Origin of the sequence: Chryseobacterium sp. JM1, from assembly GCF_000737715.1 — a bacterium.
GTDB lineage: Bacteria > Bacteroidota > Bacteroidia > Flavobacteriales > Weeksellaceae > Chryseobacterium.
In genome coordinates, this window is sequence record NZ_JPRN01000007.1 from 57,672 (window position 1) to 114,059 (window position 56,388).

The window sequence follows — 56,388 nt, forward strand, 5'->3', positions numbered from 1 at the left end:
AACGGAAATGTCGCAAAAAGAGGGCGTGGATATTCGGGTAAACCGTTTTCTGATACAGGGCGAGGGCAATATCAAATACGCCTACAACAACGGTATCATCGCTAAGGATGAGAAATTGGCATCTATGAATTTCCTCAACGCATTGGAAAAACTGCCTGCCTACATTGAAGAGGAGCAGAAGAAAATTGCCGAAATTCAAAAGGATTTACCTGTTCTGCAAGAAGTGCTGAACGGTGCGTGGAGCAAGGAAAGCCGATTGAGCGAATTGAAAACGGAGCTGGCTGCTGTTGAGCGGAAAATACAATTATCGCTCACGCCCGAAACAAAAGGAGAACCTGCGGAACAAGCCGAAGAAAAGCAAGAAACGCCAAAGATTTCAGAAAGTATTGTCCGTACAAAAGGTGTTCATATGCCAAGAGGGATATTGTAAGGATCTTAGTTTATCCTTTCGTCATCTTCATCCATCTTTCTGATCAAAGCGTCACGTAAGCTGTCAAGGAATTTAGTCCGGTTTATTTTTCGGGATTTAAGTTCCATAAATGTATGATAGAAATCGCCCAAACTAATATTGAAAGTGTTTTCAAATGTTTTGGCGATAGCTATTATATCTGCATTTCCAAAAGCACCTTGTGAATGCAGTGCATAAATCAATTCGGTTAATGCAGTTTTGCTTTCTGTCCAATTTAAGGAAGAACGGTAAAGTGATTTCTGCTGATTGTTATTATTCAGTTGGTCTTCAATATAAACTTGTATCAGGTCATTAGCTATAATCTTTGCTGCCTTATAGTCGTGAGAGGTGGAAAATCTATGATCAGTTTCAAAGTAAACCGTATCCAATGTCAGTTTTATATCGTGTCTGCCCCGAAGGAACAGCTTTTCATCAATAAATGAGTTGTTAGTGCGGTAATATTTATAAAATTCAAGATTATTGTCAAAATACCTTTTTAGCTTTTTCAATTCTTCATTGAGGTATTTCCTGATAGCTTTTGTATCGTTTGGTTTCTTTGTTTCGATTTTGTAAATGGCATTGTAGTAGATGAGCTTTGCTACAATAGCAGGTTTTTGATGTTTGAAAAAATGAATTTCAACGTCAGTATTCTTAAATCCGTTCTTCAAAACGTACTCTTTTACTTCAGACAAAGAGCCAACAATAAGTTCTATGATGATTTCAATACGTTGTATGGAATAATCCGATTCAATTTCAATATCCTGAATATCGTGTTCAAGTTTGTGTAGTATTCTGTTATAGGTTATATCCATAGCTTTTATCAAATGTGAGAAAATAGACCAATGCATTTAAGAAGCTTTATCTGGACTCTTCAATAGCTTTTAGTAATTCCTTAATCTCTAAAGGCTTTAATACTCCATTATATCTGAATAGAACCTGATATTTACTATCCAGTAAAACCCAGGTCGGGAAACCTATATTCTCTGATCCGTTCAGGGCAATAGCAAGTTCGTGAATACCTGATGATAATCCTGTAGCTTTGTATTGAAAGGTCTTTTGGTTAAATACAATAGAGTCCTTACTTTCGGCATTGAATATTATATAATAGAAGTTATCCGCTTGTTTCTGAAAGTCTTTGTTTTTTGCCAATTGGTTTTTCTGCATCTGGCAGTATTTACACCAATCGGTGGAAAGCAGTATAAGTATTGGTTTCTGCTTGGTTTGCATAATGCTATCGACATCTTCAATAGCAAAAGATTCTGTTTGGGCGGTAGCGATACCACCCAAACAGAAAATCATAATAATAACTAATCCAAATCTCTTCATTCTTGAACGCTCAATTAAAAAAGGTTGTAGCGGAAGCCCAAAAACCCTCTTATTCCTTGGTTGGGACCATATACATAAGATGGGTCAAATGTTAATCCGTAAGGATTATCCGGTGTTACCATCGCCTGTCCGTTACCATCAAATTGTACATTTTGGTCAAAAGGATCATTGGCTCTTGCTATGATAAACGGATTTCCTTTGTTGGGAGTCCAGTTCAAAAGGTTTTTAACACCACCATATATTTCTATGTTCTTTCCGATTTTCTTGGTTAATTGAATATTCTGTATGCTCCACCAAGGAGAATATTCACTACGTGGATCAGTATCGCTTAACAGTGGTAAACGCATCGGGCCATATAAGTTTCCTGTATAGTCAATCGTCAATCCGATATTTCTAAAAGTATAACCAATGTTCCATGTTCCTGTAAATTTCTCTGTAAATAATTGTCTTACTTTTTCACCTTCTTCTTTACTGTACACATCCATTGCCGTGGCTCCTGCTAAAATTTTTAATCCATTAGGAAAAACAACATCAATGTTTAAGGAAATACCTTGAGATACAGCGTGTCCGTCTAAGTTATCATAGATGATCTTATTTGGATCTGTATCATAATCAGCTATAATCTTGTTGGTAAAATAGGTATAGAAAGCAGTAGCATCTAAACCGATAAAGGTGTTCCCTGCGTTTATCTTTTTTACAAAGTTCAGGTTACCATTCCAGGAAGTTTCCGGTTTAAGATCGTTGATAAAAACTACTTCCCTTGCACCGGTCAGTGCAGCGTGATCTTCCGTAAACACATTGGCTACACGGTAACCGTTACCAAAACCTAAGCGTAAAACATTGTTTTTATTTTCAGAACTCCATTTATAATTCACACGAGGGGTAAGGATACTTCCGTGAAGCGAGTTATAGTCATATCTCATCCCCAATAATACCTTGTTATTGTCATTAAATGTTATCTCATCCTGTATAAATATTCCTGGCAGATTGGTATGTGTCGGTTTGTTTTTGTCTAAATCTGCTGCATCAGCGGTTGCTGGTGTATTATCATCATAATAAGTGTAACGGTATGCAAGACCTGTCAATAAATCGTGTTTTCCCAATGTTTTAAACCACGTCAACTGTCCAAAAGCTATTTTCTGGTCAGCCATATAGGGAGTGTTTCCATAAACTGAATTTTGATCGTGTCCGTTAGCACTGAATTGGAAAAATATCTTTTCACTTACAGGAAGCTGATAATTTCCCATAAGCTCCCAACGGCTGGTATAAATGCTTTCTCCATACACTTCATCACCACCTCTGTATTTCTTTTCCCAATTCATTTCTCCACCCCAACGGTCTTCATATACGTATCTTCCTGCCAGAGTAAAAACCCTATTGTCTTTTCTGTCAAAGCTCCATTTATTGAATACTGAAATTCGGTTTTGCAAGGTAACATCCGTAAAGTTGTCATTGTTATTGTCAATAGGGTTGCTGTAATTGAAATAGTTTACGCCTAAAAGCGATTGAGCTTTTTTCCCTACGGAAAATTTGGCTGCTAAATCTGCATTTACCTCTGCCCAAGTCGTACCAAATACATCGGCTGAAATGATAGGAGCATTACCCGGTCTTTTTGTAATAACGTTAATCAGACCACCAACAGCCTCACTACCGTACAGGGTAGAAGCGGGTCCTTTTACTACTTCGATACGGTCAATCAGGGCTTGCGGTATTCCGCTTAATCCGTACACAGTTGATAGACCACTGACAATAGGCATTCCGTCTATCAATATCATTGTGTAAGGTCCTTCCAATCCGTTGATATGAATATCGCCCGTATTACAAACATTACAGTTTAGCTGCGGACGTACACCATTTATATTTTGGAGTGCATCAAAGAGCGAAGGCGTAGGATTAGCCTTGAAGAATTTTGAGGTATAAACTTCTACAGGCACAGGGCTTTCCAGTTTGGATACTTCTTTCATTGTTGCTGTAATAACAACTTCTCCTAATTCACTTGATTTTTCATCAAGCGTAAAGTCTTTAGAAACAGATTCACTGTTTACTGTTATAGTTTCTTTGTAAATACTATAACTGATATGGTTTACTTCAATTTCCCAAGTTCCAAAGGGTACGTTTTCCAAAACATAATTTCCCTGATTATCCGAAGTTGTTCCAATTTTTAATTTTGGAATACGGATAGATGTTGCGTCGAGAGATGTACCTGTTACATCTGATATTTTACCGGATATTTTACCTGTTTGGGCTATTGCACAGACAGAGAATAGTGCAAAGACTATACTGAGTAAATGTTTCATTGATATTTTAATTATTAAATGATTATTGAAAAGTTTAAAAATGTTAAGAGTAGGATTACGTTTATGGGCTATTGGGGTAATGGAAAAGGTTTGTATCTCTCATATTGTTTTGACTATCTATATTTAAAATTTAGTCTTGCAAAATTAGTAAGTTAGATGATACTAACAAAATAATTTCTAACTTTGTTGTTAGGTAGCACTAATATTTGATACTTTTGCCTTATGATATCACATACGGAAGAAAATTACCTGAAGGTTTTATATAATTTGACCAGCTTAAAAGGAGAAGCGAGTGTCAACGACATCAGTAAGCAGTTGGATATTAAAATGCCTACGGTAAACAGTATGATGAAAAGGCTGGCAGAAAAGGAATTGGTAGTTTATGAAAGTTACAAACCACTGAAACTAACTGATGAAGGAAAAAAACTGGCAGCACTCATTATAAGAAAACACAGATTAACGGAAATGTATCTGGTTGAAAAGATGGGATTCGGCTGGGAACAAGTTCATAATATAGCGGAACAGATAGAACATATTCAAGCACCCGAATTTTTTGAAAAGATGGATGAATTACTCGGCTTCCCGAAAGTAGATCCACACGGTTCGCCTATCCCCGATGCCGAGGGTAATATTGCATCAGATAGTTACGTTAAATTAAGCGATTGCAAAGTTGGTGATACGGTTACTTTTATGGCAGTACAGCCGTCTTCTGAAGATTTATTAAAATTCCTGACCAGCCGTGAACTTTCTTTAGGGCTTGAACTCAAAATAAAGCAAATTGAACCTTTTGATGGTAGTATGGCTATAAGCTATGGTAGTAAGGAAAACGAGATGCTAAGCAGCAAAGTTTGCGATAAATTACTTGTGAGTAAGAAACGTAAAAAGAAATAGCTGAACCTCATTTGTAATTTCGGTTCAGCTACGATTCAATGCAATAAGTCAATCGGTTTATTTCTTCAAAACAACTGTCCTTTCAATCGAAGTATTTTCGCCCATTAAAGCATTTCCTGAAGCATCCACCAAAGTCAGCTTTATCCTGTTTTCGCCAAGTGGTAAGCCCTCTATTTTGTATGGTTGCCAGTTGTCCAACATAAACGATTCGCCGTTGATTTCCGCCTTGACTTTATTTCCATCTTTAGAAAGTTCAGTGTTCAGTATATAAAAATCTAAAAGCACAGCTTTGGTGTCGTTTCCTGTATATTCACCTTTCGGACGGCTGTAAAACAACATAGGTGTTTTGGGTAATTCCAATTCCTGAAACTTACCGTCTTCGGTTATTTTAAAACGTTTCAATACGAAAGCACCGGATTCTTTTATGGATTCGTGGTAAGATCGGGAAAGGAAAGACAGCAGGTAATGTTCTGTACCTTTTTTCAATTTCACATCGTGTGCCGGTTTGTACAAAGCTGTATAAGGAGAGTTGTCCAAAATAAAATGGATATGCTGTCCGTCGTGCGAATTTGCCAGATGATGTGTGTTATGGTCTTCGGTAGCTTCGGTAAGCGTAAAGTTTTCGATACCATAATTCACTTTGAATAAAACTGAATCAGGAGAGCTTGTTTCTGTTGTTTGAATATCCGATATTTTCAGTGTTGCTCCCGGAAAGGCTTTGGAGTGTTCCACGGGAGATACCAAAATGCTGTTTTCTTTTATTTCTTCAGAGGTTTGATTCTTGTTTTCTTTTTGTGTTTTATTGTTACATCCCGCCAATAACATTATTCCAATGGCACTTATTCCTATAAATCTGATTTTGTAATTCATTTTCAAAATATTTTAATTAAACATTGCTTTCCTGTAATTGAGAAAGTTCATTTTCAATTAGCTTCCTTTTCTTATATTTTACCACAAACTTCGTGTAAACAAAAACAACAGCAAACACAACACCTGTCATTAACGCCATACATCCGGCAATGGAAGCATTGAGCCAATACGCCAGCCAATATCCGGTAAATGAAACCAGGATACCGATACCGACAGTAATAAAAAGCATTTTCTTTAAGTTTTCCGTCAGCAAATAAGCCGTTGCAGGCGGACCAATAAGAAACGTAATGACCAATATCGCACCAACGGATTCAAACGCACTCACAGTTGTAAAAGACACAGCCGCCATCAGCAGGTAGTGCCATAATGCAGTAGAAATCCCGATCGCAGATGCAAATGACGGGTCGAATGAAGTCAGTTTCAACTCTTTGTACCCGAAATAGATAAACAGTATAACGAGCAATAACACTACCGAAAGTATGTACACAGGTTTGGGACCAATACTTGTGCCATCTGGAAGTATCCAAAGATTAATGGGAACATAAGCGAGTTCTCCATAAAGAACACAATCCTGATCCAGATCAATTTTTCCGGCAAAGGTGCTGATGAGTATAATGCCCACGGCAAACATAAAAGTAAACACAATCCCGATAGAAGCATCCGTCTGTAAACGGGCTTTACGGTGTAGGTATTCAATAATGAAAGTAGCCAGTAATCCCGTGGCTCCCGCACCCAAAAGCATCGGAAGCGTATCTCGACTGCCACTCCATAAAAAAGCAATGACAATACCCGGCAATACAGCGTGGCTAATAGCATCGCCTACCATACTCATTTTGCGAAGCACCAAAAAACTACCCAGCAATCCGCAGGAAATAGCGACCAATGCCCCCGTTAATATAATCCAAAACGCTATCATTTTTTCAGTTTTCTATTATTTCGGAATTACAGTTCCGTGCGGATCTGTTTCCGGGTTCTCCAAATATTTTTCTAATTGTTTTTCCAGTTCGGGTGTGATGTAATGCTCCATTTCTTCGGCATTATTGTGTACGTGGTCAGGAGCTATGTCCATATAATTGGTCAGATATAATTCCCATAAGCGATGCAACCTTACTATCTTTTTTGCTTTTTCAAGACCGCTTTCAGTCAGTTGCCAATTTAAACTATCCTTTACCACCAGATTTTGACGATTTAGTCTGTTCAATCCCGATTTCAATTGAGCCGGGTGCATTTTTCGGAAATCCAACAGTTCATCTACAGTTCTTTTTTTGCTAAAATCATTTCCTTTTTCACCGATTTGATAAAACAGTTTCAATATATTTTCATCCATCATTGTACGACTGTTTTTATTTCGCTTCATTGTTTTGGGAACAATTCCCAAGGGAGCAAAAAAGAAAGAAAAAAAGGCAATCAATGACGAAACTACTACCATCCACGGTCCTGTAGGCATCGCCGGAGCGATATAGGAAATATAAGCTCCAGCCAATCCTGATACAGCTCCGAATATAGCTGCCAATCCAACCATCCGCCTGATATTATGTGTCCAGTATCGTGCGGCTGCGGCTGGTGTAATCAACATCGCTGCCATCAAAACCACGCCTACAGCAGTAATTCCCGTTACCACAGCCAACACGGTAAGGCTGGTCAATAAAAGGTCTAATTTCCGAACGGGCAATCCCAATACTTCGGCATAATGTTCATCAAAAGCGATAATGGTAAATTCTTTGAAAAAAGCAAGTGTAGCCACAATCAACACTACGGCAATAATGGAGAACGTTATCAAATCGCTACCGACCAGCGTAGCGGCTTTCCCGAATATAAAACGATCCAGACCACTCTGTGCAGCATTACCTGATTGCTGTATGTAAGTCATCATAACAATACCCAGGGCGAAAAACACGGAAAGCACCAACCCGATGGCGGCATCTTTTTTGATTTTTGATTTAGCGGTAATGTAGTCTATAGTAACCAATGATAGCCATCCCGATGCAAATGCACCGATAAGCATCACGGAAATATTTTTAGTCCCTGCAAATAGAAAAGCGGCACAGATTCCCGGTAAAACCGAATGCGAAACGGCATCACCCACAAGAGATTTTTTTTTCAATACAATAAACGAACCTACAATAGCAGCACTTACCGAAAGCAGAATGCTCCCGAGTACAACGTAATTGATGTTAGGGTCATTGAAAGAAAAGAAGTTGATTAAATTATCCATTGCCTTGCGTATTATCCTTTTTCGGAAAATTTATCTTTAGCCAATAAATCACCGGCTTCTGCCAATATAGACAAACGTGTTCCATACGTTTTTTTGAGCAATTCGGGGATATAAACCTGTTTTACAGGACCAGAAGCCACCAATCGCATATTGAGCATTACGAGCCAGTCAAAATATTCGGTAATGGTATCTAAATCGTGATGTACTACAATGACGTTCTTTTTAGCATTGACCATCTCACGCAGTAACGTAATAATAGCTTCTTCAGTAGCCGCATCTACGCCTGCAAAGGGTTCATCCATCAGGTAAAAATCGGCTTCCTGTGCCAAAGCACGGGCAATGAATACCCGTTGCTGTTGTCCACCCGAAAGTTGTGAAATCTGCCTTTTGGCAAAATCGCTCATTCCCACCTTTTCCAGACATTCCATTGCTATTTTTCTGTCCGAACTGCGTACGTTGCGAAGCATTCCGATCTTGGCATAGCGTCCCATCAGCACTACATCGAGTGCCGACACCGGAAAATCCCAATCTACCGACTCCCGTTGGGGAACATAGCTTATACGGCTTCTTATTTCGTCCAGGTCTTTTCCGAATATTTTCACGTAACCACTCGACAACGGAATTAAACCCATTATGGATTTGAGCAAAGTGGATTTACCGGAACCATTCGGACCAATGATACCCGTAATGCTACCTTCGGGCAAACTAAAATCAACACCCCAAAGGGCAGGTTTGCTGGAATAACTTACGGTAAGGTCGTGTACTTCCAGTACAGGATTTTCAGATTGAATAATCATTTTATTTACTTTTTTAATGCGGTTACGATGGTGTTCACATTGTGTTTCACCATTCCGATGTAAGTGCCTTCGGGTGTGCCTTTTGCACCCATTGCATCTGAAAAGAGATTGCCTCCGATGGTCAGTTTTTTCCCTTTATTATTCACACCTTCCACCACAGCTTTGAGTGATTTGTCCGAAACGGAACTTTCCACAAATACTGCGGGAATATCATTTTTGATGATGTAATTGACTAAATCGGTCACATCCCGCAAACCTATTTCGGACATAGTGGATATACCTTGTAATCCTCTAACCTCAATTCCATAAGCCTTTCCGAAATAGCTGAATGCATCGTGTGCGGTAATCAGCACCCTTCTGTTTTTTGGAATGGTTGATATTTCTTTTTTTACCCATTGGTCAAGTTCGTCCAATTCTTTCAGGTATCTATCCGCATTTTGCTGATAATAAGCGGTGTTTTCTGGGTTAAGTTTCATCAGGCTTCTTAAAGTTACTTCCGCAGCCTCTTTCCAAAGTACCACATCAAACCAGATATGTGGATCATAGGTACTCTCGGAAACCTTTAATACTTTGGATACTGTGATAGAATCTCCCAATGCAATCACAGGTTTTACGTGTGTTTGCTTTTCTAATATTTCTCCCATTTTACCTTCCAGATGCAGACCGTTATAAAAGATATAATCTGCATCCATTATTTTTTTTAGGTCGCCCTGACTGGCTTTGTACAGGTGAGGATCTACTCCGGGTTGCATAATGGCTTCAACTGTTGCAGAATCGCCGGCTATGTTCTCTACTATATCGGCTATCATTCCTGTTGTAGTCACAATGTAGGGTTTTCCTTTTGTTGCAGATTTTTTGGAATCCTCACAGGAAATGATGGTAACCAACAAAGTAAAAATGCTTAAATAATATGCGTATTTCTTCATCTATCTGATTTTTAGACTCAATTCTTTAAACTAAAATTTAGACAAAGTTAATAAAAAAGTTAGACTGATATAACAATTAGGTGCTAATATTCTATATTTGCTATTCATAAAATCAATTCCCCAGACTCTGTTTCAAGAGTTGTTCAATTATAATATGCTGATACTATATGGAAGAAAAAAACGAATTGACAACTGCCGAAAAAACGTATCTGTTAAAGATGTATCGGGTTTTAGCAACAGATAGCAAGCGTATTTCCACCTCACAAATGGCAAAACTGCTCGAAGTAAAAGCTCCCTCTGCTACCGATATGCTGAAAAGACTGGCTGCAAGGGGCTTGGTATCGTACAGCAAATATTATGGCTGTGAAATGACGGAGGAAGGCATCCGAATAGCTTCAGTTATTTCGAGGCAACTAACATTGACACGAAAATTTCTAATTCAAAAACTGGATATGAATGAAGAGGACAGCCAGCGTATTGCAGAAAAAATAATTACGCTGAATGAACCTGTATTATTTAAAAAGATAAAGCGAGCACTAATTCTTTACAAAAGATAGATTAAAGGGATATTTAGCCCCATCCGAACCAACGTTTCTTTTTTACATTTCTGTAATTGATATGTGCATCTTTATTCTTCAACTGATGGGCATAGTCGCCGCTTTCAGGGTGCAATGTCTGCCAGATAACATCCCATCCTAAAAAGCCGCCTACATTTCTGTCGTCTATAAAAATGTCGGCATTAATCTTTCGGCTGAAATCTCCCTCGACTGTTTCTCCGGGAAAGTTTTCATTGACAGCATAAAATACCATTCCGTTTTGCCTGCAAAACTCAACTGCTTCCTCCAGCTCTTTTCCTTTTCTGTATGTCCACAATATCAACCGGTGTCCTTTTGACTGGAATGCTTTTAGCGTAGCAAATGCAAACATCATTTCGTTACCGATGACGGGGTATTTATGCTCTACAATAGTACCGTCAAAGTCAACGGCGATTACTTTTCCTTTCGTGTCAATAAGGTTCATTTCTTGCTGTATTTTGCTCTAAGTTTTATTTTTTCCGTTTCCCGCTCAATTAGCAGACGGGCTATTGTATGTCCTGAAGACTGCTTTCCTGCATCCAGTGCCAGTGCACTTTTTACATTATCTTCAGAAACATCTATGCGGTACAGGATGCTCAGCAACCTGTTGAAGTCCGATTGTATCAGATGGTTTAAGTAAAATACCAATGCTTCAAACTGTTCCTCTTGGGAATGCTTCGCAGAAACTTCATCAATCTGAAGTTTATCGGCAATTAAAAGGATTGGATAATCGTTTTTTGTCATTTTTTGTCTTTGATAAATTTATAGGTTCTTGACGGGCAGTCAAACTGCTTCAATTTCATTTCAGTACCATCAAAAAAACCGAATGTGAAGTGCTGTATCCAATCTCCGAGGTTGATGTATTCAGATCTGGTATTGAGCTTTACCTGTAAAGGAAGATGCCTGTGTCCGAAAACAAAATAATCGTAATGTTCCATTTCCAGTTTTCTTTTTGCATACTGAACCAGCCATTCCTTTTCTTCTCCAAGAAACTTTACATCTTCGTTGCCTGAAATGAGCTTGTTCTTTACGGACAGGTATTGAGCTAATCGAACGCCTATATCGGGGTGCAACCAGCGAAACAATCTGATGCAGAACGGATTTGTAAATACTTTCTTCAAGCGTTTATATCCTTTGTCATAGGGACCCAAACCATCTCCGTGACCGATGAAAAAACGTTTTCCGTTAATAATAAATATTTCCGGTTTATGAAAAACTGGAATGTTAAGCTCTTTTTCAAAGTAACCGTCCATCCACATATCGTGGTTGCCCGCAAAAAAATATACAGGTATGCCACTGTCAGTTATTTCTGCCATCTTTCCGAGCAACCTTACAAAGCCTTTTGGAATGACCGTTTTGTACTCAAACCAGAAATCAAATATATCCCCCAACAGGAAAACAGCTCCTGCATCATTTTTTACAGTATCCAGCCAGTCAACAAAAAACAGTTCCCTCCGGCGGCTTTCCTCATAAGATGGTGCTCCCAGGTGAATATCCGAAGCAAAATATATCTTTTTGCCATTTCCTAAAATGATGTGACGGTATCCTGTTTTCAAACATTGTTCTTTTTTAAACTACCGTTTTGGGTTGTATGTATAAACTCTTGCCCAGCTTCACGGCATTCATCTGATCGTCCAAAGCATAGGTTAACGGCTCGCCGGTTGCGATTTCCCTTTGTAAGATTTCTTCAGGTGAAAGATGTTCCAGGTACATTATTAAAGCTCTCAAACTGTTTCCGTGTGCAACAATGAGTACATTTTTATGCTGCTGCAACTGTGGCTGTACGAAGTTTTCAAAATACGGTATTACACGGTCGTAAGTGTCCTTTAGGCTTTCTCCGCCGGGCGGGGCTATATCAAAAGAACGCCGCCATATATGTATCTGCTCGGCTCCGTATTTTTCGGCTGTTTCGGCTTTGTTAAGCCCTTCAAGCATTCCGTAGGAACGTTCGTTCAATGCACCGTCGATAATAACGGGCATATCTGTTTTACCTGTTTCATTCAGAATAATTTTTAAGGTATGCTGTGCCCTGATGAGCTTTGATGTAAACGCCACATCTACTGTTTCATCTTTTAAAGCTATTCCTGCCTGTTTGGCTTCCTGTTCCCCAAGTTCCGTGATGTCCACATCCTGCCAACCCGTAAAGCGGTTTTCCAGATTCCATTGCGATTGCCCGTGTCGGACTAAAAATAATTTTGTCATAGTCTGTTTGATTTATTGATACTTAACTAATGCCTGCCCCTTTATTTCTTCATAAAAAGTTCCGTTTTCATACACAAGATGCCCGTTTACAAATGTGTGGGTACCCTTGATTGAAATACAGTTCCCTCCATTGGCGACCAGCCACATTTATACAAAGTATTATCTCTGCTAACTTTCCACTTGCTGTCCATATCCACTATCACCATATCTGCGGCATAACCTTCCCTGATAAAGCCCCTGTCTTTGATCTGATAAAGAATAGCAGGGTTGTGGCACATTTTCTCGGCAATTTTTTCTATCGGGATAATTCCCTGCATATAAAATTCCAGCATAATGTTCAGCGAATGCTGCACCATTGGAGCACCTGACACTGCGGTAAAATAGTTGCCATCTTTATCTTCAAGTGTGTGCGGTGCGTGATCGGTGGTAATCAGATCAATGTGGTCATCCAAAAGAGCTTGCATCAAGCCTTTCCTGTCATTTTCAGATTTTATAGCTGGATTCCATTTTATCAATGCCCCTAAACGGTCATAATCCTTTTCCGAAAACCACAGGTGCTGTACGCAGACTTCGGTCGTGATTTTCTTGTCTTTCAGAGGGATGTCATTTCGGAACAAGCGTGCTTCTGCCGATGTGCTCAAATGCAGGATATGAAGGTGTGCTTTGTATCTCTCTGCCAATGCGATAAAATCTTTGGTGGCTTCTATACAGGCGTTTTCACTTCGTATGAGTGGGTGCAGATGAAAAGGGATCTGTTCTCCATACTGCTGTTTATACACTTCTTCGTTTGAAGCAACGATGGTTTCCTTTTCGGCGTGTACGGCAATGATACATTTGCAGTTGGCAAACAACTTGTCCATTACCTGCGGATTATCTGCAAGCAAATTCCCTTTCTTTGTAAAATACAAGCCGTCGTCTGACACCGCTAAAAACTGTGCGATATCCATCTGAATTATATCATCAATATTATCTGCATTCACGCCCATAAAAAAGCCGAAGTTTGCCAGGGATTTACTTTGTGCTATTCGGTATTTTTCTTTCCAAATGTCCAGCGTAAGCACATTGGGTTTCGTGTTGGGCATATCAATAAAAGAGGTTACGCCACCAGCAATTGCTGCCTTATTCTCGGTGTAGAGGTCTGCCTTGTGCGTAAGCCCCGGATCACGGAAATGAACCTGTGCATCAATAATGCCCGGTAACAGATATTTACCGTTGCCGTCAATGGTTTTTATATCAGGAAAGGCAGTTGCAGAACCTATCTTTTGGATTATTCCATTTTCAATGAGTAAGTCAGCAATAGTAATCTGACCTTCATTGACAATACTTATATTTTTTATTATCGTTGGCTGCACAGTCTTAATCTTCTATAAATTCCATATTCCGTTGGCTTCCGTCAATATTACCGGTGCACCATCCGTCACGACAATGGTATGTTCGTGCTGGGCTACATAGCCTCCTTTGTTTCCTACCAGTGTCCATTCGTCCAGTTTTGGGTTATCCAATACGGCTAATGTTGAATGCGTAGCTATGAAGGTTTCCACTGCAACGACCGAATTTTTCCTGAAACGGCTGAAATTCATTTGATCCCGATAATTGGGTATGGACGGCTCTTCGTGCAGTTTTTTTCCAATGCCGTGTCCAGTAAGGTTGTGTATCACTTTGTAGCCCCGTTTATCGGCTTCCTTTTCTATGATATACCCTACGTCTTTTATCCGTACACCTCCTTTGATATTACTAATGGCTTTCTTCAATATCTGCTTGGATGCCTCTACAAGGGAATTGTGATTATGAATATCTTGTCCCAATACAAATGAGCCTCCGTTATCCGCCCAAAAGCCATTCATTTCGGCAGATACATCTACGTTCACCAGATCACCGTCTTTTAATATTTTTGATGCTGAAGGGATACCGTGTGCCACTTCGTGGTTGACACAGATACAGGTACAGCCCGGAAATTTATAGGTGGAGTATGGAGCTGATTTAGCCCCGAAGCTGTAAAGCATCCGTGCTCCGAAATCATCCAGCTCTTTGGTGGACATTCCCGGCTTTGCGTAGCTCTGCATCGCCCTTAAAGTAAGGGCAACCGCTTTGCTAACCGCCTGCATCCCGATCATATCGGTTTCTGCTGTTATTGACATAACTTATTGTGTTAATGGTAAAAATTTATAGTCGATAGTGAACCATTCACTATCAGCTTCCGCAAGCGATACATTCCTCCGGATTGTCCAGCGAGCAGGAAATATCTGCCTGTTTCTCTTCTGCCGATTGCACGCTTTCTACAGTAAATTTGATAGCGTCTGCCGCCGCTTTGGTACGCAGGTAGTACATTCCTGTTTTCAGACCGCTTTTCCAGGCGTGAAAGTGCATTGAGGTGAGCTTCGCCATATTCGGTTCCGCCATAAACAGGTTCAGTGACTGTGACTGGCAGATAAACGCACCCCGGTCTGCTGCCATATCCACAATGGTTTTCTGCTTGATCTCCCATACCGTTTTGTATAGCTCTTTTAAATCATCCGGAATTTCGGCGATGTTCTGTACCGAACCATTTTCGGCTATCAGCTTGTTTTTCATTGCAGGACTCCACAGCCCAAGTCCTGTAAGGTCATTAAGCAGATGTTTGTTCACCACGACAAATTCACCTGAAAGTACACGCCTGTTGTACACGTTGCTGGTATAGGGTTCAAAGCATTCGTTGTTGCCCAATATCTGCGAGGTAGAAGCCGTTGGCATTGGGGCAAGCAACAACGAATTGCGTACGCCAAATTCCATTACTTCTCTCCGCAATCTGTTCCAGTCCCAACGTTCCGAAGCTGTTACGTTCCAAAGGTCAAATTGGAATTTGCCTTCGGACAAAGGCGAACCTTTGAAGCTCTCGTAAGCACCTTGCTCTTTTGCCAATTCCATAGAGGCTTCCATTGCGGCAAAGTATATGGTTTCAAAAATGTCGATATTCAATTGCTTGGCTTCTTCACTTTCAAATGGCAACCGCAACAGGATAAATACATCTGCCAATCCTTGTACACCCAAACCTATCGGACGGTGTTTGAAATTGGAGTTTTCGGTTTCGGGTACGGGATAGTAATTGCCGTCTATGACTTTATTCAGATTTCGGGTAACGATTTTAGTTACCTCATACAGTTTCTGAAAGTCAAAACCATTTTCGGAAACATAGCGAGACAATGCCAGCGATGCGAGGTTGCACACGGCTACCTCATCTGCATTGGTGTACTCCATTATTTCCGTACACAGGTTGGAACTGCGGATGACACCGATATTCTTCTGGTTGGATTTTTCATTGACGGCATCTTTATAGCACATATAGGGCGTACCTGTTTCAATCTGGGCTTCCAAGATGGCATTCCAAAGTTCACGGGCTTTTACCTGTTTTCGGTATTTCCCTTCAGCTTCATAATGCTCATAAAGTTCTTCAAAGGCATTGCCGTACACATCGTATAATCCGGGCGTTTCATTGGGGTCGAACAAAGACCAGTCGGCATTGGCTTCAACACGCTTCATAAAGAGGTCGGGTATCCACAGTGCAGGAAACAGATCCCTTGCCCGCATTTCTTCCTTGCCGTGGTTTTTGCGGAGGTCGAGAAAGTCAAAAATATCGGCGTGCCACGGTTCCAGATAGACCGCAATCGCTCCTTTGCGTTTGCCGCCGCCCTGATCCACGTACCGTGCCGTATCGTTAAACACACGGAGCATCGGGATAATGCCGTTGGAAATACCACCCGTTCCTTTGATATAGCTGCCTGTTGCCCTTACATTGTGAATGCTCAGACCGATGCCTCCGGCAGACTGTGAAATCAGAGCACAACGTTTCAAAGTATCAAAAATTCCTGCAATGCTGTCCTCGGTCATACTCAAAAGGAAACAGGAAGACATCTGCGGTTTGGGTGTGCCAGCATTGAACAACGTGGGCGTGGCGTGGATAAACCATTTCTCGCTCATCAGGTTGTAGGTTTCTATGGCAGCTTTGATATCCTCTTTGTGAATGCCGATGGCTACACGCATAAAAAGATGCTGCGGGCGTTCGGTTACTTTGCCATTGGTTCGGATAAGGTAGGAACGTTCGAGTGTCTTAAATCCGAAGTAATCAAAATTGTAATCCCGGTCGTAAATGATGCTGCTGTCGATCTCATCGGCATTTTTGCGAATGATGTCGTACACTTCTTTTGATAACAGCGGTGCGTGGCTATCCGTTATCGGATCTTTGTATTCATACAGCAGTTTAACCGTTTTAGAAAATGACTTTAAAGTATTTTTATGCAGGTTACTCACGGCAATACGGGCAGCAAGAACTGCAAAATCGGGGTGTACCGTGGTATAGGCAGCCGCAGTTTCGGCGGCAAGATTGTCCAGCTCGGTAGTGGTTACATTATCATAAATGCCCTGGATAACCTTTTTGGCTATCTCGATAACATCTTTTTCTGTTACAGAAAGCCCGTACACCAATTTATGTACCCTTGCCGTTATCTTGTCGAAATGTACGGCTTCCTGTTTTCCGTTTCTTTTTATTACATACATTGAGTTGCGTTGAATTATGTTGTTACCTAAATTTCATTTTATAGTGCGTGTTTACCTTGCCTTTGAGTACCTGTTTTAATTTGGCTTCCATCAGCTTTTTACTCAAAGGCTTTACACGGTCTATATAAAGTATGCCCTGCGTATGGTCGTATTCGTGCAGGATGACACGGGCGGTCATTCCGTTGAATGTTTTTCTGACGGTTTCAAAATCCTGATTTTGATATTGCAGTTCCACCGACCACGAGCGGATTACTTTTCCAGAAAGAAAGGGCAGGCTCAAACAGCCTTCGGTTTCTTCCCATTTGTTTTCAGAAAGACGAATGATTTCGGCATTGATAAAAACTTCCCTTATGCCGGTATCGCCTTCTGTAAAAATTGCTTTGCGTTCGGCTTCATCCATATTATCATACAAAACCTTGCTGTCTGCTACGAAGAGTTGGAGTGATTTTCCGATTTGCGGTGCAGCCAATCCGCATCCCTGGGCTTGCTCCATTGTTTCCCACATATCGGCAATAAGCTGATGGAAGTCAGGAAAGTCTTTCCCGACTTTCTCTGCCTCGGTTTTCAATACCGTATTTCCATATCCGTAAACCGCTAATTTCATTTTTATATATACTGTTAAAAATCCTCATCCAGTGAAAAGCTGTTATTTTCTTTTGCTCCCTGTGCTACGCCTGTCTTCTGATATTCACCCACACGGCGTTCAAAGAAGTTGGTTTTGCCCTGCAAGGAAATGAGTTCCATAAAGTCGAACGGATTGGTCGCATTCCAAACTTTTTTACAGCCCAATGCAACAAGCAATCTGTCCGCTACAAATTCGATGTACTGGCACATCAGCTCTGCGTTCATACCGATCAATCGAACGGGCAAGGCATCGGTCACAAACTCTTTCTCAATGGCTACCGCATCTACGATGATTTCCCTTACGGTTGCTTCCGGCAATTTGTTTTGCATATGATTGGTATAGAGCAGACAGGCAAAATCACAATGCAATCCTTCGTCACGGCTGATAAGCTCATTGGAAAAGGTCAACCCCGGCATCAATCCCCGCTTTTTCAGCCAGAAAATGGAGCAGAAGCTACCTGAAAAGAAAATGCCCTCCACCGCAGCAAAAGCGATCAATCGCTCGGCAAAGTTTTCGCTCTCAATCCATCGTAAAGCCCAATCTGCCTTTTTTCCTACGCAGGGTATAGTTTCAATAGCGTGTAACAGGTAATCTTTTTCCTTTGGGTCTTTTACATAGGTGTCAATCAATAATGAGTACATCTCTGAATGGATGTTCTCTATCATAATCTGGAAGCCGTAAAAGCAGCGTGCTTCTGGATATTGTACTTCCTGTATGAAATTGACCGCAAGGTTTTCATTCACAATACCGTCACTTGCTGCAAAAAATGCGAGCACGTGCGATATAAAATAGCGTTCGTCTTTGTTCAGCTTGTTTTGCCAATCATTCATATCCGGCGACAAATCCACCTCTTCGGCAGTCCAAAAGCTGGCTTCAGCTTTTTTGTAAAACTGCCAGATGTCATCGTGCTGAATGGGAAAGATTACAAAACGGTCTTTGTTATCTTGTAATAGTGGTTCAATCATTCCTGCTCATTCTTCTGACAAATTCATACAACAGACGTACAGGTACAGCAGTAGCCCCGCTTTGTCTGTAACCTTTAGCTTCTTTGACAAATGCTGCTCCTGCAATGTCCAGATGTACCCACGGATAATCCGTAAAATGTTCAAGGAAAATAGATGATGTACTTACTCCGCCAATCGGACCGCCAAGATTGCTCATATCGGCAATCGAAGATTTTAATAAGTCTTTGTATTCTTTCCAAAGAGGCAATTGTAGTAGGCGTTCGTAAACCTGTTCGCCGACTTCTCTTAGTTCATCTATTTTCTCCTGATTGTTTCCCAATACGGCTATGCCGAACGAACCCGTAATGGCAGCCGAAGCTCCTGTTAAAGTTGCCATATCAATGACCAGTTCCGGCTCAAATCTTTTGGCATAGGTCAAAGCATCTGCCAAGACCAAACGCCCTTCGGCATCGGTATTCTGCACCTCAACTGTTGTACCGTCCATCATCGTAATCACATCATCTACCACCAAAGCATTGGCTGAAATTTTATTGTCTGTGGCAGGCACAAGACCAATTACGTGATAAGGCAGTTTGTTTCCGGCAATAGCAGCCACTGTTCCTAAAACGGCTGCTCCACCTGCCATATCGCATTTCATTGTAAGCATATTGCCACTGATTTTTAGCGAATAACCACCTGTATCGAACATCACGCCTTTGCCCACCAATACCAATGGCTTTTCATTAAAGGCATTTTCGGGCTTGTAATGGAAAATATTGAACGTAGGTGGTGTTTCCGAACCTTTGTTGACTGCCAACAAACCACCCATTTTCAGCTCCTGTATCTTTTCTTTGTGCAGGATTTCTGTTTCAAAACCGAACTGTTTTCCTACATCGGTGGCTACCTCGGAAAACCGCAGGGCATCCATATAGTTGACAGGTTCGTTCACTAAGGTTTTTGTCAGCGAAACGGCTTCTGCAAGCATTTTCAGTTCTTCAATCTTGACTTCGGGAAATGAACGCCTGCGGATATAAACCGCTATCGGTTGTACTTTCTTCTTTGCTTTGTATTTGTCAAAATCGTAGCTACTCAAAAGCATTCCTTCCAGAAAAGCATATCGCTGGTCTTCTGTAAGCTCATCCAATCCCCGCAGCCTTGCTGTCTGGCTTTGTTGCTTATTTAGGGAAGCATACACAGAGGCTCCCGCCAAGCGTAATGCTTCTTTTTCTCTGTCTGGTGCTACGGCGATAAAGTTTCGTTGTTCTCCAAGTGTGGTAATGACAGTCGTTTTGTTTTCAGAGAATGCCTTGTCTATATTTTGTGCTAATGAGCTTTGAAATTCAAATCGGTCTGCCTGCTCTTTGGTTACAATAAGTACAATGTTATCAGCCTCGTCGGGGACATCTTCTTTTTTTGCGTAGGGTATAAAGTTTATATATAAGTAATTATCCTGCATTTTGTTCTTTCAATTTTGCCGTTACCGTTTGTTGTCCGGGTGTCCAACCACAACCTGTCAATTCTTCTGTCTGCAAGGCATCCAATACACGGATTACTTCGCTTACATTTCTGCCTACATTCATCGGATATGCACTTACCCATTGGATAATTCCTTTTGGATCTATAATGAAAGTAGCACGGTAGGCTACCTTTTCGTTGCAGTCCAAAATGCCCATTTCTTCAGCTAATGATTTGGAAGTGTCTGCCAGCATTGGAATGGTAAGGTTTGCCAAGCCAGGGTGATTTTGTCGCCATCCTAAATGGACAAATTCGGTGTCGGTGGATGCACCTATTACTACTGCATTACGTTCTGCAAATGCTGCGTTGCTGTTGTCGAACTCGATGATCTCGGTTGGACAAACGAATGTAAAATCCTTTGGCCACCAGAACAGCACGGTCCATTTTCCCTGCTGTGATGCGTGCCCTTGGTTAATATCCGTAATTTCAATTCCGTTATCGGTGGTCACTACGGCTTTCTTTACAAAATCAGGTAGCTTATCGCCAATGGATAGTATCCCTTTCTGTACCAATTGCATCTGCTGATTGTTCATTAATTTCTTTACTGAATTGCACATAATCTTTAATCTATTTTTATTAAATTGTTTTCTACTAATTGTTCTTTAAGCGTTCTGAATAGCTGCTCCTGCTTTACTTTTCCGGAGTTGGTTTTTTCTGCAAACCGTACGTAACTGAGGGTGGCTCTTTTCAGTTCCGATTGTATCTCATCCATATTCAGTTCTTTATTACCTGCCAGATGCAAGAGGTAATAGACCGTCCGTTTGAGCATATTTTCAGCTTCTTCAAGCTTTCCCAATTCCTCATAGGTGTTTGCGAGGTTATTGCAGGAAATGATGTACACCTGTATGAACGGGATTTTCAAACGGATGCAATCCGGAATATGATTATTCAGTACTTCTGCCCTGTACAGAGCATCTTTGTAACCGGATAGTGCTTTTTCAAAATCTCCTTTATTAAAAAGTTCATTGTTGGCGACGGTTAACGCTTGCCAATATCGTTCTATGTGGCTCATACAGGTATCACTCATTTATTTTAAATTTTGATTGGCAAAATCCCAGTTTACGATTTCCCAAAATCCTTCTACGAACTTTGGACGGGCATTTCGGTAGTCTATATAATAGGCGTGCTCCCAAACATCCAGCGTAAGGATTGGTTTTTTGTTTTCGGTCAGTGGCGTGTGTGCATCTTTCATCGGCACTATTTCCAGTATGCCCTGTTCATTCTGAGCAAGCCAAGCCCACCCGCAGCCGAATAGCTTCACGGCTGTTTCAGAAAATGTGTTTTTAAACGTTTCAAAACTGCCAAAATCACGAGTTATAAACTCTGCAATTTTCCCATCGGGTGCTTTTCCGCCATTCGGAGAAAGGCAGTGCCAGAAAAAACTGTGGTTCCAGTGCTGGGCAGCGTTGTTAAATAACGGGGCGTTGTTTTCCGCAAACCCTTTTTGGATAATTTCCTCAATGGATGCACTTTCCAATGGGGTGTCCTTTACCAAGCCTGAAAGGTTATTGACATAGGTAGCGTGGTGCTTGCCGTAATGGTAATCAAACGTTTCCTCCGTAATAATCGGGTTAAGTGCGTTTTTGTCGTACGGAAGTTCCGGTAATGCTTGTGTAATTCTCATCTCTTATTGTTCTTTAGTTTTAAAATTTTTATTGCCCGCTTTAATTGACTGACGTGGCTCAATTCCTCGGTAGCTTTCTTCATATTGTTCTGCATAAGGTTACTATCTCTGATATGTCTTTCAAGATACCTTTGGTTCTCTTCTAATAATTTTATCACGTAGTCCATAGTCTGAATTTCTATAAATTAGATTAGCAAAAATAATAAGTTAGAATGACCTAACAAAATAATTAGACAAATTGTTTTTAGACATTAGAAATATACAAAAGCAAAAAGCCGAAGTTTTTATAGCTTCGGCTTACACTTTTGTAGTTTCATTTAGTATGTATATTGTTAGTTAATCCTTTTGCACCAAATGCTGTAAATCGGGGTCATTTTTAATCCGCTCCAATTCACTTTCAACGATGTTCAGAATATCAGTTTTTATATTGCGGTAGTTACTTTCAATTTCTTGCTTCATTTTGTTCTCGCCTTGCTCATTTACAAAGGATAAAATTTCCGGAATATTTTGGTAGGCTTTGGTTTCTGCGGCTACTTTCTCATTATCCACTACGATTTCAGCGTGGAAAATCTTTTGATCAATGCGTTCATCGAAGTTATCCGATACAGATCCAACAAACATACCCTGTGTAAGTGTTGAAATTTTGGAAGCCGGGATAAGACTGTCTAATTGTGTGGATATGGAGGTTGATTTATCATTACGATTGATGGTCATACTTTGGCGTTTCTGCAACACTTTTCCAAAACGTTCCGATAAGCTTTTGGCAGTTTCGCCTACAACCTGTCCACTGAAAATATTGCCTACAGTGTTCTGAATAACCTTGCTTTCCTTATCGCCGTAATCACGCGTTAATTGCGAAAAGTCCTGAAAGCCCAAGCAAACCGCCACCTTATTACTTCTCGCAGTTGCGATGAGATTATCCAGCCCCCTAAAATAAATTGTGGGCAGCTCATCGATGATTACCGAGCTTTTCAATTGCCCTTTTTTATTGATGAGCTTTACAATTCGGGAATTGTACAAACCCAAAGCTGCGGAGTAGATATTTTGGCGGTCTGGATTGTTACCTACACATAATATCTTTGGTTCTTTTGGGTTGTTGATGTCCAATGAAAAATCATCGCCTGTCATAACCCAATACAACTGAGGGCTAATCATTCTTGATAATGGAATTTTAGCCGATGCAATCTGCCCCTGTAATTGGTCTTGTGCTCCGCCTTGCCACGCATCCATAAAGGGTGACAAATAATTTTCTAAATCAGGATAGGACGTTAATATAGTGAAGACATCCGAGTACTTTTTATTCAATAATTCAATAGCGTGTGGGAATGTACAATACTTGCCGTTTTCGTAGATTTTCAGATACCAAATAATGGCGGCTAACAGGATAATCGGACTTTCTACGAAAAAATCCCCCTGCTTCTGTATCCACGACCTGTTAAGGTTCAACATTATCGTATAAGCCGCTTCATAAGCATCGGATATGTCCGTCATAAAGTCGGGATTAAGTGGATTACAACGGTGGCTCTTGCGTGGGTCGTCAAAGTTTATAACATAGAATTTCGGCTGTACCTTATACTTATCCCTGTTCTTCAGTAGGTGATTGTAAGCAATCGTTGAAAGGTCGTCAAACTTAAAATCGTATATATACATACTGAAACCTTTCTCAATCTGCTGCTTAATGTAGTTGTTCACGATAGCATACGATTTACCGGAACCAGGAGTACCCAATACGATTGATGCCCTGAAAGGATTTACAATATTTATCCACCCGTTGTTCCATTTGCCTTTGTAGTAAAATTTGGTGGGCAGGTTAACGGAATATTCATTTTCCATCAGCTTTGTTTCCTGTTGAAAGCTCTCGTTCTCGTTGTTGAAAACATCGTCCATTAAGTTGGTACGAAGCAAGCGGCTCATCCATACGCCCGCCATCAGCAAAGCAATATAACCTAACGAGATAGTAAGGATATACAGAAATGTGCCTATTACCGGAGATAGCTTTAACAACGGCGTGTTCAGAAAGAACAGCACAAAACCAACGCCCAAAGCCACGTAGATTTTAGCCCAGGTTATCTTCTCATTCTTTACGCCTTTCGTTCCCAAACAACTCAAAGCAAGCAAAACCAAAGCGAACGCCTTGGTATAAAGGGTATGTGAAAACAAGCCCGCCGTCCGGTCGAAATTGCCTAATATCTTGTTGATTATTTCCAACGTCCAACCACGTTCTAAAAAGAACCCGTAGCAGAACCAATAAAGGTGCATCAGCACCAAAAGAATACTGACTGCCCGCATAAAAGCCATTATTTTGGCTAAACCTCTTAAATCGTCTTCTCCCTGCATTCTTTTTTAGTTTTAATGTTCGGGCGTGAATTTAAAGGCTCTACACAGCGGCTATAAGAATGTGGCAGTCAATGGCGGTGCGTGGCAGTGTTTGGCGAAGTGATAAGAGTTGTAGCTTCTATGATCCTTTTGTATCGTAACATTTATGAAGCATCCAAATAAAAAATACTTTTAGTTGCTCTTCTGTTTTCTGTCCGTCAGCAACATTTTTTGTCCTGCTGAATTGGTGGACAAGGAACACTTCCGTAACTACAATAAACACAACAGTCTCCTTGTTTTGGTTTAAGAACTTGTTTGCATTTTTCACATTCGTAGAAATATTGGCAAGCGTCTGTCGGCATTGTTTCTTCTTTCTTGTGTCCGCAGTTGGGGCAAGTAATTGTTGATTGCAATATGATTTCCATTTGGTTTTATTTTTTGTCGGTTACAGAATATCCTGTTGAGTTAATTGCTTTTTCGACCTCAGAAATATTCGTTTTTGAGTTGTCAAATTCCACGATTGCGTTTCCTTTTTCGTATGAGGCGTTTGAACTTATTATTCCTGTCAATTTATTTACTTCGTGATTTACGTGTTCGCCACAACTTGCACAAGTCATTCCGCTAATCGTAAATTCTACTTTTTGAATATTGGATTTGTCCACCGCTATAATTTGCTTTTCTGTCTTTGGGTAGAAAATGCTTGAGTAGTATGGAAAGGCAAGCATTACGATTGCAAATGCTGTTACAATTCCTAAAAACATTTTTGACTGAATGAATTTTGGTTTTTCTTCTGTCTCACAATTGCAATCTATCTGCTTTTTGGGTTTCAACTTTTGATACCAAGCAAAACCAAGAACCAAAATTGTCAACCCGATAAAATAGGGTCGAAAAGGTTCAAGCCAAGAAAAAGTGGAAGCAAGACCGCTTGTTCCTGCAATAAGAGCCAATACTGGTGTGATGCAACAAAGAGAAGCTGCAATTGTAGTCAAAAGTCCTGCACCAATTAATTTTTTGTCAGTTTTCATATTGTTTCTAATATTTTGTTTTCGTCAAGTATTTTGAAAAATGGTTTCAGCATTTTTTCATACTCTTTAGTCAGTGAGTGAAAAATAGTTTGAGCTTCTCGTTCGGTTTCAATAAGTTTTCTGTCTTTGAGTTTCCGCAAGTGTTGTGAAACCGCTGAAATTGTCATACCAAGAATATCACTTATATCACAAACACAAAGTCGTTTTTCTTCATAAAGTAGAAAGAGTATTTTCAGTCTTACATTGTTTCCCGCTAATTCAAGTCCGTTCGATAAATAGTCAAAAGAACCGTTGAGTTCTGAAACTCGGTCTTTACAGCGGTTTATTTGTTTAATGTCTGCTTGTTGTCGTATGCAAGAATTATTGTCCATAGCACAAAGATAGTCAATTTGTTTATTTAAGCAATTACTTAAATACAACTCAAATTCTTTCAGAATTATAAAGTGACAGCTCAATAAATCTTTTTAAAAACAGATTTTTAATTCCAAAATCTGACCTCTTACAGTCTTCTTTTTTTTTTCTTCTTCATTTTGTTAGCAAAATCCTGTTCCTCGTAATCATCGCCCTGTGCTTCGGGTAACAAACCGCCAAATGCCTCAATCAAACCGTCTTCGTTTTTTTCAGTAGTATTCAGGAAGTCGAACAAATGATGAGGTTCTTCCGCAGGAAGATCTGCATCATTTGATGTGGATGTTTTTGGAAGTTGTACGACAGGTTCTTTAATCTCCGGTTTGATATTATTGTTCCAATAATCATTAAAGGTATTGGCAGAAAGTTCCTTTGCTAAGCGTGAACCGTTCCAAACCGCCTTTGAATTGTGGTCTATGAAAGTGATACCATAAATACGACCTGTATCGTTCCGGCGGACCACTACATTAATGCCCTGTTCACTCAACTGCTTTTTAAAAGCCTGCTCATCATTTGTGGATTTCAGAGCAATAGAAATTGCAGCTTTTAGGGTCTGCTTACTTGGGTGGTCTTTTAAATCCTCTTTGCATTTTGCAAAATGCAGTTCCAAAGCCGGAAGCCCTGCATTTTTACCAAACAACGAAGCCTTGAACGGATGCCCGGCTCTTTCGCCTTTCTCGTTTAAAGGAATATATAATAAGCCTTGCCGCATTTTTCCCTGCAATTCGCCCTCCACTTTTTCGGTGGTAACATTAAACAGGGAAAGCAAGGCATTGTATTCGCCCAAAGTCTGAAACTTATAATAATTCGGTAGGTGGCGGACAACCGAAGCGATTTGGCTTTTCACATCGCCTGCCCGATAATCTACCGGACGGAAAATCTTGTCGTTCTGCTTGTGTTCTTTATCGGTTGCGGGTATCAAGCCGTGTTGTCTTTCCAGTTCACGGCACACATTCATAGACCGCATTTTCTCGAATTTGTCCGAAATCTTTTTGCCCTGCTCGTCCACGCAAACCGATACAATGTGTATATGGCTGCGGTCGATATCGGTATGTTTGAATACCACAAAAGGCTGTTCGCCGTAGCCCATTTCCCGCATATATTCTTCCGCCATTTGCCGAAACCTGTCATCGCTAACCTTATCTTTCGGGTCGGGATTGAGCGAAATATGCAACGTATGCTTTTCCGTATTGCGGTTGGCAATCAGGTAAGGTGCAAAAGATTGTGCTAATTGTGCAACAGTATATGCTCCAGTTGGCGTTTCGATTATCTTATTTGCGAACAGAATTTTCCCGTTTTCATTCTCTACTTTGAGCTGATTGTACGCCAATGCACCGTATAAATTCCCGCTTCTGCCAATCTTTGCTATCATCTGTACTGCTATTTTTTCAGGTTCTTTGCTTCAAATTCTTCGGTTATCTGAATGATTTTTTGGCATAGCATCGCCATTTCAGCCGTTTGTTTTTCCAATTTGTAAAGGAACGCTGCGGCTTTTTTCTCCGAAAAATTCTTGTACAACAGCTTTACAATCTGGTTATAGTTTACACCTATGGAGCGAAACTGGCTGTGAAAAGAAGTCAGTCGCATATAAAAATCAACTGTTCCTTTGTCAATTTTAACCGATTTCATTTCCTTACTAAACAGCAGGGAAATAATAAACTTTGCTTTATTGGGCATTCCCGATGCTTCAAAAAGCGATAAAAGTTTGGCGTTTTCTTCGTCTGTAAGGCGGAAAACGTGGCGATGGATGCTTGGGTCGGTCTTAGCTCTCCGTCCGCCCTTATTCTGTTTTTTGTTATTGTTCTCGTTCATCACTAATCCATTTTTAAATCCACACAAAACGCTGACTTCGGAAGACGTTTTTTAAGCTCCCAGCAGGGCAAGTTGTTTTGAGGCACTAACTCGGTTTCGAGTGCCTCAAAACACAACTTGCCGTGTTCTGTTGAACACAAAAATCCGCCCTGCGGGACGGATTGGATGTAACAGGGAAAAACGGATAGAAGCCGTTCCCGTTACCCTCCATTTTGTCAAAAGACTTTTGCATAAATCCGTTAATAAAAATCATTTTACAAAGTAAAGCCCTGTTTACGAAAGCATTGTACTGTATAGCAGTACCAAACACTGCCTTTGAACGCCAAACACTGCCACAGCTCAATCAGCGGTTAAATCAATCGCTTTATTTGCCGTAGAATTTTAGTGCAGGTAGTAAAAAATGTATCTAAACAAAGAAGAAAATCAGGTTTGCAAACAGATAGTTTGGAATAAAAGCATAAGGTTTTAAAAGCATAAAACAATAAAAGTGTAAAAGCATAAAAGCGGTAAAGCAATTTACCTGTTGCAAGTTTTTCCACTTGCCAAAGAATGTACCTAACAAGGCAAAAATGAAAGCAAATACCTGTGCAGGAAAGCACCCAAAAGGGAATGCAGGAATATATGAACGAGGTAATAATCAGATAAACCAATATTCAATCCTACAAAACAGATAAAGTGTGTAACAATAAATTTTTAAATAATGGAAACAACAAAGAAAACTTTAAAAATCAGCTTCTCCACCCAAAAGGGCGGTGTGGGAAAATCCACGATGACCACCTTGCTGGCAAGTGTGCTTCATTACCGTTTAGGTTTTAATGTACTGGTGATGGACTGCGACTTTCCACAACACAGCCTGACAAATATGCGTGAAAGGGATAAGAGAACCATAATGCAGAACGACTACCATAAAAAGGCAGCAATGAAGCAGTTTCAAACCATCAACAAAAAAGCGTACCCGATTATTAAATGCAAGGCTGAAACGGCTTTGGATAAAGCATCGGAATATACAAGCCAGTCGGCGGTTGAACCGGATGTGGTTTTCTTCGATCTGCCCGGAACAGCCAATACCAAAGGCGTACTGACTACCTTGAAAAAAATGGACTTTATCTTTTCGCCCATTACTGCCGATCGTTTGGTAGTGGAAAGTACATTGGGCTTTACCAAGGCCTTTCTCGGACTTCCCCAAACGGACGAGGGAAATCCCGAACAAGAGATGTGGCTATTTTGGAACCAAGTGGACGGGAGGGAAAGAACAGGATTGTACGCGGCATACCAAAATGTCATCAATGCACTGAATCTGCCCATAATGGAAACAAGGATAATGGACAGCAAACGTTTCCGAAAGGAAACAGACGACACAGGCAGTTATGTGTTCCGATCAAGTTTGCTGCCTGCTGAACCACAGTTGATGAAAGCAACGAAAATGGATTTGTTTGTCGAGGAATTTTTAAAAATCACTCATCTATAAAAACAGTAAAGTATGGCTTCAAATAACAAAAACAACGATTTTGAAAAGCCCAATGTTGATGAGGAATACCTTATGAACATCATAAGCGGCGATGAGCTTGTAGCTCCACCGAGCAATAACAAAAAGCAGGATGTACCAAAGGAAACCAAGCCAAGGGAAAAAGCCCGTAACAGTTCATCAAAAAAAGTGGACTATGAGGAAACGTTTTTGGTCAATCGGTTTCCATCGGGGCGTAACGGCAAGGTCGTTTACATACGCCCTGAATACCACGAAAGATTGCTCCGCATCGTTCAACTGACAAGGGAAGAAAGAACAACGCTCTACTCTTACATTGACAACATTCTCGAACATCATTTCAGGGAGTACCGTGAAGATATTACCGATTATTTCAACGAACATTTTAAACCTATTCTATAAGCTATGGAAATAGTAATTGTGATATGCCTACTCATAGTCATTGTCCTGCTATTGCAGGATAAAATTGTAATTCATAAAAGGTCGAAACAAGACCCTCCGCATAAAAAAGTCAACCCGAACTTACCCGATATTATGGGACAGCCCAAACCTGTAGAACGCCTTTCCCTGCCAAACACTGCCACTGAACGCCAAATTCAGGAAAACGAAATAAACCCTGCTAATTTAGACATTGAGTACGACGAAAATGAAAACGTAAGTGTTCAAATTCCGCAGGAAGAGCTGGACGAAGTTTTCAGAAATATGCCTGATTTGGATGAAGAGGAAGAAGAATGGAACAGGTACGGAATATCCGGTGGTGATAACGGTTTTGCCCAAGGGGTTACCTTTGAAGAACTAAGCTCCGTGGGGGTGTTGCTCCAAAAAGAAGAATTGGAACCAGCCCAAAAGGAAACAGCGATAGCGATAGTTCAAAAAATACAGGGAACTGAGTTATTCAACCTATTGGAAAATTCCATGGAAGATGCTTCCCGAAAAATAGCCGAGCTTTTGGATAGCACCCTTTCATCTGAAACGGAAGCCGGTTCTTCCACTTTGCGGAAAAGTGATTTGAGTGATTTTGACATTGGGGAGTTTGTGTAAAAAAATAGAAGATTTTAAATGAGCCTGAAATTTAGTTTTTCAGGCTCAATTTTTTCTCACTCATTTCGCCAACTTCAATATTCTGTATGCCCCCCTTGCCACAACTAAGAATACAATAGCTCCGATAATCAAATCGGGATAGCTTGAATTGAGCCAATGAACCAAAAGCCCTGCAACGATAACACCCGAATTGATAATAACATCGTTTGATGTAAAAATCATAGTTGCCTGTATGTGGGCTTCTTTGCTTTTGTTCTTTTGCAACAGGTAAAGACAAAATATATTTGCCATTAGTGCCAAAACAGAAACGATAATCATAGTTTGAAAATCGGGCATTTTTTCAAAGCCTAAAAAACGCCTGATAACTTCAACAAAACCAATAACAGCCAATAGGATTTGAAAGTACCCTGCAAATTTGGCGATGTTGTTTTTCCTTGCTATTGTTCCACCCACAGCGAATAAAGCCAAAGCATAAACGATACTGTCCGCAAGCATATCCAAACTATCAGCTACCAAACCCATTGAATTGGAAAAAATGCCAAACACCATTTCCAATCCAAAGAAAACGAAATTAATAATCAGTACAGTCCAAAGTAGTTTCCGTTGGTTATTATTTGTATCTGTTTCAAAAATTGCATTGCTTTCTTCAGTTGAAATCAATGTAGTATTCAGGTTTAGTGTTCCCAAAGCCGTTAAAATCGGGTCGGGATTTCCATTGTGATAAACGTTCAGCTTTCTGTTTGGAATATCAAACTCTAATGATTTTACCGTATCAAAGTTTTGCAGTTTCATACGGATTAACTGCTCCTCACTTGGGCAATCCATTTTTGTAATATTGAATATTGTTTTGTTCATCTTTTAAAGTTTAAATTTTATTCCTCCGTTAATTACAAATCCGTCCAATGGTGCATAAATATCTTTAAAAACAGGGTTGGTTATAGTACCTGTATAAATGTTATCAAAACGTGTCTGTCTTGTATCAAGGAAGTTTTCAAAGTTGATATATAAAGAAAATCTTTCCCAAATCTTTTCAGCCATAAAGCCACATGTCCAATAATCGTTTCCTATTGTTCCGTCATTGAGCTTTTGCGGACTGAAATAATAGGCTTCTAAACCAATCTTCCATTTATCCTCAATTTCATACATCAGTACAGAGTTAATACGGTGTTTTGGGGTTAATGGATTTTCGGTAGTTGTTCCGTTTTCAATCAATCGGGTATCGGTAAAGGTGTAGCCCAGAAACAGTTTCAAATCATCATATCCTATTTTTACGTTGGTTTCTGTTCCTTTAGTATGTATGTAGCCCGATGAATTGATGAACTGATAAAGATTAGCAGATGGATTTTGAAGCAACAAAGGATTATCCAGATAAGTATAAAAAAACAATTGGTTTATGCTGAATGTCCAATCATCGCCTATATTAGTACGGTAGTTGATGTCTGCATTTGCTCCGTAGCTCCTTTCTAATTTATTGGTTTTATCGTTAATAGGCATTACGTTTTGATATTGTATGCGTTCGCTTTCTTCGGTAAAAATGGTTGGTGTTTTGTAGCCAAATCCGCCCCCGACACGTGAAGTCAATCCATTTGCAATCTTAAACAATGCCGATACTCTTGGCAAAAAAACAGCTCCATAATCAATCACATAATCCGTCCTTAAACCTGCTTCCAATTGAAGCCAATCGGTAGCCTTAAAAGAATTTTGAACGAAAGCCCCGAATGTGGTATGAGTATAATCCCTCAACGGAAATGCAGTAATCTGTTTTTCTTTAAAATTATCAGTCCAAATATTAACGCCTGTTACCCATTCCGATTTTTCTTTGCTGTGCGTATAGCTTGCTTCCGTAAAAGTAGCGGTCTGCGTTCCCTCAAATTCGTAATTCGGAATAGCCGTATTGCGGTTAAAATAACTTACGCTGTTTTTGAATTGTACAAAACTGTTTTCGTTTACAGTATGGTCAAAAACAAATTGAGTGGAATAACGCTGTGTTTTGTTTTCTTCAAAATATTGATGGGTGTTATCTCCTTTGCCTTTGATGTAGAGCATATCGCCACCCAAACGGTTTTCAATGGTGGTATTGATACCAAAGTTCATTTTTGTTTTATCATTGAAGTAAACAAATAATTTAGGGTTCAGTACATACCTTTCAAATTGGGGAATGGCAGAAAGCCCGATTTGTGCAGGGTCGTAAGCTCCGTTGCGATTGTGCGAAGCAAATATTGTCGTTCCGATTTTCTTAAACTTCTGTCCGTAAAAACCGTTGATGTCTAAACCTCTGCCCGATGTTCCGTTTAAATGAAAGCGTAAATCCCTTTCTTCCGTTGGTGTTTTGGAAATCAGATTGACCAGACCTGCTATTGCTCCACCACCATACAGCGTGGAAGTTGAACCTTTGATAACTTCCACCTGCTTTAAGTCAAGGGGTGGGATTTGCAACAAACCTAACCCACTTGAAGCACCCGAATAAATCGGGAAACCGTCTTTTAAGATTTGCGTATATCGTCCGTCAAGCCCTTGAATACGAATACTTGCGTTGGCACTTGTGGGCGATGTGGTTTGTACATGAATACCTGTACTCTCACTCAAAAGCATACGAATATCCCCTGCTTTCATATTGCCTTTTTCGTCCAATTCTTCACCTCCGATAAATTCAATTCTTGTAGGGATATTTTGGATAGTTCTTGTACTTCTTGTTGATGAAATAACGATTTCTTCCAAATCTTCCGATTGTTCAGAAAGTAGGATTTCAATCGGGGTTGTATCTTTTAACGGAAAATTAAAGCTGTCGGTACGTTGGGCAAAACCAACATAACTAAATTGAATTTCCTGCAAACCGTTTGGAATACCTGTTAATATGATTTGTCCGTTTTCATCTGAAGTTGTTGCGATTGTAGTTCCCGTAACCTGTGCGGTTACGCCCATTAAAAGCTCTTTTTTTTCACTGTCTTTAATTACAGCTTTGAACGTATTTTGTGCATATACACAAAGGTTTAGTGCCATAAAAAATGACACAATAAGTATTTTTTTCATTGTAAAAATGATGCTTAATATGAATAAATGGATTATAGCGGTGCTAAGCACCGCAGGAAATAAACTGTGCTGAAAGCACTAGATATTAAACAAGCTGTGGGGGATGCCAAACGGAAAAGGGAAAATCAGAAACAGGCGGTGTTGGCATTGTTCCTAATTTTCTTTGCGGTTCTTTTACTGAATGTGTAACCGAAAAATGAAAAGTAATTAAAACAAATCCCGTACAGGTATTACAGCTAAAAAATGGCGAACAACAACCCTTATTGCAATCTTGGTCTTCCTGTCCGTTTTGTCCTTGCTCGGTTGTATGCTCCTGCATACATTTATCCTCAATAAAAGTCGGTACTGCTGATAACAGCAATACATAAACGGCTAATATTAAAGATATAAATTTCATTTTGCGAAGATAGTAAATAAACATTGTCCAATAAATATATATCCTCTTTTTTTCATCTCTATAACGCCACCCACCGCCAAACAATTCCACTGACTGCCACTTTCTTATAACGCTCTAATTTCTGAAACACCTTTGTCCCGAAAGCCCGCAAGGTGCGGGATAACAATAACAAATTAATGTGTTTCAGTTATGGAAAAACAGAGAAAAAAAGTTTTGCTGGCAGCCGTGGCTATGCTGTCAGGAATTGGTGCTTTCGCACAGGGAAACGGTACAGCAGGTATCAACGAGGCTACCCAAATGGTAACGTCTTATTTCGACCCCGCAACCCAATTAATCTACGCCATAGGTGCAGTAGTCGGGTTAATCGGAGGCGTTAAGGTGTACAACAAATTCAGTTCGGGCGACCCCGATACATCCAAAACTGCGGCAAGCTGGTTTGGTGCGTGTATCTTTTTAATCGTGGCAGCTACCATCCTGCGTTCATTCTTTCTTTAATCCTCTAGTTTATGAACAATTACAACATAAACAAAGGCATAGGAAGAACGGTGGAATTTAAGGGTCTGAAAGCACAATACCTGTTCATTTTCGCAGGTGGGCTGCTCGGCACGCTCATCTTCGTGATGATACTGTATATGGCAGGAATAAACTCTTACATCTGCCTGTTTCTCGGTGCTGGTGGTGCTTCGCTGATTGTATGGCAGACCTTTTCACTGAACAGGAAATATGGCGAGCACGGGCTAATGAAAATCGGGGCAGGAAAAAGACATCCCCGATACATCATTTGTCGCAAGCCTGTACACCGCTATTTAAAATTCACTCCTAAATCGAATGCCCTATGAGAAACGTTGCAAAGACAACAACGCTGGAAAACAAATTTCCTTTGTTGGCAGTAGAAAACAACTGCATCCTTTCCAAAGATGCGGACATTACCGCCTGCTTTGAGGTTCGTTTGCCGGAACTGTTTACGGTAGCATCGGCGGAATACGAAGCTATTCACTCCGCCTGGCATAAGGCTATCAAGACCTTGCCGGATTTTACGGTCATCCACAAACAGGATTGGTACATCAAAGAAAGCTATGCTCCCGATTTGGCAAAGGAAGACCAAAGTTTTTTGGCTAAATCCTACCAACGCCATTTTAATGAGCGACCATTTCTGAACCATTATTGTTACCTGTTCCTGACCAAGACCACTAAGGAAAGAATGCGTATGCAAAGCAACTTCAGTTCGCTTTGCAAAGGTACGCTCATACCAAAGGAAATCAGGAACAAGGAAACGATACACCGCTTTATGGAAGCCGTGGCACAGTTTGAGCGTATCGTGAACGATAGCGGTTTCATAACCCTGCAACGCCTTACCGAAGATGAAATCATCGGAACGGACGAAAAGCAGGGATTGTTGGAACAGTACCTAACCCTGTCAAGGGAAAGCGGAACACCGATGCAGGACATCGCACTCGGAACGGAAGAAGTCCGTATCGGAAACAAAAGGTTGAGCCTGCACACCTTGTCCGATACAGACGATTTGCCCGGAACGGTATCGGCTGATACCCGTTTTGAAAAGCTATCCACCGACCGGAGCGACTGCCGTTTGTCGTTCGCTGCTCCTGTGGGATTACTCCTTAGCTGTAACCATATCTACAACCAATATTTGTTTTTGGATAACAGCGAAGACAACCTGCAAAAGTTTGAAAAGTCTGCAAGGAATATGCACTCTTTGGCAAGGTATAGCAGGGCAAACCAAATCAACAAAGAGTGGATAGAAAAATACCTGAACGAAGCACATTCGTTCGGTCTTTCTTCCATAAGGGCACACTTCAACATTATGGCGTGGTCGGAAGACCCTGCGGAGCTGAAACAGTTAAAGAACGATTGCGGTAGTGCATTGGCATTGATGGAGTGTAAGCCTCGCCACAACACTACGGACGTAGCCACTTTGTTTTGGGCTGGAATGCCGGGCAATGCAGGCGATTTTCCGAGCGAGGAAAGTTTTTACACATTCATTGAGCCTGCTTTGTGCTTCTTCACGGAAGAAACCAACTACCACAATTCGCCCTCTCCGTTCGGTATCAAAATGGCTGACCGCCTGACCGGAAAGCCTATCCATTTGGATATATCGGATTTGCCAATGAAGCGTGGGATTATCACGAACCGCAACAAATTCATTTTGGGGCCATCGGGTTCGGGAAAATCGTTCTTCACAAATCATATGGTAAGGCAATACTACGAACAGGGTGCTCACGTCCTGTTGGTGGATACAGGGAATAGTTATCAGGGCTTATGCGAACTCATCAAAGGAAAGACCAAAGGCGAAGACGGCGTGTATTTTACATACACCGAAGACAATCCCATTGCCTTTAACCCTTTCTATACCGATGATGGCGTGTTCGACATTGAGAAGCGTGAAAGTGTCAAGACTTTAATACTGACACTCTGGAAACGTGATGATGAACCGCCAACCCGTTCTGAAGAGGTTGCTCTTTCCAATGCCGTAAGCGGCTATATCGAACGTATCAAAACGGACGATGTTTACCCATCATTTAACGGTTTCTATGAGTATGTACGGGGCGATTACCGCAAGGTACTCGAAGAAAAACAGGTAAGGGAAAAAGACTTTGACATAGCAAATTTTTTAAACGTTCTCGAACCCTACTATAAAGGTGGAGAGTACGATTATCTGTTGAACTCCGATAAGCAGTTAGACCTGCTTTCCAAACGCTTTATCGTGTTTGAAATTGATGCGATTAAAGACCACAAAATCCTCTTTCCCATAGTCACAATTATCATTATGGAAGTTTTTATCAACAAGATGCGGAGGCTGAAAGGTATCCGAAAACTCATCCTGATTGAAGAAGCGTGGAAAGCGATTGCCAAAGAAGGAATGGCGGAGTATATAAAATATTTATTTAAAACCGTCCGCAAATTCTTCGGAGAGGCGATTGTCGTTACGCAAGAGGTAGATGATATTATCCAGTCGCCCATTGTAAAAGAAAGTATCATCAACAATTCCGACTGTAAAATCCTCTTAGACCAGCGTAAGTATATGAATAAATTCGATGACATACAGGCAATGTTGGGGCTTACAGATAAGGAAAAAGGTCAGGTACTTTCTATCAATATGAACAACGATGCAAGCCGACTGTACAAAGAGGTTTGGATTGGCTTAGGTGGTACGAACTCGGCAGTCTATGCCACCGAAGTTAGTTTGGAGGAATACCTCGCATACACGACAGAAGAAACCGAAAAAATGGAGGTAATGCAATTAGCTTCCGAATTGGACGGTAACGTAGAACTCGCCATTAAGCATATCGCAATGCAAAGGCGTGACAAAGCAAATCAATAGTCATTAACATTTTAAAATTCATAAAAATGAAAAAGTTCCTTTTTATGGTGTGTACGGCACTAATGCTCGCCGTAGCACCGTCCGCAAAAGCACAATGGGTAGTAACCGACCCCACAAATCTGGCATCAGGTATTCTCAACAGTGCGAATGAAATCGTACAGACTTCTTCCACGGTATCCAATGTAATTAAAAATTTCAAGGAAGTGGAAAAGGTGTATAAACAGGGTAAGGAGTATTACGACAAGCTACAAGCTGTAAATAATCTTGTAAAAGATGCACGTAAGGTACAGCAGACTGTATTGCTTGTCGGTGACGTATCCGAAATGTATGTTACCAACTTCGGTAAGATGATGAACGACCCGAATTTTTCTGCACAGGAATTGGCAGCTATCAGCAATGGTTATTCGGCATTGCTGAATGAAAGTACCGAACTGCTGAAAGAACTCAAACAGATTGTAACCTCATCAAGCCTTTCGCTGAACGACAAAGAGCGTATGGATATTATTGATAGAGTGTACAAAGAAGTAAAGGAATACCACAGCTTGGTACGCTACTATACCAATAAGAATATCTCTGTAAGTATTCTAAGAGCAAAAAAGCAGAACAATACCAAAAGAGTGCTTGACCTCTATGGAACTCCTAACCAAAAATACTGGTAGTTATGGAATTTCAAAATCTTCACGAAGTCCTACGCTCATTATATGATGAGATGCTCCCACTGTCCGCCGATATGGCGGCAGTGGCTAAAGGGATAGCCGGATTGGGGGCTTTGTTCTATGTTGCCATAAAAGTATGGCAGGCTTTGAGCAGGGCTGAACCCATTGATATGTACCCTTTGCTCCGTCCTTTCGCTTTGGGGCTTTGCATTATGTTTTTCCCAACTATCGTATTGGGAACAATCAATGCCGTGTTAAGTCCGGTGGTACAGGGTACTCACACAATCCTCGAAAATCAGGTGCTTGACCTCAACGATTTGCAGGCGAAAAAAGACCTGCTCGAACGGGAAGCTATGCTACGAAATCCTGAAACAGCCTATCTCGTATCAAATGAGGAATTTGATAAAAAGCTCGAAGAATTGGGCTGGTCGCCCGGCGATTTGATTACGATGTCGGGAATGTATATGGATAGGTTTGCCTACCAAACCGAACAAGCTATTAAGAATTGGTTTCGCAATCTGTTAGAGGTACTGTTTCAGGCGGCAGCTTTGGTTATTGATACCATAAGGACGTTCTTTCTCATTGTCCTGTCCATACTCGGTCCGATAGCCTTTGCGATAAGCGTGTGGGACGGTTTTCAGTCCACGCTCACGCAATGGCTGACCCGATACGTCAGCGTTTACCTGTGGTTGCCTGTGGCAGACCTGTTCAGCTCTATGCTTGCCAAAATACAATCCCTCATTATCGAAAAGGATATAGCAATGCTTGCCGACCCGACTTACATTCCTGATACCTCAAATACCGTGTACATCATCTTTATGATAATCGGTATCGTGGGCTACTTCACTATCCCAACGGTAACAGGCTGGATTATTCAGGCAGGCGGTGCAGGGAACTTTACCCGTAACGTAAACCAAGCCGCAATGAAAACCGGAAATATCGCCGGAGCAGGAACAGGTTCGGCAGTTGGAAATATCGGTGGCAAGTTAATGGGGAAATAAAAACAATCAAATCATTTAAAAATGGAATTTAAAACATTAAGAAATATCGAAAACAGTTTTAGGCAAATACGGCTGTATGCCATTGTATTTGCCGTTCTCTGCCTAAGCGTGGTAGGATTTTCACTTTGGAAATCTTACAGCTTTGCAGACGAACAACGCCAAAAAATCTATGTGCTGGATAATGGAAAATCGTTGATGCTTGCCTTATCGCAAGATGCAAGTATCAACCGACCTGTGGAAGCAAGGGAACACGTCAGGCGTTTTCACGAACTCTTTTTTACGCTTGCTCCCGACAAGAACGCTATCGAAAGCAATATGAGCAGGGCATTCAACCTTGCCGATAAATCAGCTTTTGATTATTACAAAGACCTGTCGGAAAAGGGCTATTACAGCAGGATTATTTCGGGGAATGTACAGCAACGCATTGAGGTGGATAGTGTCGTGTGCAATTTCGACACCTATCCTTATGCGGTGCGTACCTACGCCAAACAATTCATTATCCGTTCGAGCAACGTGACCAGGCGTAACCTGATTACTTCCTGCTATCTCGTGAACTCTGTCCGTTCGGACAACAACCCGCAAGGCTTCAACATCGAAAAGTTTGCAGTGATAGAAAACAGGGATATAGAAGTTATCGAACGCTAAAAAAACAATCTTATGGAAGCATTATCAGATTTAAACACGTTTGCAAAAATCCTTACCGATAAAGGATATAACGGCTATTTCCATACGCAGGGAGCGTATGCTGGAAAGTTGAAGGAAAGTATCGGCGAATACCTCGAAAACTGCCAAAAAGGTACAGATAGTTTGCCTAAACAGGACTTGTTGCTGACGGGCTACCTGCAATGGTCGGGCGAAGACAAGCCAAGTGTAGAATGCAGTATGTGGGTAAAATACCTGAACGGCAAATTCTCGCTTAACAGAATGGAGGTTGCAAGGAAAGACCAATTTGGGCAACTGCTGAAAAAATCGGAACTGACAAACCTGTCAGTCATATCCGCACCCAAAGCGGTTGAGGCAGTCGCTTTGGTCAATGAAGAACCGAAGCAAAAGGCAGGTCAAAGTCCTAAGCGTTTCAAGCTATAACAACAGAAATAGTAAGGTTATGAAAAAACTAAGAGCAAATATGGACAGGTACTTTGACAAGCTGGACGAACGCTGGCGGGCATTGCCCTTGCGGAAACAGCACCAATACACACTTTACTTTTTTGTGGGGTATCTACTGCTTACGGCAGGTGTCATTTGCAAAGTATGGTACGATACCTCAAAGTCGGGTAACGATATGGTCATCGAGCATATCGAAAACCCTGTCCTCAAAAAAAGTGAAAGTCCTGCAAGATTGCAGGACACATTATCAACAATTCTAAAAAACAAGATTTATGAAAGAAAATGAGAACAAAAAGTCGGTTGTTCGGGTAACCGAGGGTAGCCCGGCAGCAACCACTGATGGACTGCAAGACGGTACACAGAACAAAGCCGAAAAGCTCAAAAAGCCACTCATCTTTGGCTTAATGGGAATTGTCTTCGTAGGTTGTATGTACCTCATATTTAAACCATCCGCAGACAAAAAGGAAATTGAGAACATTGGGCTGAACGATGCAGTACCGGAGGCTACCGGAGCAGGAATGCCTGCCGACAAAGGCAAGGCTTACGAGTTGGAAATGCTGGAACGCAAAGAGCAAGAAAAACGCAATGCACTTACCACGCTTTCTGACTATTGGAATACTGAAGACAAAAAAGAGCCTAATGATGAATTTCCCGAAGAAGACGAAAACAGCAGCTATGGCGTTGGCAGAGGTTCGGGAAGAAACGGCAATCCTGCATTGAGCAGTTACCGCAATGCACAAAGCACATTGGGTTCATTTTATCAGGATAACAACTCTGAAACAACAGAACTCCGCAGGCAATTGGACGAACTAAAAGAACAATTAGCCGAGAAAGATGTACCTAAATCTGTAACCGTTGATGACCAGCTTGCCCTAATGGAGAAATCCTACCAGATGGCGGCAAAGTATCTGCCAACAGGTACAAATTCGACAGAAGCCCCACCTGCTAAGGATGCAGGTACGGCTACCGCAGGTTCAACTCAAAAGGAGCATTTTGTGGCATTCACACCTACAAGAAAGAACACCGTTTCCGCTTTGTATCGTGAGCCTACGGACAGTGCCTTTTTAGCCGATTGGAGCGAAACAAGAAACCGGGGCTTTTATACCGCAGGTTCTATTGAGCAAACGGCACAACCGAAAAACAGTATCAAAGCCTGTGTACACGATGCACAAACGGTTATCGGCGAAACAGGGGTACGATTGCGATTGTTAGAGCCAGCCCAAACGCCTCAACGTACCATTCCAAAAGGAACGATTGTAACAGCTAACGCTAAATTTCAGGGAGGTCGATTACAGCTAAAAATTACCTCCGTAGAATTAGAGGGCAACATCATTCCGGTGGATATAACCATTTACGATTTGGACGGACAGCAAGGCTTGTACGTTCCGTATTCGCCCGAAATGAACGCCCTTACCGAAATGGCGGGCAATATGAGCCAGACTTCGGGAACAAGCATAATGCTCACGCAGAATGCAGGACAACAGGTTGCTGCTGATTTAAGCCGTGGCGTGGTACAGGGTGTTTCGGGCTATTTCGCCAAAAAGGTAAGAACCCCAAAGGTTACGCTAAAAGCGGGGCATCAGGTCTTCCTTGTATCTAAAAAATAATATTGAACTCAAATAATTTAAACAATGAAAAATCATTTAAAAACCTTTTGGGCATTTGCCCTGATACTCGGCTTTGCCGTACAGTCTTACGCACAGGATAGTGCAAGAACTAAACTTGCATTGGGCAAGATACAACCGTATAGAATGGAAGTTACCTATGATAAGACTTCACACCTGATTTTTCCGACCGCTATCCGTTACGTGGATTTAGGCAGCGAATATCTGATTGCAGGAAAAGCAGAAGATGCAGAAAACGTGTTGCGTGTAAAAGCAACGGTAAGGGATTTTGAACCAGAAACCAATTTTTCAGTCATTACGAATGACGGACGTTTTTACAGCTTCAATGTGTATTATAGTTCCTATCCGGAGGCAATGAGCTATGACCTGCTCACGATGCAAAAGGCAGTAGATAAAGCCAATGGTAACGATGTGCTTTTTGAAGAATTGGGCAACAATTCTCCGTCATTGGCAGGCTTGCTGTTGGAAACGATTTACAAGAAAGACAAACGTATTGTAAAGCATATCGGGGCTAAGAGCTTCGGTATTCAGTTTATCCTCAAAGGCATTTACATACACAACGGCAAATACTATTTCCATACGGAATTGAGAAACCGTACCAATGTGCCATTTCAGATTGATTTTATGAATTTCAAGGTAGTGGATAAAAAGGTAGCCAAACGTACCGTAGTGCAGGAACGCCCGATGATACCGCTTAGGACTTACAAGCCACTGGACGACATTGCTGGAAAAACAATCGAACAAAACGTCTTCCTGTTAGACCAATTTACCATTGCCGATGACAAGGTACTGCTGATTGAGATTTTCGAGAAAAACGGAGGCAGGCATCAAACGCTCCAGATAGAAAATTCCGACTTAATCAAAGCTCGTTTGATTAACGATATGCACCTGAAATTTTAATAACCTTTTAAAGTAAATAATATGAAAAAGTATATCTATACCGTGATGCTCATCTTTATGGCCATCACGGTCACACAGGCACAAAGAATGTTACCTAAACAGAAAGGATTGGAAGTGAGTACGGGTGTGCTGTCCGATGATAAAATCGGTAACGATTATTATATCAATGTAGCAATGACCGTAAACGGCAAAAATGGTAACTATCAGCTTTGGGCGTTGGAATACACTCATCAATACCACGATTATAAAGACCTCCGCATACCGCAGGAAACTTATACCGCAGAGGGCGGTTACAGCTTCTTCCTCTTGGGCGATGCCCGTAAGAACATCACGCTGAACTTCGGAATAACAGGTGTAGTCGGTTACGAAAGTATCAACCGTGGCGAAGCAATGTTGTATGATGGAGCAAAAATTTTGAGCGAGGATAATTTTATCTACGGAGCTGGTGGACGGCTCACATTTGAAACGTACCTGTCCGACCGTTTTGTGTTAGTCCTGCAAGGGCGTACAAAGGTTTTGTGGGGTACAGACTTGGAACAGTTCCGACCGTCCGCAGGCGTGGGATTAAGGTTTAATTTTTAAAACGTAAAAACAATGATAGCAATATTCAATAAATTCAGGATAGGATTAAGCTCAATATATGTACTCTTGGCAATCCTCACAGCTTCGGTTACGTTGGTATCTTGTAGCAAAGACGATGAACTCGAAATACAGAACGATTTCCCTTTTGAGGTCAAAGTAATGCCTGTACCCAAAGATGTTGCCAGTGGGCAGACCGTAGAGATACGGATTACCATACAGCGAACAGGCAATTACAGCAACACGCAATATTTTCTCCGCTACTTCCAATTTGACGGTCAAGGCACATTGCGGTATTATGACGAACCACCGTATTTGCCAAACGATTTGTATTCGTTGCCAACGGAGCAGTTCCGGTTGTATTACACTTCGTCATCTACCGTATCACAATCCTTTGAGGTTTGGATTTCGGATAACTTCGGTAACGAAAAGCAGTTGAGCTTTCAGTTCAACAGTAGTGATTAATGCTACTTATATAAAAGCAAAACCGACTGTTACAGGTCGGTTTTTTGCTTTTCAGCTTTCGGTGTACGTTGTTTTTTGTTTAAATTTACTTGAATTATAATCTTAACGGGTATGGATACAGTTACGGCTCAATTGGTGTTTGGTATTATTGTTATCGTTATTGCGATAGTGCTTATTTATTGGATAAACCGCAGGAAATTTTACAGGCGTAATGGTATGGGTGCAGAGGGATTTTCGAGTTTTGAAGCATCTGTATTTACCCGTTTTATAGAACGTATCGGCAAATGGATTGCCTATGCTTTAATTGTTGTCGGTATTGTCTGTATATGGACTTACAGCCAAATGAAAAAGGATAAGGAAAAACAGGAAGTAAAGACAGAGCAACCTGCTCAACACTGACTTTTTTCTAACAATATTTTGAATAAATCGGATAGCCCAAAAGGTTATCCGATTTTTCGTTTGTAGCAAACGTAAAACGCCAAACACTACCTTTCAACGCCAATCAATACTACATTTTCCAACCCTGTAACACCCCTTAATATCTTCGACTTCCACAGAAAAAATGAGCAAAAAATGGAAGTTATCGCAATACAAAAGTCCGTATTGGACGGGATGAAAATGGAACTGAAAGCACTTTTGGAATTGACCGAAAATGCCACTCGGAAATATGTACCGATTTTCAACAAAGAAAAGTGGCTGGATAACCAGGAAGTGTGCCTGATGATGGGTATTACCAAACGGACATTGCAGACCTATAAAGACAAAGGATTGTTGCCTTATTCCAAACTGAACCGCAAGAATTATTACAAACTCTCGGATGTACAGGCTTTACTCGGAGTCGGACAACCGTATAATATCAAATACAATGGATTTACTGACGAATGAAGCTGAAGAAGTAATCGAACAACAGCAAATGATAATGCTGTTGAGAAACCGTATTGAAGAAATATTGAAAAACTATCGTCCTGTAATGAATGGAGAAATCTACTTGTCGGGCGAAGATGTGTGTAGGCTACTCCATATCAGCAAAAGGACTTTACAGCAATATCGTGATGATAATATCCTGCCATTTATACAAATTGGGGGTAAGATAATCTATAATGAAACAGATCTGGTAAGGATACTGGAAGAGAACTATACCGGGAAGAATACGGTCAATGATGGTTTCTGAACTTTCTTTTCAGATAATAGTACCGAAACAATAACCGGTCATACCATAAAGCGAAAATTAACAATCCTACCGGAAGCAAAAGAGTTCTTAATTCAAGATATGAATAAGTAAAGCCACCTATTATACAACCCAAAAAGAAACAACAGATGATTGCCAGCTTTAAGAATATACTTTTATTCAACTGTATCCGTTCTGGCCGATCTCTGTAAAAGAACAGCTGTGACAGTTCTATTCCCAGATCCGTGAACAAACCCGTTAGGTGGGTAGTTCTTACCACCGATTGGGATACCCTCGTTACCAATGCATTCTGTAATCCCATAGAAAAAAGTAGAGCTGACGATAATAGAATTGAAAACCTGGCATATTCATTCGGTAGTAAAAATGCTGAAAAACTCACCGCCAATAATATGATTATTTCAAGGAATATGGGTATAATATAAGGTGTTTGTGGTTTGTATTTTGAAACCCACTCCATAAGAAGACTTGAAACAAACGCTCCAAACAGAAAAAACAAAATGTAAAATAAATATGCAAAAGCCATTCTGTAATTTCTTAAAACAAGTTCCTCAGAAAAAAAAGCAAAATGACCTGTTACATTAGTAGTTAGCGTATGTAATTCTAAAACACCGGTAATGTTTACGACACCTGCTACACCGGATAATATTGAGGCTAATTTTAGGTTGTGCGTATAAGTACGACCTTTGCCTTTATGTCTAAACATTTGCTTCCTTTTGTTGTAAATTTACAAAATTGCTGTTGCCCCTTGTTCATAATTGTATATAATCTGTAACATTCGTACATTTGCTTTATTAAATATAGAAATACTTAAAGTGTTTTTGCTTTAAGTCCCACATTGAAAACTGGTAATTTTTAGACAACGGGACAATAAGGAAGAACGCTCATGCCATAGGCGTGGGCGCTCGCTTATTCGTTGTCGGGTATACCAGTACCTCAATGTGCGGTAAGTGTAGTTGCCTGCGCTTTCTTTTTGTGCAGGAAACTCCATTAACTCAAAATCTGACAATATTATGGAAACTGGTACAGCACAACAAAAAATCACTCTCGCATTTATCAACGACAAAAGCCCTATTTTAGATGGTATCTGCCAAGACCTTGTCGCTTCAGGAACTGAAGTCTTATTTCGTTCGGAAAGCATTGAAGATGGACTATCGCAATTATCAGAATTAAATGAACCTCCCAATGTTAGTATTATTGACCTTGATTTTTACGACAGGAATGTGCTGGCACAGATTCAAGAATTAAGGACAGAATATCCAACAATAAAGCTTATTGCTCATAGTGATATTGATGCTGAAAAAGTCGTAAAACCTCTTTTTGAAATTGGTTTTACAGGTTATTTGCTCATTGGTAGCGATGCAGACGATTTCAAGAAAGCCATTGAAGTTGTTATCAATGGCGGAAGATATTTTAGTGTGGGAGTAGCAAATATTGCACAGGAATATTTTAATAATGATTTTCATAGTGAATAAAGTAATTCATTCTACTAACTTATTAATAAGTTTTATTTCAGCCATATTCTTCATAATAGGAAAAGATTTATTCTGTAATTTAAGCAGTAATTATCCCTTTTGCTAGCTCATTCGCAACATTATTGGTATATTGCGATATTTAATTTTTACAGATAAATATGCCGAAAAAAATCAATCTAAAGGTTTTTAAAGACTTTGTACAATCAAGCAATTTTGGAGGTTTTCTCCTTTTTTTATGCGTAGTGATTTCATTGATAGTAGCAAATACATCACTTGCTCTCCCATTACAAAATTTATTGGATACAAAACTGGGTTATGAAAATGAAGCCATACACCTCAATTATTCCGTAAGTATGTGGATCAATGACGGATTGATGGCAATCTTTTTTCTGTTGGTAGGTCTGGAAATTAAAAGAGAAATTGTTGAAGGAGAACTTTCTTCTCCCAAGAAAGCTATTTTGCCTATCCTTGCTGCTATCGGTGGAGCAGTAATACCCGCATTGATTTATGTAAGTTTTAATTCCGGTAGTGAAACAGCTTCCGGCTGGGGTATTCCTATGGCTACGGATATTGCTTTTGCATTGGCCGTAATTTCGCTGTTAGACAAAAGAGTACCAACCAGTTTAAAAATATTTTTAGCGGCTTTAGCGATTGTGGATGACTTGATTGCAATTTTAGTCATTGCAATTTTCTATTCATCCGGAATTGAGTTAGGCTATCTAGGCTATGCCGGAATTGGAATGCTAGTACTGATTTTGATGAACCGTTTTAATGTTAAAAATCCCTATCTATATCTAATACCAGGAGTCTTTATATGGTATTTTGTGCATCATTCTGGCATTCATGCCACTATAGCAGGTGTACTGGTAGCTATGACCTTGCCAACCAATGATACAGAAGTTGAATCTCCGTTAGAGAAACTAGAACATGCACTTGTAAAACCGGTAAATTTTCTAATTATTCCCATTTTTGCATTCGCCAATACAAATATTACAATTCATCAGGAAATGATAGAAGGACTGACTTCCCCGTTAGGTTTAGGTATTTCACTGGGATTAATTTTTGGTAAGCCCATTGGCATTGTTGCAACCTCTTTGATATGTTCTAAGTTAGGGATAGGTCAACTTCCTGCAAACAGTAACCTTATTCACATTATTGGCTTAGGATTATTAGCTGGAATAGGTTTTACAATGTCCATATTTATATCTATGCTTTCATTTGACAATCAGGTTTTCATTGAAGAGGCCAAGCTATCTGTTTTAATAACATCACTCATTGCGGGTATCTTAGGATATGTAATTTTGAATTTATCAAGTAGAAGAAAGGGTAAAAAGACTGAAATTTAAATTCAGTCTTTTTTACTATAATATTTCTCCTTTAACCATAAACTTGCCCTTACCAATAATATGAGTACAGGAACTTCTACCAGTGGGCCGATAACACCCACAAATGCCTGTGGCGAATGAATGCCGAAAATCGATATTGCTACGGCTATTGCCAATTCAAAATTGTTTCCTGTGGCTGTAAATGCGATGGATGCGTTTTTGTCGTAAGGAACTTTAAGAGATTTATTGATAAAGAAGCTCACGAAAAACATCAACACAAAATAGATGATTAGCGGTATGGCTACTTTTACTACATCCATTGGTAATTCCAGTATTTTATCGCCTTTCAAGCTGAACATTAATACTATCGTAAACAATAAAGCGTATAAGGTAATTGGCGATATTGCGGGGACGAATTTTCGGTTATACCATTCTATACCTTTTGATTTTACAAGGAAGTAACGGCTTAAAAAACCTGCCAGGAATGGAATACCTAAATATATCAATACGCTTTCGGTAACATCTTTCATGGATACGCTTACATTGAAATTGGCTAATCCTAATTTTGCAGGTAATACGTTGATGAATAACCAAACTAAAAAGCTGTAAGTAAATATCTGGAAGATGCTATTTAATGCAACTAACATAGCTGTATATTCTCTGTTTGCTTTAGCTAAGTCACTCCAGACGATGACCATGGCAATACATCTTGCCAAACCTATAAGAATTAAGCCTGTCATATAATCGGGTTCGTGACGTAAAAACAAAACCGCTAATCCAAACATCAATACCGTGCCGATTACCCAATTGAGCAATAAGGATATGCCAATTACTTTTTTATCTCTAAATGCCTTGGGCAATAAGGAATAATCAACCTTTGCCAAGGGGGGATACATCATCAATATCAATCCTATTGCCAATGGAATATTGGTAGTACCAACAGATAAGCTGTTGGTTACATTGGAGATATTGGGAAAGAAATGCCCCAAACCCACGCCAATTGCCATTGCAAGGAATATCCATAAAGTAAGGTATCTGTCTAAGAATTTTAATTTTGGTTGCATGGCTAATTTGTAAGTTCTTTATATTGGTTTGATGTCAATAAATCTTCTAATTCTGTAATGTCTTTTATTTCAATTTTAATCAGCCAACCGTCTTTATAAGGATTGTCGTTTATGAGTGTGGGTGCTTTCAAAAGTAGTTCGTTCGTTTCAGTGATTTTACCCGAAACAGGCATAAATAAATCACTGACCGTTTTAACTGCTTCAACAGAGCCGAATACTTCGTCCTGCTGAAAACTATATCCAACGTTTGGTAAATCCGCATATACGATTTCGCCCAATTCACTTTGCGCAAATTCTGTAATGCCTATTGTACCTGTGTTGTCCTGTATGCTTATCCAGGTATGTTCTTTTGAATACTTTCTATCGGTTGGAAATTCCATTTTTATAAATTTTAGATTAGTAACCTCTTCTTAAATTTTCTGCGTATTCGTTTGGTAAAATGCTTTCTTCAACTGCTTTTGCAGCCCTTTCAATATCATAATCAAAGCGTATAAATTCTACACTGATACTATCTTTATCCAACACAGAACTGTTTTCATTAATCGTAAGCATTACATAACCGCCTCTTACATCGCTGTCCTTCGGTTTACCAACCGAACCGATATTAATGGCGTGTCGGAAATGATTTTGACCGTCAATACCCGAATTTAAAACTCTGTGATAAGGTTTGTGTGTGTGTCCGAAGCACATAATGTCTGCATCGGCTTGCTCCATAATGCGAAGCATACTTTTTTCCTCACGGTCTTCAAAAAGATATTCGTTTATTTTTCTCGGACTTCCGTGTACCAACAGCAAATTCAATTTATCTTCATTCAGTTGAAATTCTACTTTGATATGGGCTGGAAGTGTACGCAAATACGCTCTTTCTTCATCTTTCATCAAAGAATTTGTGAATGAAATAGAAATATTTCCGTTATCTTTTTCACTGTCTGTTTTGTAGGCACAACCGCATTCGTTGCTCATTCTGCCAATGCCAAAATCGTAATTTCCGGCAATGGTTGGTATTCTCCTTTTACGGATTTCGTTTACCACTTCGTTTGGCCAAATATTATAGCCCACCAAATCGCCCAAACAATAAATACTGTCTGGTTTTCTTTTTTCAACATCTTCAAAAAATGCTTCTAATGCAGGTAAATTGGCGTGAATATCACTGAATAATGCTATTTTCATTTTGTCTAATTTTTATTGTTTAAATATTTTGTTTAAGATAACTTTAGATAAGATTAAATAAATACCCTAATAATGCTCCTCCAATAACCACAAAGGCACTATTTATTTTTTTGAATTTGAAAACTACGATCGCACTTATCATTGCAATTAATATCGTCCGCCAATCAGTAATAGTTTCTTTGCCAATTGTAAGACAAATAGCGGCTATGATTGCAACAGATGCCACATTGACCGCATCGAGAAAAATGGACAGTCCTTTAGATTGGCGCATTTTTTTCATCAAGGGATTTAGCAATGCTACTAAAATAAACGACGGCAGAAAAATAGCAATCGTAGAAATAACTGCTCCGGATAGTCCGTTGATTTGATAGCCAATAAACGTAACTGAAGAAAAAACAGGACCTGGGGTAAACTGTCCAACAGCAATAGCATCCATTAATTGCTGCCGGGTGAGTAAGCCCGTTGCAACTAATTCCGTATCTAAAAAGGCGAAAAGAACATAACCGCTTCCGTAGAGGATAGCACCAATTTTCAGGAATATCCAAAATAATTTGGTATTTGTTTCAGACAGTAAGGGGCTTTGTGCGATTTGTAAGAATGCGAGCGGGATAAAACTTTGGAGCGTATTTTTTGTATCCTGAAGGTAATACAAGGCCATTGCCAGCAATCCCGCTCCAAACATCAAATAGATTTCACTAATGCCGAATAATGACAGTACCAAAACAAGAATACCTACAACCGCCAAGAATGTGGACTTGACAGATTTCTTTGCTAATGGAAAAACAGCTCCTATGATAATAGCGATGATTGCAGGTTTGATACCGTAAATAAAGGGCTGTACTTCGGGCAATTGTCCGTATTGCTGATACAACCATGCAAATATCCCGGTAATGAAAACCGCAGGTAAAATAAAGCATAACCCTGCAAAGATTAATCCTTTCCAACCGCCTTTGTCATAGCCGATGTGTATCGCCATTTCTGTACTGTTGGGGCCAGGAATGAGATTAGTAGCTCCCAACAAATCCAAAAAATGCTGTTCGCTCATCCATTTCTTTTTGACAACAACTTCCTGCTGCATCATAGCAATATGAACCGCGGGACCTCCAAAACCAATAAAACCGAGCTTGAGAAAGAGCTTGGCAATTTCCTTTATTTGAATATCACGCTCCATTTCTCATTACGATTTTATCAATAGACCAATTACCTCCACCTTTGATTAACAAAAACATACTTCCCAAAAGCATCGCCCAATCCGTACGGCTGCCGTGCAGCAATTCCCAAATACCCTCATTAGCCAAAATAGATGTTTTGGTCGTGGCAATGGCAACAAGCATAATGATGATGAGCGGAATACTTGCTAACCTTGTAAGCAACCCGAGCAAAATAAGTGCTCCGCAAAGGATTTCAAATATGCCTACAAAACTTCCAAGAAATTCAGGAGATGGCAAGCCAATTTTTTCAAACCGCCCGGCTCCCCGAAAAGCAGGAAACAGCAATTTTTGAATGCCCTCCGATAAAAAAACACCTCCAACAATCAGTCGGATTATGATTGTTGTCTTTGAATTATCTGTATGAATGATTTTTGAAAACATAAAAATTCAATTTTAACAACATCCGCCACCTGGAGTACAAGCATTAGCATTATTTACAGGCAGTTCCGCCAAATTTTTCTTTACTTTTTCGGAAGGAATACCGCAGGCATCTTGAGCCAAACAAGCTGTTGTTTTATTTTTCAGTACAAATGTCTCTCCGTTGAAATCCAAATCATACTTACCAATCGTTTCGCTTTGGTATTCCACTTCAATTTCCGCATCTTCTATGCCCAATTTTTCTTCGGATAGCTTGATGATGTTTAATAGCTTAGCTGGCTTTAATTTGTGCTCGAAATCGTCTGCATTCCATAATTGGAAGTTTACAACTTTTTCCGAACGGATTACGCCACCACAGTCTATAAAGTTTTTAGTAATTTGTCCCACTTCGGTAACGTGGAAATGTTCTGGAACTAAGGTTCCGTTTTCTAATTGAAATCCAACATTTACTAATGTTGGCAGGATTTCTTTAATTTTTGATAGCTTCATATTTCTGATATTAACTCAATAAATGTTATATTGCAATGTTACGATGATTTGGTGTTAAAAAAAGCTTAACAGCATTCTTTACTATTTACATTCTCGACAAAAAAGCTATTGAGTTCCTTCTTAATCTCATTCCAGACTGTTTCATTAATACAGTAACATACACTAGTTCCTTCTATATTTCCTTTAATGATACCAATATTTTTCAGCTCTTTCAAGTGTTGTGAAATTGTCGCTTGTGCCAATCCCAATTCTTCTACAAGATCATTACAGATGCAGGCATTTTGTTTAATGATATGTTGCAGTATAGCTATACGGGCAGGATGAGCCAGTGCCTTTAAAATACTAGCTAAATGGTTCTGCTGTTCTGTAAAAATTTCGGTTTTTGTGACACCCATCAGTTTTATAAAAATAAATATATCGCAATATTACGATAATAAATTTAAACAGCAATAATTTTAAAAAAAATTATTGCTGTAGTTGTAATATTAAACTTGGGTATTCCGATGCTATTTATTAGTCATTACTTTGTAGGTAGGATCTTCAATAATATTCACATCAATAACTGTTTCTGCATTTTTAAGTAATTGCCTGCAATCTTGGCTTAAATGACGTAAATGTAGTTTTTTACCTTCCTTGTGATACTTCTCCGTAATTTTATTTAAAGCTTCAATAGCAGACATATCAACTACTTTACTTTCCTTAAAATCAATTACAACTTCATTCGGGTCATTTAGTAAGTCAAATTTTTCAATAAATGCGGCAGTAGAACCAAAGAAGAGCGGCCCAAAAATTTCGTAATGCTTTACACCATCTTCATCTACATATTTTCTTGCACGTATTCTTTTAGCACTCTCCCAGGCAAATACTAGAGCCGAAATGACTACACCAATCAAAACCGCTAAAGCTAAGTTGTGCAATACTATGGTTATAACTGCTACCAACATACCAATAAAAATATCGTGACGAGGCATTTTATTAATAATTCGAAAGCTGACCCACTCAAATGTGCCTATAGCTACCATCATCATCACCCCGACTAATGCCGCCATTGGAATTTGCTCGATTACAGGACCTGCAACCAGAATGATTAATAAAATTGCTATAGCTGCAACTATTGCAGAAAGTCTGGCTCTTCCTCCAGCTCCGATATTCACTAAAGTTTGGGCAACCATTGCACATCCACCCATTCCGCCGAAGAAACCGTTGGTGATATTGGCTATACCTTGCGCCGCAGTCTCACGGTTAGATTGTCCTTTTGTGCTGGTTATTTCATCAACCATATTAAGCGTTAACAGACTTTCAATCAATCCAACCCCTGCCATTACCAAGGCATAAGGGAAAATAATTTCCAATGTTTCCAGACTAAAAGGAATAGCAGGGATATGAAATGAAGGTAAAGAACCTCCTACAGAGGCGATATCAATTACTTTTTTAGTATCGATGCCGAAAAAATATACAATACCAAAGACAACTATTATTGCTACTAAAGATGCAGGAACTGCCTTTGTAAATTTTGGCAATATAAATACGATGGCTATAGTTAGTAATGTCAGTCCAGCCATTAGATAAAGCGCCGGCCCCTGCATCCAACCTTCTATCCCGTTTTCTACAACTTTAAATTGAGCTACCTGTGCCATGAAAATGATTACTGCAAGACCGTTTAAAAAACCATACATTACTGGTTGTGGGATCAGGCGGACAAATTTACCCAGTTTAAAAATTCCTACTGAAAATTGCAGTACACCTGCTAATATAACCGCAGCAAATAGATATTCCACACCGTGTGATGCTGCCAATGCGATAAGTACTACTACCGTTGCTCCGGCTCCCCCAGAAACCATTCCGGGTCTGCCTCCCAAAATTGCAGTAACAATACCCATTAAAAAAGCTGCATAAAGCCCTGTCAAAGGCGAAAGCCCTGCCAGAATAGCAAAGGATAAAGACTCAGGTATCATGGTCATAGCCACCGCAAGACCCGCAAGAATTTCGTTTTTGTAATTAATTTTCTGTTTGAAATCAAACAAATTGATAATTTTCTGCATAAAAATTTATGTTTAAAGTGGTAAAAATGTAAATAGAAAAGTTTGTACACGAAAGCAAAACCTTCGGGTACGACAGAGAAGCCAATAAATTAAAATTGGGAAATATAACAGTTAGCCTAAGATCAAGGCGGAGTAACTTGGGATGATATTTGTACTGTTCTTTTCATTGAGTGGTGCAAAAGTACAATTTATAGTTATTGTACACAATTTAACACCAAAAAAACTAAAAAAAATTGTTTTACAACACAGAATCTTTTCTTTGATGGCTATGTGAAAAGAAATCGTTACTAAATACAACAAATGGGATAATGAATATCCCACGCAAAAACTCGCAACCTGTTTGGTAAAATGTAAGGAAAGGTAATTGTGAAATGGTACATTTTAACAAAGGGGTTGCATCCGCTTTAAACCGCAAAAATGCGTTTCCGACCGAAGCGAGGAATTGCATTTTTGCCCGCCGATTTAGGCTTTTAGGCAACTTTTATCGGGTGGGTGCGGAAATCTTTCAGATTGTGAAAAAATCCTTTGTATTCGGTCATTCCCCTGCGAAACAAGTTCCATAGCAAAGAACAACCCATTTGGGTCAATGATGAATTGATAAACAAATCTTGGTGTTCCAATGCTTCGGCAAGTGAGCAACTTGGCGTGTTATCCTCTTGTTCGGATTGCTTCAGCAATTCGCCAAACTCATCAGTAACAAATGGCAGGCTTGCCACTGTTTGGTATTTCTCTGAATTGGGTTGCTTTATCTCTCCGATAGTAGATAGTATTACTTGTCCTGTATCTTGGCTATTGCCAAAATCCAACCAATATTTTGGCACATCTTGATAGTATCTGCGATAGCTTATTTCTTTAAGAATTTCAGCAACGCCAAACCTCGCCTGTACATTATCCACGCACGTAATAGTAATGATTGCCCTTGCGTCTTCGGGCAATCTGCCGAACTTATCCTTTTCAAATTTTACTGTTTTAGCTTTCCAATTTGTACCTGCCCAACGGTTGCAACGATTGATTAAAGCAACGGATTTGTATAATCCTATTTCACTTTCTGCAAAACGCTGTCTGCCCAAATTGGCACTCGTGATAACATCATCATCCCAAAGGCGGACTTGCAACCCTGCGTGTCCTAATGCTATCAAACTTTCGTTTATTTCCATTAAGGCGGTCAATACTTTTGAGCCTGTACCACCTCCTCCGATAAGGTTTACCGAAATCGGATTGGTAGGATTGAGTAAATAGTTGTCCGTAAAATGAACTGCTGTTTTTGTCGTATTCATCACAATAGATTTTTAAGGGTTTTGTTATTCTTTTTTAATACTTCTTTTGGAAAGGGTTTATCCGTACCGATAAGGTCTTTCCATAGACTTACGATGTTCTTTTTTGTCAAATTTGCACTCAATGAATGACTGAAATAGGAATTGAAAAAATAATGTTCCCACGCTTGCATAAATTCCTCAACCGAAGCAGAATTTTTAATATCAATACTTACCGTACCCATACATACATTGCCCTTTTCGTAGATATTGAAGAAAGGTGCGTAATACAATGGCGTTTTCTCGGTGGGTCTTCTATCATTTGCCAAAGCAAATACGGTAAGACTGTTTTTGTTCGCTAACCAAAGCATTGGCGGTACTTGTGCCATTCCGTTGGGTATGCCCAAACTTTCCACAAAATACAGTTTCCGTTGCTGTGCTTTGGTGTACCAAAGCACAGTACCTTTTTCAGCATTCGGATTGATATGCAGAATATTGGTCGGCAAAATTCCTTTTGGCTTTAAAAAAGCTGCGTTCTTTTCTTCATCGGTCTTTAAAGCTTTTGCCAATACATTGGCTTCTTTTACCGTCAATGGGTGGGCATTGATAGGCGTTCCGTTGCTATCCATATCAAAATGCTCCACATACACATCGGTTTCCGTTCCTTTGGTTTCATAGAAAACCAAAGCGGATTTTGGATAGTACATACTGCCAAAATGGTTTGTTATATCTGTTGTTGTGTTCATTTTTCTATCGTTTTGTATTCGTATAATAATCCACTCAAATCATTCAATAAATCAAACAAACGGTTCTCAAAATCAAGGTCGGTTGTTGGTATTTCGCTTCCGTCAAACCGCTTGGAAATAGTTGGTTCTTCCATTGCTCCGTACTCGTTAAATTCATTGTTGATGGTATCTGAAAGGTTTTCGTATAACCAACCTTTAGTGTCTGCAATAAATGAAATGTATTTTTCCATTCCGATTATTTCATTTTCGTAATCATCATTATAAAGGTCTTTTTCGGGCAATGTGGCGTTTCTGAAAATAGTTGCGTTCGGATATTCTGTACAAAGGGCAAACGCATTACAAGCCACTTGCCAACATTCCTTATCGAACGTATCAACACTTTTAAATCGGTTCAAACGCTGTTCAAATATCTTTAGATTGATGCGGTTGAATAACTTCTGTTCTATCTTATCGCCAATGTATTCGGCTTTTCTCAATTCACGTTTGTTGGTTTCTGTTTCTTCCGTTTCCTCATCCTGTTCCACCCAATCATTCATCGTTTCGTAAAGCCAATACAAATAACTTTCTTCCTGCCTGTAATAGGGAATTAGGACGATGTGGTACAGATAACTGCATACCGACAGTAAAAGTTGTGCGGTCTTTTTACGCTTCGGGTCTTTGAGCATTTTAAACAGTGGCTTAATGGGAATATAGTACAAAGTTGTACCTGTATTGTATCGTTCCTCACTCACAAAATAGGTTTTACCGCTATTCTGTATCAATTTGAAACCATCCCAATTGATATTGGTACGCTTCAATTTAGTTTCCATATCCCACATAGACAATGTTATATTGTAGGGAAACTCAAAATCTTGGGTTTGCATTGGCTCAATGCTGTAATGCTCGGCAAGTCGGGAAAGGGACTTGTAAAAATCCCTCTCCGTTTTCTGACAAGCCTGTACGGATTGTGCTGTTTTCAATTTAGGCAGAAATGTACATTTTAGAATAGCATTGGCAACATTGCTATCGGTACGGATTTCTGTTTGTCTTTCTGCACTTGGTTGGCGTCCTTTGGTCTTTGCATCCAATTGGCGAACTCG

The 56,388-nt window shown here is 40.0% G+C and carries 64 protein-coding genes and 1 pseudogene (2 of these 65 running past the window's edge); 23 read left to right on the plus strand and 42 right to left on the minus strand.

Going from position 1 to position 56,388, the window contains the following annotated elements; genetic code table 11:
* Positions 1 to 430: the 3' end of an N-6 DNA methylase gene (locus IW22_RS13300; protein ID WP_034727143.1), read on the plus strand. 4,997 nt of this gene lie to the left of the window's left edge; only the last 430 of its 5,427 coding nucleotides appear in the window; its start codon lies off the left edge, out of view; it ends in the stop codon at positions 428 to 430.
* 5 nt (positions 431 to 435) lie between these two features.
* Here the strand turns inward: IW22_RS13300 and IW22_RS13305 are convergent, their stop codons facing one another.
* The 3 genes from IW22_RS13305 to IW22_RS13315 are packed head-to-tail and all read right to left on the minus strand — an operon-like array spanning position 436 to position 4,071.
* On the minus strand, positions 436 to 1,260 hold the full coding sequence (locus IW22_RS13305) for an RteC domain-containing protein (RefSeq protein WP_034727146.1): 825 nt from the start codon (positions 1,258 to 1,260) through the stop codon (positions 436 to 438).
* 46 nt (positions 1,261 to 1,306) lie between these two features.
* Entirely contained in the window at positions 1,307 to 1,774 is a 468-nt protein-coding gene (locus IW22_RS13310) for a thioredoxin family protein (protein WP_034727149.1), read from the minus strand.
* A 14-nt stretch (positions 1,775 to 1,788) separates the two neighbouring features.
* Entirely contained in the window at positions 1,789 to 4,071 is a 2,283-nt protein-coding gene (locus IW22_RS13315; protein ID WP_034727151.1) for a TonB-dependent receptor, read from the minus strand.
* A gap of 222 nt (positions 4,072 to 4,293) precedes the next feature.
* Between IW22_RS13315 and IW22_RS13320 the strand changes: the two genes are divergently transcribed.
* Positions 4,294 to 4,962 (plus strand): metal-dependent transcriptional regulator, encoded by a 669-nt coding sequence (locus IW22_RS13320; RefSeq protein WP_034727153.1) that lies wholly within the window; start codon positions 4,294 to 4,296, stop codon positions 4,960 to 4,962.
* Positions 4,963 to 5,019: 57 nt separating this feature from the next.
* Here IW22_RS13320 and IW22_RS13325 read toward each other — a convergent pair whose 3' ends face one another.
* From IW22_RS13325 to IW22_RS13345, 5 genes are read right to left on the minus strand one after another with little or no spacing between them, the layout of a single operon-like run.
* Positions 5,020 to 5,832 (minus strand): hypothetical protein, encoded by an 813-nt coding sequence (locus IW22_RS13325; protein ID WP_228384045.1) that lies wholly within the window; start codon positions 5,830 to 5,832, stop codon positions 5,020 to 5,022.
* A 16-nt stretch (positions 5,833 to 5,848) separates the two neighbouring features.
* Positions 5,849 to 6,748 (minus strand): metal ABC transporter permease, encoded by a 900-nt coding sequence (locus tag IW22_RS13330; RefSeq protein WP_034727157.1) that lies wholly within the window; start codon positions 6,746 to 6,748, stop codon positions 5,849 to 5,851.
* A gap of 15 nt (positions 6,749 to 6,763) precedes the next feature.
* Entirely contained in the window at positions 6,764 to 8,047 is a 1,284-nt protein-coding gene (locus IW22_RS13335) for an iron chelate uptake ABC transporter family permease subunit (RefSeq protein ID WP_034727160.1), read from the minus strand.
* An 11-nt stretch (positions 8,048 to 8,058) separates the two neighbouring features.
* On the minus strand, positions 8,059 to 8,844 hold the full coding sequence (locus tag IW22_RS13340) for a metal ABC transporter ATP-binding protein (RefSeq protein WP_034727163.1): 786 nt from the start codon (positions 8,842 to 8,844) through the stop codon (positions 8,059 to 8,061).
* Between the two features lie 5 nt (positions 8,845 to 8,849).
* Complete coding sequence (locus IW22_RS13345) at positions 8,850 to 9,770, minus strand: metal ABC transporter solute-binding protein, Zn/Mn family (RefSeq protein ID WP_034727166.1); 921 nt, start codon at positions 9,768 to 9,770, stop codon at positions 8,850 to 8,852.
* A 167-nt stretch (positions 9,771 to 9,937) separates the two neighbouring features.
* On the opposite strand from IW22_RS13345, the gene IW22_RS13350 reads away from it, so the two are divergent.
* Entirely contained in the window at positions 9,938 to 10,327 is a 390-nt protein-coding gene (locus IW22_RS13350; RefSeq protein WP_034727167.1) for a metal-dependent transcriptional regulator, read from the plus strand.
* A 13-nt stretch (positions 10,328 to 10,340) separates the two neighbouring features.
* Here IW22_RS13350 and IW22_RS13355 read toward each other — a convergent pair whose 3' ends face one another.
* The 19 genes and pseudogenes from IW22_RS13355 to mobA all read right to left on the minus strand — a co-directional run bounded on the left by IW22_RS13355 (position 10,341) and on the right by mobA (position 27,346).
* Positions 10,341 to 10,790 carry a BT0820 family HAD-type phosphatase gene (locus IW22_RS13355; protein WP_034727168.1) on the minus strand — a complete coding sequence of 150 codons (450 nt, stop codon included), beginning with the start codon at positions 10,788 to 10,790 and terminating at the stop codon, positions 10,341 to 10,343.
* Positions 10,787 to 11,089: a hypothetical protein gene (locus IW22_RS13360; protein ID WP_034727169.1), complete on the minus strand. Its 303-nt coding sequence runs from the start codon at positions 11,087 to 11,089 to the stop codon at positions 10,787 to 10,789. Before IW22_RS13360 ends, IW22_RS13355 begins: the two co-directional genes overlap by 4 nt.
* The gene (locus IW22_RS13365) at positions 11,086 to 11,901 is read right to left on the minus strand and encodes a UDP-2,3-diacylglucosamine diphosphatase (protein ID WP_232789357.1); all 816 of its coding nucleotides are present in this window, start codon (positions 11,899 to 11,901) and stop codon (positions 11,086 to 11,088) included. Before IW22_RS13365 ends, IW22_RS13360 begins: the two co-directional genes overlap by 4 nt.
* 13 nt (positions 11,902 to 11,914) lie before the next feature.
* The gene (locus IW22_RS13370) at positions 11,915 to 12,547 is read right to left on the minus strand and encodes a 2,3-bisphosphoglycerate-dependent phosphoglycerate mutase (RefSeq protein ID WP_051891230.1); all 633 of its coding nucleotides are present in this window, start codon (positions 12,545 to 12,547) and stop codon (positions 11,915 to 11,917) included.
* 12 nt (positions 12,548 to 12,559) lie between these two features.
* A pseudogene (locus IW22_RS13375) lies at positions 12,560 to 13,899 on the minus strand (dihydroorotase).
* A 12-nt stretch (positions 13,900 to 13,911) separates the two neighbouring features.
* The gene (map, locus tag IW22_RS13380) at positions 13,912 to 14,685 is read right to left on the minus strand and encodes a type I methionyl aminopeptidase (protein ID WP_034727172.1); all 774 of its coding nucleotides are present in this window, start codon (positions 14,683 to 14,685) and stop codon (positions 13,912 to 13,914) included.
* A gap of 52 nt (positions 14,686 to 14,737) precedes the next feature.
* Complete coding sequence (locus IW22_RS13385) at positions 14,738 to 17,077, minus strand: ribonucleoside-diphosphate reductase subunit alpha (protein ID WP_034727174.1); 2,340 nt, start codon at positions 17,075 to 17,077, stop codon at positions 14,738 to 14,740.
* Between the two features lie 22 nt (positions 17,078 to 17,099).
* Positions 17,100 to 17,681, minus strand: coding sequence for a peptide deformylase (def, locus tag IW22_RS13390; protein ID WP_034727175.1), 582 nt, complete (start codon positions 17,679 to 17,681; stop codon positions 17,100 to 17,102).
* Positions 17,682 to 17,695: 14 nt separating this feature from the next.
* Positions 17,696 to 18,667 carry a ribonucleoside-diphosphate reductase small subunit gene (locus IW22_RS13395; protein ID WP_034727177.1) on the minus strand — a complete coding sequence of 324 codons (972 nt, stop codon included), beginning with the start codon at positions 18,665 to 18,667 and terminating at the stop codon, positions 17,696 to 17,698.
* Positions 18,660 to 20,102 (minus strand): leucyl aminopeptidase family protein, encoded by a 1,443-nt coding sequence (locus IW22_RS13400; RefSeq protein WP_034727178.1) that lies wholly within the window; start codon positions 20,100 to 20,102, stop codon positions 18,660 to 18,662. The genes IW22_RS13395 and IW22_RS13400 overlap by 8 nt, the downstream gene beginning before the upstream one ends.
* Positions 20,092 to 20,718, minus strand: a complete 627-nt coding sequence (locus IW22_RS13405; protein ID WP_051891231.1) for a peroxiredoxin — start codon at positions 20,716 to 20,718, stop codon at positions 20,092 to 20,094. The genes IW22_RS13400 and IW22_RS13405 overlap by 11 nt, the downstream gene beginning before the upstream one ends.
* 5 nt (positions 20,719 to 20,723) lie before the next feature.
* Positions 20,724 to 21,188 (minus strand): tetratricopeptide repeat protein, encoded by a 465-nt coding sequence (locus tag IW22_RS13410; RefSeq protein ID WP_034727180.1) that lies wholly within the window; start codon positions 21,186 to 21,188, stop codon positions 20,724 to 20,726.
* Positions 21,189 to 21,785 carry a superoxide dismutase gene (locus IW22_RS13415; protein WP_034727182.1) on the minus strand — a complete coding sequence of 199 codons (597 nt, stop codon included), beginning with the start codon at positions 21,783 to 21,785 and terminating at the stop codon, positions 21,189 to 21,191.
* A gap of 336 nt (positions 21,786 to 22,121) precedes the next feature.
* Positions 22,122 to 24,122 (minus strand): conjugal transfer protein MobC, encoded by a 2,001-nt coding sequence (gene mobC, locus IW22_RS13420; RefSeq protein WP_034727185.1) that lies wholly within the window; start codon positions 24,120 to 24,122, stop codon positions 22,122 to 22,124.
* 197 nt (positions 24,123 to 24,319) lie between these two features.
* Positions 24,320 to 24,526, minus strand: coding sequence for a GDCCVxC domain-containing (seleno)protein (locus IW22_RS24645; protein WP_002996045.1), 207 nt, complete (start codon positions 24,524 to 24,526; stop codon positions 24,320 to 24,322).
* A 6-nt stretch (positions 24,527 to 24,532) separates the two neighbouring features.
* Positions 24,533 to 25,126, minus strand: a complete 594-nt coding sequence (gene merTP, locus IW22_RS13430) for a mercuric transport protein MerTP (RefSeq protein WP_002978464.1) — start codon at positions 25,124 to 25,126, stop codon at positions 24,533 to 24,535.
* Entirely contained in the window at positions 25,123 to 25,497 is a 375-nt protein-coding gene (locus tag IW22_RS13435; protein ID WP_002978466.1) for an ArsR/SmtB family transcription factor, read from the minus strand. Before IW22_RS13435 ends, merTP begins: the two co-directional genes overlap by 4 nt.
* Positions 25,498 to 25,625: 128 nt before the next feature.
* A complete protein-coding gene (mobB, locus tag IW22_RS13440) occupies positions 25,626 to 26,906 on the minus strand; it encodes a conjugal transfer protein MobB (protein ID WP_034727188.1) in 1,281 nt (426 codons plus the stop codon).
* Positions 26,907 to 26,914: 8 nt separating this feature from the next.
* A complete protein-coding gene (mobA, locus tag IW22_RS13445) occupies positions 26,915 to 27,346 on the minus strand; it encodes a conjugal transfer protein MobA (protein ID WP_034727191.1) in 432 nt (143 codons plus the stop codon).
* A gap of 700 nt (positions 27,347 to 28,046) precedes the next feature.
* Between mobA and IW22_RS13450 the strand changes: the two genes are divergently transcribed.
* From IW22_RS13450 to IW22_RS13460, 3 genes are read left to right on the plus strand one after another with little or no spacing between them, the layout of a single operon-like run.
* Complete coding sequence (locus IW22_RS13450) at positions 28,047 to 28,814, plus strand: ParA family protein (RefSeq protein WP_034727193.1); 768 nt, start codon at positions 28,047 to 28,049, stop codon at positions 28,812 to 28,814.
* A 12-nt stretch (positions 28,815 to 28,826) separates the two neighbouring features.
* Positions 28,827 to 29,231, plus strand: a complete 405-nt coding sequence (locus IW22_RS13455) for a DUF3408 domain-containing protein (protein WP_034727195.1) — start codon at positions 28,827 to 28,829, stop codon at positions 29,229 to 29,231.
* Between the two features lie 3 nt (positions 29,232 to 29,234).
* The gene (locus tag IW22_RS13460) at positions 29,235 to 29,870 is read left to right on the plus strand and encodes a hypothetical protein (protein ID WP_034727198.1); all 636 of its coding nucleotides are present in this window, start codon (positions 29,235 to 29,237) and stop codon (positions 29,868 to 29,870) included.
* A gap of 60 nt (positions 29,871 to 29,930) precedes the next feature.
* Here the strand turns inward: IW22_RS13460 and IW22_RS13465 are convergent, their stop codons facing one another.
* The 3 genes from IW22_RS13465 to IW22_RS13475 all read right to left on the minus strand — a co-directional run bounded on the left by IW22_RS13465 (position 29,931) and on the right by IW22_RS13475 (position 33,387).
* The gene (locus IW22_RS13465) at positions 29,931 to 30,725 is read right to left on the minus strand and encodes a cation transporter (protein ID WP_026706462.1); all 795 of its coding nucleotides are present in this window, start codon (positions 30,723 to 30,725) and stop codon (positions 29,931 to 29,933) included.
* 3 nt (positions 30,726 to 30,728) lie between these two features.
* Positions 30,729 to 32,900, minus strand: a complete 2,172-nt coding sequence (locus tag IW22_RS13470; RefSeq protein ID WP_026706463.1) for a TonB-dependent receptor — start codon at positions 32,898 to 32,900, stop codon at positions 30,729 to 30,731.
* A gap of 85 nt (positions 32,901 to 32,985) precedes the next feature.
* On the minus strand, positions 32,986 to 33,387 hold the full coding sequence (locus IW22_RS13475; RefSeq protein WP_228384046.1) for a hypothetical protein: 402 nt from the start codon (positions 33,385 to 33,387) through the stop codon (positions 32,986 to 32,988).
* Between the two features lie 99 nt (positions 33,388 to 33,486).
* Between IW22_RS13475 and IW22_RS13480 the strand changes: the two genes are divergently transcribed.
* The 15 genes from IW22_RS13480 to IW22_RS13550 all read left to right on the plus strand — a co-directional run bounded on the left by IW22_RS13480 (position 33,487) and on the right by IW22_RS13550 (position 44,141).
* A complete protein-coding gene (locus IW22_RS13480) occupies positions 33,487 to 33,792 on the plus strand; it encodes a DUF4134 domain-containing protein (protein WP_026706465.1) in 306 nt (101 codons plus the stop codon).
* An 11-nt stretch (positions 33,793 to 33,803) separates the two neighbouring features.
* Positions 33,804 to 34,136: a DUF4133 domain-containing protein gene (locus IW22_RS13485; RefSeq protein ID WP_034727204.1), complete on the plus strand. Its 333-nt coding sequence runs from the start codon at positions 33,804 to 33,806 to the stop codon at positions 34,134 to 34,136.
* Positions 34,133 to 36,637 (plus strand): TraG family conjugative transposon ATPase, encoded by a 2,505-nt coding sequence (locus tag IW22_RS13490; protein ID WP_034727207.1) that lies wholly within the window; start codon positions 34,133 to 34,135, stop codon positions 36,635 to 36,637. The genes IW22_RS13485 and IW22_RS13490 overlap by 4 nt, the downstream gene beginning before the upstream one ends.
* 26 nt (positions 36,638 to 36,663) lie before the next feature.
* Positions 36,664 to 37,296 carry a DUF4141 domain-containing protein gene (locus IW22_RS13495; RefSeq protein ID WP_019974899.1) on the plus strand — a complete coding sequence of 211 codons (633 nt, stop codon included), beginning with the start codon at positions 36,664 to 36,666 and terminating at the stop codon, positions 37,294 to 37,296.
* Positions 37,297 to 37,298: 2 nt separating this feature from the next.
* A complete protein-coding gene (traJ, locus tag IW22_RS13500) occupies positions 37,299 to 38,294 on the plus strand; it encodes a conjugative transposon protein TraJ (RefSeq protein WP_034727213.1) in 996 nt (331 codons plus the stop codon).
* A 21-nt stretch (positions 38,295 to 38,315) separates the two neighbouring features.
* On the plus strand, positions 38,316 to 38,939 hold the full coding sequence (traK, locus tag IW22_RS13505) for a conjugative transposon protein TraK (protein WP_026357463.1): 624 nt from the start codon (positions 38,316 to 38,318) through the stop codon (positions 38,937 to 38,939).
* 12 nt (positions 38,940 to 38,951) lie between these two features.
* Positions 38,952 to 39,380, plus strand: coding sequence for a hypothetical protein (locus IW22_RS13510; protein ID WP_019974902.1), 429 nt, complete (start codon positions 38,952 to 38,954; stop codon positions 39,378 to 39,380).
* 19 nt (positions 39,381 to 39,399) lie between these two features.
* Positions 39,400 to 39,687, plus strand: coding sequence for a hypothetical protein (locus IW22_RS13515; RefSeq protein WP_019974903.1), 288 nt, complete (start codon positions 39,400 to 39,402; stop codon positions 39,685 to 39,687).
* Positions 39,674 to 41,008 (plus strand): conjugative transposon protein TraM, encoded by a 1,335-nt coding sequence (gene traM / locus IW22_RS13520; protein ID WP_034727217.1) that lies wholly within the window; start codon positions 39,674 to 39,676, stop codon positions 41,006 to 41,008. The genes IW22_RS13515 and traM overlap by 14 nt, the downstream gene beginning before the upstream one ends.
* A gap of 24 nt (positions 41,009 to 41,032) precedes the next feature.
* Complete coding sequence (gene traN, locus IW22_RS13525; protein ID WP_034727220.1) at positions 41,033 to 41,926, plus strand: conjugative transposon protein TraN; 894 nt, start codon at positions 41,033 to 41,035, stop codon at positions 41,924 to 41,926.
* Between the two features lie 21 nt (positions 41,927 to 41,947).
* Positions 41,948 to 42,508 carry a conjugal transfer protein TraO gene (locus IW22_RS13530; protein ID WP_034727223.1) on the plus strand — a complete coding sequence of 187 codons (561 nt, stop codon included), beginning with the start codon at positions 41,948 to 41,950 and terminating at the stop codon, positions 42,506 to 42,508.
* 12 nt (positions 42,509 to 42,520) lie between these two features.
* A complete protein-coding gene (locus IW22_RS13535; protein WP_034727225.1) occupies positions 42,521 to 42,970 on the plus strand; it encodes a DUF3872 domain-containing protein in 450 nt (149 codons plus the stop codon).
* Between the two features lie 111 nt (positions 42,971 to 43,081).
* A complete protein-coding gene (locus tag IW22_RS13540) occupies positions 43,082 to 43,369 on the plus strand; it encodes a hypothetical protein (RefSeq protein WP_034727228.1) in 288 nt (95 codons plus the stop codon).
* Positions 43,370 to 43,543: 174 nt separating this feature from the next.
* The gene (locus IW22_RS13545) at positions 43,544 to 43,855 is read left to right on the plus strand and encodes a helix-turn-helix domain-containing protein (RefSeq protein ID WP_034727230.1); all 312 of its coding nucleotides are present in this window, start codon (positions 43,544 to 43,546) and stop codon (positions 43,853 to 43,855) included.
* Positions 43,836 to 44,141: a helix-turn-helix domain-containing protein gene (locus IW22_RS13550; protein WP_034727231.1), complete on the plus strand. Its 306-nt coding sequence runs from the start codon at positions 43,836 to 43,838 to the stop codon at positions 44,139 to 44,141. Before IW22_RS13545 ends, IW22_RS13550 begins: the two co-directional genes overlap by 20 nt.
* Here the strand turns inward: IW22_RS13550 and IW22_RS13555 are convergent.
* Positions 44,125 to 44,862 carry a YoaK family protein gene (locus IW22_RS13555; protein ID WP_034727234.1) on the minus strand — a complete coding sequence of 246 codons (738 nt, stop codon included), beginning with the start codon at positions 44,860 to 44,862 and terminating at the stop codon, positions 44,125 to 44,127. The genes IW22_RS13550 and IW22_RS13555 overlap by 17 nt on opposite strands.
* Before the next feature lie 307 nt (positions 44,863 to 45,169).
* Between IW22_RS13555 and IW22_RS13560 the strand changes: the two genes are divergently transcribed.
* Together IW22_RS13560 and nhaA are read left to right on the plus strand one after the other, a co-directional pair.
* Positions 45,170 to 45,631 (plus strand): response regulator transcription factor, encoded by a 462-nt coding sequence (locus IW22_RS13560; protein WP_034727237.1) that lies wholly within the window; start codon positions 45,170 to 45,172, stop codon positions 45,629 to 45,631.
* A gap of 158 nt (positions 45,632 to 45,789) precedes the next feature.
* Positions 45,790 to 46,977 (plus strand): Na+/H+ antiporter NhaA, encoded by a 1,188-nt coding sequence (gene nhaA, locus IW22_RS13565; protein WP_034727241.1) that lies wholly within the window; start codon positions 45,790 to 45,792, stop codon positions 46,975 to 46,977.
* Positions 46,978 to 46,979: 2 nt separating this feature from the next.
* Here nhaA and arsB read toward each other — a convergent pair whose 3' ends face one another.
* The 11 genes from arsB to IW22_RS13620 form a co-directional block, all read right to left on the minus strand.
* Positions 46,980 to 48,020 carry an ACR3 family arsenite efflux transporter gene (gene arsB / locus IW22_RS13570; RefSeq protein WP_034727244.1) on the minus strand — a complete coding sequence of 347 codons (1,041 nt, stop codon included), beginning with the start codon at positions 48,018 to 48,020 and terminating at the stop codon, positions 46,980 to 46,982.
* A 2-nt stretch (positions 48,021 to 48,022) separates the two neighbouring features.
* Positions 48,023 to 48,400: a glycine cleavage system protein GcvH gene (gene gcvH / locus IW22_RS13575; RefSeq protein WP_034727246.1), complete on the minus strand. Its 378-nt coding sequence runs from the start codon at positions 48,398 to 48,400 to the stop codon at positions 48,023 to 48,025.
* A 16-nt stretch (positions 48,401 to 48,416) separates the two neighbouring features.
* On the minus strand, positions 48,417 to 49,190 hold the full coding sequence (locus IW22_RS13580; protein WP_034727251.1) for a metallophosphoesterase family protein: 774 nt from the start codon (positions 49,188 to 49,190) through the stop codon (positions 48,417 to 48,419).
* Between the two features lie 43 nt (positions 49,191 to 49,233).
* Positions 49,234 to 50,361, minus strand: a complete 1,128-nt coding sequence (chrA, locus tag IW22_RS13585; protein WP_034727253.1) for a chromate efflux transporter — start codon at positions 50,359 to 50,361, stop codon at positions 49,234 to 49,236.
* A complete protein-coding gene (locus IW22_RS13590) occupies positions 50,351 to 50,782 on the minus strand; it encodes a DoxX family protein (RefSeq protein WP_034727255.1) in 432 nt (143 codons plus the stop codon). Before IW22_RS13590 ends, chrA begins: the two co-directional genes overlap by 11 nt.
* Positions 50,783 to 50,794: 12 nt before the next feature.
* A complete protein-coding gene (locus IW22_RS13595; protein WP_034727258.1) occupies positions 50,795 to 51,268 on the minus strand; it encodes a DUF6428 family protein in 474 nt (157 codons plus the stop codon).
* A gap of 65 nt (positions 51,269 to 51,333) precedes the next feature.
* Entirely contained in the window at positions 51,334 to 51,663 is a 330-nt protein-coding gene (locus tag IW22_RS13600; protein WP_002978307.1) for an ArsR/SmtB family transcription factor, read from the minus strand.
* Positions 51,664 to 51,774: 111 nt separating this feature from the next.
* A complete protein-coding gene (locus IW22_RS13605; RefSeq protein ID WP_034727262.1) occupies positions 51,775 to 53,310 on the minus strand; it encodes a SulP family inorganic anion transporter in 1,536 nt (511 codons plus the stop codon).
* Between the two features lie 470 nt (positions 53,311 to 53,780).
* Positions 53,781 to 54,587, minus strand: a complete 807-nt coding sequence (locus IW22_RS13610) for a PRTRC system ThiF family protein (protein WP_034727264.1) — start codon at positions 54,585 to 54,587, stop codon at positions 53,781 to 53,783.
* The gene (locus IW22_RS13615) at positions 54,587 to 55,309 is read right to left on the minus strand and encodes a PRTRC system protein B (protein ID WP_034727267.1); all 723 of its coding nucleotides are present in this window, start codon (positions 55,307 to 55,309) and stop codon (positions 54,587 to 54,589) included. Before IW22_RS13615 ends, IW22_RS13610 begins: the two co-directional genes overlap by 1 nt.
* On the minus strand, positions 55,306 to 56,388 hold the 3' portion of the coding sequence (locus IW22_RS13620) for a hypothetical protein (protein WP_034727270.1). It continues 84 nt past the right edge of the window; the window shows 1,083 of its 1,167 coding nt (coding positions 85-1,167); its start codon lies beyond the right edge, outside the window — the gene reads right to left on this strand; the stop codon is at positions 55,306 to 55,308. The genes IW22_RS13615 and IW22_RS13620 overlap by 4 nt, the downstream gene beginning before the upstream one ends.

Bases quoted from the DNA above. Each gene is read 5' to 3' on its own strand.
- IW22_RS13305 (WP_034727146.1), bottom strand. From the start codon at position 1,260: ATGGATATAACCTATAACAGAATACTACACAAACTTGAACACGATATT.
- IW22_RS13310 (WP_034727149.1), bottom strand. From the start codon at position 1,774: ATGAAGAGATTTGGATTAGTTATTATTATGATTTTCTGTTTGGGTGGT.
- IW22_RS13315 (WP_034727151.1), bottom strand. From the start codon at position 4,071: ATGAAACATTTACTCAGTATAGTCTTTGCACTATTCTCTGTCTGTGCA.
- IW22_RS13320 (WP_034727153.1), top strand. From the start codon at position 4,294: ATGATATCACATACGGAAGAAAATTACCTGAAGGTTTTATATAATTTG.
- IW22_RS13325 (WP_228384045.1), bottom strand. From the start codon at position 5,832: ATGAATTACAAAATCAGATTTATAGGAATAAGTGCCATTGGAATAATG.
- IW22_RS13330 (WP_034727157.1), bottom strand. From the start codon at position 6,748: ATGATAGCGTTTTGGATTATATTAACGGGGGCATTGGTCGCTATTTCC.
- IW22_RS13335 (WP_034727160.1), bottom strand. From the start codon at position 8,047: ATGGATAATTTAATCAACTTCTTTTCTTTCAATGACCCTAACATCAAT.
- IW22_RS13340 (WP_034727163.1), bottom strand. From the start codon at position 8,844: ATGATTATTCAATCTGAAAATCCTGTACTGGAAGTACACGACCTTACC.
- IW22_RS13345 (WP_034727166.1), bottom strand. From the start codon at position 9,770: ATGAAGAAATACGCATATTATTTAAGCATTTTTACTTTGTTGGTTACC.
- IW22_RS13350 (WP_034727167.1), top strand. From the start codon at position 9,938: ATGGAAGAAAAAAACGAATTGACAACTGCCGAAAAAACGTATCTGTTA.
- IW22_RS13355 (WP_034727168.1), bottom strand. From the start codon at position 10,790: ATGAACCTTATTGACACGAAAGGAAAAGTAATCGCCGTTGACTTTGAC.
- IW22_RS13360 (WP_034727169.1), bottom strand. From the start codon at position 11,089: ATGACAAAAAACGATTATCCAATCCTTTTAATTGCCGATAAACTTCAG.
- IW22_RS13370 (WP_051891230.1), bottom strand. From the start codon at position 12,547: ATGACAAAATTATTTTTAGTCCGACACGGGCAATCGCAATGGAATCTG.
- map (WP_034727172.1), bottom strand. From the start codon at position 14,685: ATGTCAATAACAGCAGAAACCGATATGATCGGGATGCAGGCGGTTAGC.
- IW22_RS13385 (WP_034727174.1), bottom strand. From the start codon at position 17,077: ATGTATGTAATAAAAAGAAACGGAAAACAGGAAGCCGTACATTTCGAC.
- def (WP_034727175.1), bottom strand. From the start codon at position 17,681: ATGAAATTAGCGGTTTACGGATATGGAAATACGGTATTGAAAACCGAG.
- IW22_RS13395 (WP_034727177.1), bottom strand. From the start codon at position 18,667: ATGATTGAACCACTATTACAAGATAACAAAGACCGTTTTGTAATCTTT.
- IW22_RS13400 (WP_034727178.1), bottom strand. From the start codon at position 20,102: ATGCAGGATAATTACTTATATATAAACTTTATACCCTACGCAAAAAAA.
- IW22_RS13405 (WP_051891231.1), bottom strand. From the start codon at position 20,718: ATGTGCAATTCAGTAAAGAAATTAATGAACAATCAGCAGATGCAATTG.
- IW22_RS13410 (WP_034727180.1), bottom strand. From the start codon at position 21,188: ATGAGTGATACCTGTATGAGCCACATAGAACGATATTGGCAAGCGTTA.
- IW22_RS13415 (WP_034727182.1), bottom strand. From the start codon at position 21,785: ATGAGAATTACACAAGCATTACCGGAACTTCCGTACGACAAAAACGCA.
- mobC (WP_034727185.1), bottom strand. From the start codon at position 24,122: ATGCAGGGAGAAGACGATTTAAGAGGTTTAGCCAAAATAATGGCTTTT.
- IW22_RS24645 (WP_002996045.1), bottom strand. From the start codon at position 24,526: ATGGAAATCATATTGCAATCAACAATTACTTGCCCCAACTGCGGACAC.
- merTP (WP_002978464.1), bottom strand. From the start codon at position 25,126: ATGAAAACTGACAAAAAATTAATTGGTGCAGGACTTTTGACTACAATT.
- IW22_RS13435 (WP_002978466.1), bottom strand. From the start codon at position 25,497: ATGGACAATAATTCTTGCATACGACAACAAGCAGACATTAAACAAATA.
- mobB (WP_034727188.1), bottom strand. From the start codon at position 26,906: ATGATAGCAAAGATTGGCAGAAGCGGGAATTTATACGGTGCATTGGCG.
- mobA (WP_034727191.1), bottom strand. From the start codon at position 27,346: ATGAACGAGAACAATAACAAAAAACAGAATAAGGGCGGACGGAGAGCT.
- IW22_RS13450 (WP_034727193.1), top strand. From the start codon at position 28,047: ATGGAAACAACAAAGAAAACTTTAAAAATCAGCTTCTCCACCCAAAAG.
- IW22_RS13455 (WP_034727195.1), top strand. From the start codon at position 28,827: ATGGCTTCAAATAACAAAAACAACGATTTTGAAAAGCCCAATGTTGAT.
- IW22_RS13460 (WP_034727198.1), top strand. From the start codon at position 29,235: ATGGAAATAGTAATTGTGATATGCCTACTCATAGTCATTGTCCTGCTA.
- IW22_RS13465 (WP_026706462.1), bottom strand. From the start codon at position 30,725: ATGAACAAAACAATATTCAATATTACAAAAATGGATTGCCCAAGTGAG.
- IW22_RS13470 (WP_026706463.1), bottom strand. From the start codon at position 32,900: ATGAAAAAAATACTTATTGTGTCATTTTTTATGGCACTAAACCTTTGT.
- IW22_RS13480 (WP_026706465.1), top strand. From the start codon at position 33,487: ATGGAAAAACAGAGAAAAAAAGTTTTGCTGGCAGCCGTGGCTATGCTG.
- IW22_RS13485 (WP_034727204.1), top strand. From the start codon at position 33,804: ATGAACAATTACAACATAAACAAAGGCATAGGAAGAACGGTGGAATTT.
- IW22_RS13490 (WP_034727207.1), top strand. From the start codon at position 34,133: ATGAGAAACGTTGCAAAGACAACAACGCTGGAAAACAAATTTCCTTTG.
- IW22_RS13495 (WP_019974899.1), top strand. From the start codon at position 36,664: ATGAAAAAGTTCCTTTTTATGGTGTGTACGGCACTAATGCTCGCCGTA.
- traJ (WP_034727213.1), top strand. From the start codon at position 37,299: ATGGAATTTCAAAATCTTCACGAAGTCCTACGCTCATTATATGATGAG.
- traK (WP_026357463.1), top strand. From the start codon at position 38,316: ATGGAATTTAAAACATTAAGAAATATCGAAAACAGTTTTAGGCAAATA.
- IW22_RS13510 (WP_019974902.1), top strand. From the start codon at position 38,952: ATGGAAGCATTATCAGATTTAAACACGTTTGCAAAAATCCTTACCGAT.
- IW22_RS13515 (WP_019974903.1), top strand. From the start codon at position 39,400: ATGAAAAAACTAAGAGCAAATATGGACAGGTACTTTGACAAGCTGGAC.
- traM (WP_034727217.1), top strand. From the start codon at position 39,674: ATGAAAGAAAATGAGAACAAAAAGTCGGTTGTTCGGGTAACCGAGGGT.
- traN (WP_034727220.1), top strand. From the start codon at position 41,033: ATGAAAAATCATTTAAAAACCTTTTGGGCATTTGCCCTGATACTCGGC.
- IW22_RS13530 (WP_034727223.1), top strand. From the start codon at position 41,948: ATGAAAAAGTATATCTATACCGTGATGCTCATCTTTATGGCCATCACG.
- IW22_RS13535 (WP_034727225.1), top strand. From the start codon at position 42,521: ATGATAGCAATATTCAATAAATTCAGGATAGGATTAAGCTCAATATAT.
- IW22_RS13540 (WP_034727228.1), top strand. From the start codon at position 43,082: ATGGATACAGTTACGGCTCAATTGGTGTTTGGTATTATTGTTATCGTT.
- IW22_RS13545 (WP_034727230.1), top strand. From the start codon at position 43,544: ATGGAAGTTATCGCAATACAAAAGTCCGTATTGGACGGGATGAAAATG.
- IW22_RS13550 (WP_034727231.1), top strand. From the start codon at position 43,836: ATGGATTTACTGACGAATGAAGCTGAAGAAGTAATCGAACAACAGCAA.
- IW22_RS13555 (WP_034727234.1), bottom strand. From the start codon at position 44,862: ATGTTTAGACATAAAGGCAAAGGTCGTACTTATACGCACAACCTAAAA.
- IW22_RS13560 (WP_034727237.1), top strand. From the start codon at position 45,170: ATGGAAACTGGTACAGCACAACAAAAAATCACTCTCGCATTTATCAAC.
- nhaA (WP_034727241.1), top strand. From the start codon at position 45,790: ATGCCGAAAAAAATCAATCTAAAGGTTTTTAAAGACTTTGTACAATCA.
- arsB (WP_034727244.1), bottom strand. From the start codon at position 48,020: ATGCAACCAAAATTAAAATTCTTAGACAGATACCTTACTTTATGGATA.
- gcvH (WP_034727246.1), bottom strand. From the start codon at position 48,400: ATGGAATTTCCAACCGATAGAAAGTATTCAAAAGAACATACCTGGATA.
- IW22_RS13580 (WP_034727251.1), bottom strand. From the start codon at position 49,190: ATGAAAATAGCATTATTCAGTGATATTCACGCCAATTTACCTGCATTA.
- chrA (WP_034727253.1), bottom strand. From the start codon at position 50,361: ATGGAGCGTGATATTCAAATAAAGGAAATTGCCAAGCTCTTTCTCAAG.
- IW22_RS13590 (WP_034727255.1), bottom strand. From the start codon at position 50,782: ATGTTTTCAAAAATCATTCATACAGATAATTCAAAGACAACAATCATA.
- IW22_RS13595 (WP_034727258.1), bottom strand. From the start codon at position 51,268: ATGAAGCTATCAAAAATTAAAGAAATCCTGCCAACATTAGTAAATGTT.
- IW22_RS13600 (WP_002978307.1), bottom strand. From the start codon at position 51,663: ATGGGTGTCACAAAAACCGAAATTTTTACAGAACAGCAGAACCATTTA.
- IW22_RS13605 (WP_034727262.1), bottom strand. From the start codon at position 53,310: ATGCAGAAAATTATCAATTTGTTTGATTTCAAACAGAAAATTAATTAC.
- IW22_RS13610 (WP_034727264.1), bottom strand. From the start codon at position 54,587: ATGAATACGACAAAAACAGCAGTTCATTTTACGGACAACTATTTACTC.
- IW22_RS13615 (WP_034727267.1), bottom strand. From the start codon at position 55,309: ATGAACACAACAACAGATATAACAAACCATTTTGGCAGTATGTACTAT.